Origin of the sequence: Thalassotalea eurytherma, from assembly GCF_030161415.1 — a bacterium.
Classification (GTDB): Bacteria; Pseudomonadota; Gammaproteobacteria; order Enterobacterales; family Alteromonadaceae; genus Thalassotalea_G; species Thalassotalea_G eurytherma.
The window spans coordinates 114,456-172,126 of record NZ_BSSU01000011.1; the positions used below are offsets into that span (position 1 = coordinate 114,456).

The 57,671-nt window shown below is 40.2% G+C and carries 54 protein-coding genes (2 of these 54 cut by a window edge); 34 read left to right on the plus strand and 20 right to left on the minus strand.

Annotation, left to right across the window (positions count from 1 at the left end; translation table 11 throughout):
• On the plus strand, positions 1-340 hold the 3' portion of the coding sequence (gene ung, locus QQK02_RS11915) for a uracil-DNA glycosylase (RefSeq protein ID WP_284208272.1). 323 nt of this gene lie to the left of the window's left edge; 340 of the gene's 663 nt are visible here — the last part of the coding sequence; its start codon lies off the left edge, out of view; its stop codon occupies positions 338-340.
• 50 nt (positions 341-390) lie between these two features.
• Here the strand turns inward: ung and QQK02_RS11920 are convergent, their stop codons facing one another.
• Both QQK02_RS11920 and cutA read right to left on the minus strand, forming a co-directional pair.
• Positions 391-2,205, minus strand: a complete 1,815-nt coding sequence (locus QQK02_RS11920; RefSeq protein WP_284208273.1) for a protein-disulfide reductase DsbD — start codon at positions 2,203-2,205, stop codon at positions 391-393.
• Between the two features lie 4 nt (positions 2,206-2,209).
• Positions 2,210-2,521 (minus strand): divalent-cation tolerance protein CutA, encoded by a 312-nt coding sequence (gene cutA, locus QQK02_RS11925; protein ID WP_284208274.1) that lies wholly within the window; start codon positions 2,519-2,521, stop codon positions 2,210-2,212.
• A 207-nt stretch (positions 2,522-2,728) separates the two neighbouring features.
• Here cutA and QQK02_RS11930 point away from each other — a divergent pair, with 207 nt between their 5' ends.
• The 4 genes from QQK02_RS11930 (at position 2,729) to QQK02_RS11945 (ending at position 6,647) form a co-directional block, all read left to right on the plus strand.
• On the plus strand, positions 2,729-3,241 hold the full coding sequence (locus QQK02_RS11930) for an FxsA family protein (protein ID WP_284208275.1): 513 nt from the start codon (positions 2,729-2,731) through the stop codon (positions 3,239-3,241).
• Between the two features lie 94 nt (positions 3,242-3,335).
• Positions 3,336-3,626: a co-chaperone GroES gene (locus QQK02_RS11935; protein ID WP_284208276.1), complete on the plus strand. Its 291-nt coding sequence runs from the start codon at positions 3,336-3,338 to the stop codon at positions 3,624-3,626.
• Positions 3,627-3,719: 93 nt separating this feature from the next.
• Complete coding sequence (groL, locus tag QQK02_RS11940) at positions 3,720-5,372, plus strand: chaperonin GroEL (RefSeq protein ID WP_284208277.1); 1,653 nt, start codon at positions 3,720-3,722, stop codon at positions 5,370-5,372.
• Between the two features lie 204 nt (positions 5,373-5,576).
• Positions 5,577-6,647 carry a hypothetical protein gene (locus QQK02_RS11945; protein ID WP_284208278.1) on the plus strand — a complete coding sequence of 357 codons (1,071 nt, stop codon included), beginning with the start codon at positions 5,577-5,579 and terminating at the stop codon, positions 6,645-6,647.
• Positions 6,648-6,700: 53 nt separating this feature from the next.
• On the opposite strand, the gene QQK02_RS11950 is transcribed toward QQK02_RS11945, so the two are convergent.
• Positions 6,701-7,807 carry a DUF547 domain-containing protein gene (locus QQK02_RS11950; protein WP_284208279.1) on the minus strand — a complete coding sequence of 369 codons (1,107 nt, stop codon included), beginning with the start codon at positions 7,805-7,807 and terminating at the stop codon, positions 6,701-6,703.
• Positions 7,808-8,071: 264 nt separating this feature from the next.
• A complete protein-coding gene (locus tag QQK02_RS11955; protein ID WP_284208280.1) occupies positions 8,072-8,971 on the minus strand; it encodes a hydrogen peroxide-inducible genes activator in 900 nt (299 codons plus the stop codon).
• A 338-nt stretch (positions 8,972-9,309) separates the two neighbouring features.
• Between QQK02_RS11955 and katG (QQK02_RS11960) the strand changes: the two genes are divergently transcribed.
• The 4 genes from katG (QQK02_RS11960) to QQK02_RS11975 all read left to right on the plus strand — a co-directional run bounded on the left by katG (QQK02_RS11960) (position 9,310) and on the right by QQK02_RS11975 (position 15,537).
• A complete protein-coding gene (gene katG / locus QQK02_RS11960) occupies positions 9,310-11,526 on the plus strand; it encodes a catalase/peroxidase HPI (RefSeq protein ID WP_284208347.1) in 2,217 nt (738 codons plus the stop codon).
• Positions 11,527-11,700: 174 nt separating this feature from the next.
• Positions 11,701-12,591, plus strand: a complete 891-nt coding sequence (locus tag QQK02_RS11965) for a patatin-like phospholipase family protein (RefSeq protein ID WP_284208281.1) — start codon at positions 11,701-11,703, stop codon at positions 12,589-12,591.
• 131 nt (positions 12,592-12,722) lie between these two features.
• Positions 12,723-14,831 carry a catalase/peroxidase HPI gene (gene katG, locus QQK02_RS11970; RefSeq protein ID WP_407705039.1) on the plus strand — a complete coding sequence of 703 codons (2,109 nt, stop codon included), beginning with the start codon at positions 12,723-12,725 and terminating at the stop codon, positions 14,829-14,831.
• Positions 14,832-15,075: 244 nt separating this feature from the next.
• Positions 15,076-15,537: a hypothetical protein gene (locus QQK02_RS11975; protein WP_284208282.1), complete on the plus strand. Its 462-nt coding sequence runs from the start codon at positions 15,076-15,078 to the stop codon at positions 15,535-15,537.
• A 65-nt stretch (positions 15,538-15,602) separates the two neighbouring features.
• Here QQK02_RS11975 and QQK02_RS11980 read toward each other — a convergent pair whose 3' ends face one another.
• On the minus strand, positions 15,603-17,630 hold the full coding sequence (locus QQK02_RS11980) for a S9 family peptidase (RefSeq protein ID WP_284208283.1): 2,028 nt from the start codon (positions 17,628-17,630) through the stop codon (positions 15,603-15,605).
• A gap of 236 nt (positions 17,631-17,866) precedes the next feature.
• Here QQK02_RS11980 and QQK02_RS11985 point away from each other — a divergent pair, with 236 nt between their 5' ends.
• Entirely contained in the window at positions 17,867-18,427 is a 561-nt protein-coding gene (locus QQK02_RS11985; RefSeq protein WP_284208284.1) for a DUF4136 domain-containing protein, read from the plus strand.
• Positions 18,428-18,492: 65 nt separating this feature from the next.
• Positions 18,493-18,993, plus strand: coding sequence for a DUF3016 domain-containing protein (locus QQK02_RS11990; protein WP_284208285.1), 501 nt, complete (start codon positions 18,493-18,495; stop codon positions 18,991-18,993).
• Between the two features lie 68 nt (positions 18,994-19,061).
• Here the strand turns inward: QQK02_RS11990 and QQK02_RS11995 are convergent, their stop codons facing one another.
• Positions 19,062-19,370, minus strand: a complete 309-nt coding sequence (locus QQK02_RS11995) for a hypothetical protein (protein WP_284208286.1) — start codon at positions 19,368-19,370, stop codon at positions 19,062-19,064.
• Between the two features lie 197 nt (positions 19,371-19,567).
• Here QQK02_RS11995 and QQK02_RS12000 point away from each other — a divergent pair, with 197 nt between their 5' ends.
• A complete protein-coding gene (locus QQK02_RS12000; protein ID WP_284208287.1) occupies positions 19,568-21,187 on the plus strand; it encodes a mechanosensitive ion channel family protein in 1,620 nt (539 codons plus the stop codon).
• An 11-nt stretch (positions 21,188-21,198) separates the two neighbouring features.
• Here QQK02_RS12000 and epmB read toward each other — a convergent pair whose 3' ends face one another.
• Complete coding sequence (epmB, locus tag QQK02_RS12005; protein WP_284208288.1) at positions 21,199-22,215, minus strand: EF-P beta-lysylation protein EpmB; 1,017 nt, start codon at positions 22,213-22,215, stop codon at positions 21,199-21,201.
• 36 nt (positions 22,216-22,251) lie between these two features.
• On the opposite strand from epmB, the gene efp reads away from it, so the two are divergent.
• The 5 genes from efp to panP all read left to right on the plus strand — a co-directional run bounded on the left by efp (position 22,252) and on the right by panP (position 27,472).
• Positions 22,252-22,821, plus strand: coding sequence for an elongation factor P (gene efp, locus QQK02_RS12010; protein WP_284208290.1), 570 nt, complete (start codon positions 22,252-22,254; stop codon positions 22,819-22,821).
• A 200-nt stretch (positions 22,822-23,021) separates the two neighbouring features.
• Entirely contained in the window at positions 23,022-23,942 is a 921-nt protein-coding gene (locus QQK02_RS12015) for an ABC transporter ATP-binding protein (protein WP_284208291.1), read from the plus strand.
• Between the two features lies 1 nt (position 23,943).
• Positions 23,944-24,717 carry an ABC transporter permease gene (locus QQK02_RS12020; protein WP_284208292.1) on the plus strand — a complete coding sequence of 258 codons (774 nt, stop codon included), beginning with the start codon at positions 23,944-23,946 and terminating at the stop codon, positions 24,715-24,717.
• Entirely contained in the window at positions 24,717-25,400 is a 684-nt protein-coding gene (trmB, locus tag QQK02_RS12025; RefSeq protein WP_284208293.1) for a tRNA (guanine(46)-N(7))-methyltransferase TrmB, read from the plus strand. Before QQK02_RS12020 ends, trmB begins: the two co-directional genes overlap by 1 nt.
• Before the next feature lie 428 nt (positions 25,401-25,828).
• On the plus strand, positions 25,829-27,472 hold the full coding sequence (gene panP / locus QQK02_RS12030; RefSeq protein ID WP_284208348.1) for a pyridoxal-dependent aspartate 1-decarboxylase PanP: 1,644 nt from the start codon (positions 25,829-25,831) through the stop codon (positions 27,470-27,472).
• 70 nt (positions 27,473-27,542) lie between these two features.
• Here panP and panC read toward each other — a convergent pair whose 3' ends face one another.
• From panC to QQK02_RS12070, 8 genes are all read right to left on the minus strand, one after another.
• Positions 27,543-28,403, minus strand: a complete 861-nt coding sequence (panC, locus tag QQK02_RS12035) for a pantoate--beta-alanine ligase (RefSeq protein WP_284208294.1) — start codon at positions 28,401-28,403, stop codon at positions 27,543-27,545.
• 20 nt (positions 28,404-28,423) lie between these two features.
• Entirely contained in the window at positions 28,424-29,221 is a 798-nt protein-coding gene (gene panB, locus QQK02_RS12040) for a 3-methyl-2-oxobutanoate hydroxymethyltransferase (RefSeq protein WP_284208295.1), read from the minus strand.
• A gap of 52 nt (positions 29,222-29,273) precedes the next feature.
• Positions 29,274-29,765, minus strand: coding sequence for a 2-amino-4-hydroxy-6-hydroxymethyldihydropteridine diphosphokinase (gene folK, locus QQK02_RS12045; RefSeq protein WP_284208296.1), 492 nt, complete (start codon positions 29,763-29,765; stop codon positions 29,274-29,276).
• A 3-nt stretch (positions 29,766-29,768) separates the two neighbouring features.
• The gene (gene pcnB, locus QQK02_RS12050) at positions 29,769-31,088 is read right to left on the minus strand and encodes a polynucleotide adenylyltransferase PcnB (protein WP_284208298.1); all 1,320 of its coding nucleotides are present in this window, start codon (positions 31,086-31,088) and stop codon (positions 29,769-29,771) included.
• A gap of 168 nt (positions 31,089-31,256) precedes the next feature.
• Complete coding sequence (gene gluQRS, locus QQK02_RS12055) at positions 31,257-32,162, minus strand: tRNA glutamyl-Q(34) synthetase GluQRS (protein ID WP_284208299.1); 906 nt, start codon at positions 32,160-32,162, stop codon at positions 31,257-31,259.
• 9 nt (positions 32,163-32,171) lie between these two features.
• Positions 32,172-32,612 carry an RNA polymerase-binding protein DksA gene (gene dksA / locus QQK02_RS12060; RefSeq protein ID WP_284208300.1) on the minus strand — a complete coding sequence of 147 codons (441 nt, stop codon included), beginning with the start codon at positions 32,610-32,612 and terminating at the stop codon, positions 32,172-32,174.
• 240 nt (positions 32,613-32,852) lie between these two features.
• The gene (gene sfsA / locus QQK02_RS12065; RefSeq protein WP_284208301.1) at positions 32,853-33,560 is read right to left on the minus strand and encodes a DNA/RNA nuclease SfsA; all 708 of its coding nucleotides are present in this window, start codon (positions 33,558-33,560) and stop codon (positions 32,853-32,855) included.
• A gap of 1 nt (position 33,561) precedes the next feature.
• The gene (locus QQK02_RS12070; RefSeq protein WP_284208302.1) at positions 33,562-34,590 is read right to left on the minus strand and encodes a phospholipase A; all 1,029 of its coding nucleotides are present in this window, start codon (positions 34,588-34,590) and stop codon (positions 33,562-33,564) included.
• Between the two features lie 166 nt (positions 34,591-34,756).
• On the opposite strand from QQK02_RS12070, the gene pepB reads away from it, so the two are divergent.
• Positions 34,757-36,049 carry an aminopeptidase PepB gene (gene pepB / locus QQK02_RS12075; protein WP_284208303.1) on the plus strand — a complete coding sequence of 431 codons (1,293 nt, stop codon included), beginning with the start codon at positions 34,757-34,759 and terminating at the stop codon, positions 36,047-36,049.
• On the opposite strand, the gene QQK02_RS12080 is transcribed toward pepB, so the two are convergent.
• Positions 36,046-36,444, minus strand: a complete 399-nt coding sequence (locus QQK02_RS12080) for a hypothetical protein (RefSeq protein ID WP_284208304.1) — start codon at positions 36,442-36,444, stop codon at positions 36,046-36,048. The genes pepB and QQK02_RS12080 overlap by 4 nt on opposite strands.
• A 129-nt stretch (positions 36,445-36,573) precedes the next feature.
• A complete protein-coding gene (thpR, locus tag QQK02_RS12085; protein WP_284208305.1) occupies positions 36,574-37,104 on the minus strand; it encodes an RNA 2',3'-cyclic phosphodiesterase in 531 nt (176 codons plus the stop codon).
• Positions 37,105-37,147: 43 nt separating this feature from the next.
• Here thpR and hrpB point away from each other — a divergent pair, with 43 nt between their 5' ends.
• The 7 genes from hrpB to mrcB all read left to right on the plus strand — a co-directional run bounded on the left by hrpB (position 37,148) and on the right by mrcB (position 43,639).
• Positions 37,148-39,673 carry an ATP-dependent helicase HrpB gene (gene hrpB, locus QQK02_RS12090; protein ID WP_284208306.1) on the plus strand — a complete coding sequence of 842 codons (2,526 nt, stop codon included), beginning with the start codon at positions 37,148-37,150 and terminating at the stop codon, positions 39,671-39,673.
• 242 nt (positions 39,674-39,915) lie between these two features.
• Positions 39,916-40,224 (plus strand): hypothetical protein, encoded by a 309-nt coding sequence (locus QQK02_RS12095; protein ID WP_284208307.1) that lies wholly within the window; start codon positions 39,916-39,918, stop codon positions 40,222-40,224.
• A complete protein-coding gene (locus QQK02_RS16435) occupies positions 40,221-40,289 on the plus strand; it encodes a hypothetical protein (RefSeq protein ID WP_407705043.1) in 69 nt (22 codons plus the stop codon). Before QQK02_RS12095 ends, QQK02_RS16435 begins: the two co-directional genes overlap by 4 nt.
• 36 nt (positions 40,290-40,325) lie before the next feature.
• Positions 40,326-40,604 carry a hypothetical protein gene (locus QQK02_RS12100; RefSeq protein ID WP_407705040.1) on the plus strand — a complete coding sequence of 93 codons (279 nt, stop codon included), beginning with the start codon at positions 40,326-40,328 and terminating at the stop codon, positions 40,602-40,604.
• 108 nt (positions 40,605-40,712) lie between these two features.
• On the plus strand, positions 40,713-40,883 hold the full coding sequence (locus tag QQK02_RS12105; protein WP_284208308.1) for a hypothetical protein: 171 nt from the start codon (positions 40,713-40,715) through the stop codon (positions 40,881-40,883).
• A 6-nt stretch (positions 40,884-40,889) separates the two neighbouring features.
• On the plus strand, positions 40,890-41,183 hold the full coding sequence (locus QQK02_RS12110) for a hypothetical protein (RefSeq protein ID WP_284208310.1): 294 nt from the start codon (positions 40,890-40,892) through the stop codon (positions 41,181-41,183).
• Between the two features lie 77 nt (positions 41,184-41,260).
• On the plus strand, positions 41,261-43,639 hold the full coding sequence (mrcB, locus tag QQK02_RS12115) for a penicillin-binding protein 1B (RefSeq protein WP_284208312.1): 2,379 nt from the start codon (positions 41,261-41,263) through the stop codon (positions 43,637-43,639).
• A gap of 65 nt (positions 43,640-43,704) precedes the next feature.
• Here the strand turns inward: mrcB and hemL are convergent, their stop codons facing one another.
• Positions 43,705-44,985, minus strand: a complete 1,281-nt coding sequence (gene hemL / locus QQK02_RS12120; RefSeq protein WP_284208313.1) for a glutamate-1-semialdehyde 2,1-aminomutase — start codon at positions 44,983-44,985, stop codon at positions 43,705-43,707.
• A 332-nt stretch (positions 44,986-45,317) separates the two neighbouring features.
• On the opposite strand from hemL, the gene QQK02_RS12125 reads away from it, so the two are divergent.
• The 4 genes from QQK02_RS12125 (at position 45,318) to QQK02_RS12140 (ending at position 48,176) form a co-directional block, all read left to right on the plus strand.
• Complete coding sequence (locus QQK02_RS12125; protein ID WP_284208315.1) at positions 45,318-45,689, plus strand: hypothetical protein; 372 nt, start codon at positions 45,318-45,320, stop codon at positions 45,687-45,689.
• The gene (locus QQK02_RS12130) at positions 45,638-46,054 is read left to right on the plus strand and encodes a type 2 periplasmic-binding domain-containing protein (protein ID WP_284208316.1); all 417 of its coding nucleotides are present in this window, start codon (positions 45,638-45,640) and stop codon (positions 46,052-46,054) included. The genes QQK02_RS12125 and QQK02_RS12130 overlap by 52 nt, the downstream gene beginning before the upstream one ends.
• A 94-nt stretch (positions 46,055-46,148) precedes the next feature.
• Positions 46,149-47,378 (plus strand): M48 family metalloprotease, encoded by a 1,230-nt coding sequence (locus QQK02_RS12135; RefSeq protein ID WP_284208317.1) that lies wholly within the window; start codon positions 46,149-46,151, stop codon positions 47,376-47,378.
• Positions 47,379-47,381: 3 nt separating this feature from the next.
• Positions 47,382-48,176, plus strand: coding sequence for a hypothetical protein (locus QQK02_RS12140; protein ID WP_284208318.1), 795 nt, complete (start codon positions 47,382-47,384; stop codon positions 48,174-48,176).
• Positions 48,177-48,225: 49 nt separating this feature from the next.
• Here QQK02_RS12140 and hemJ read toward each other — a convergent pair whose 3' ends face one another.
• On the minus strand, positions 48,226-48,663 hold the full coding sequence (gene hemJ / locus QQK02_RS12145; protein WP_284208319.1) for a protoporphyrinogen oxidase HemJ: 438 nt from the start codon (positions 48,661-48,663) through the stop codon (positions 48,226-48,228).
• Entirely contained in the window at positions 48,663-50,348 is a 1,686-nt protein-coding gene (locus QQK02_RS12150; RefSeq protein WP_284208321.1) for a chloride channel protein, read from the minus strand. Before QQK02_RS12150 ends, hemJ begins: the two co-directional genes overlap by 1 nt.
• Before the next feature lie 59 nt (positions 50,349-50,407).
• Between QQK02_RS12150 and QQK02_RS12155 the strand changes: the two genes are divergently transcribed.
• From QQK02_RS12155 to QQK02_RS12175, 5 genes are all read left to right on the plus strand, one after another.
• Positions 50,408-51,133 carry a DUF6776 family protein gene (locus QQK02_RS12155; RefSeq protein ID WP_284208322.1) on the plus strand — a complete coding sequence of 242 codons (726 nt, stop codon included), beginning with the start codon at positions 50,408-50,410 and terminating at the stop codon, positions 51,131-51,133.
• Between the two features lie 115 nt (positions 51,134-51,248).
• Positions 51,249-51,590, plus strand: a complete 342-nt coding sequence (gene erpA / locus QQK02_RS12160; RefSeq protein ID WP_284208323.1) for an iron-sulfur cluster insertion protein ErpA — start codon at positions 51,249-51,251, stop codon at positions 51,588-51,590.
• 448 nt (positions 51,591-52,038) lie between these two features.
• Positions 52,039-53,127, plus strand: coding sequence for an efflux RND transporter periplasmic adaptor subunit (locus tag QQK02_RS12165; protein ID WP_284208324.1), 1,089 nt, complete (start codon positions 52,039-52,041; stop codon positions 53,125-53,127).
• A gap of 4 nt (positions 53,128-53,131) precedes the next feature.
• The gene (locus tag QQK02_RS12170) at positions 53,132-56,272 is read left to right on the plus strand and encodes an efflux RND transporter permease subunit (RefSeq protein WP_284208325.1); all 3,141 of its coding nucleotides are present in this window, start codon (positions 53,132-53,134) and stop codon (positions 56,270-56,272) included.
• 22 nt (positions 56,273-56,294) lie between these two features.
• Positions 56,295-57,671 carry the 5' portion of a M20/M25/M40 family metallo-hydrolase gene (locus QQK02_RS12175; RefSeq protein ID WP_284208326.1) on the plus strand. It continues 45 nt past the right edge of the window, so only the first 1,377 of its 1,422 coding nucleotides appear in the window; the start codon lies at positions 56,295-56,297; the stop codon falls past the right edge of the window.

Here is a 57,671-nt window from a genome sequence, read left to right on the forward strand (position 1 = left end):
AACGTCATGGGCAAAGCAAGGCGTATTAATGTTAAACACGGTGTTAACGGTTGAGGCTGGTGAAGCTCATTCTCATAAAAAACTAGGTTGGGAAAAGTTTACTGATGTGGTTATCGACACCTTGAATCAGCAAACCTCACCGATAATCTTTATTTTATGGGGGGCACACGCACAGAAGAAAGGGAAACATATTGACCAAAACAAACACAAGGTATTAGCTGGGCCACATCCATCTCCGCTGTCAGCGCATCGTGGTTTTTTTGGCTGTCGTCACTTTTCACAAGCGAACCAATATTTAGTTGAATTAGGTAAGTCACCTATTGACTGGAAAATTAGCTAATAAAAAGCAGCGTTTACATACGCTGCTTCTTAATGCGAGTAACGTTTTGCTTATAAAAATGTTTTGAGGTGAGCTGTAAATTCTTCAGCGCCCATAAACCCCGTAACTCTTTGTTGGCTTAACTCGTTCCCTTGCAAATCAAAGAACAAAATAGAGGGTAAGCCGAACACATCAAAGTGCTCCATTAATTCAACACTTTCATCACTACCTGTGTCTGTTAAATCTATTTGAATCAGTAGTGTGTTTGCCAAGGCTTGTTGCACGTTTGCTTGAGGAAAGGTGTACTCTTCAAACTCTTTACAGGCAATACACCAATCGGCGTATAAATCGAGCATCACTGTTTGCCCTTGGCTATTAGCTTGTTTGATTTGCTCATTGAGTTCAGCCAAATTATCGACAAATATGAATTGTTTATGTTGGGCAACTTGTTGTGTGTGGGTAGCCTGATTCGTTGGTGAAACCAATTGAAACAACTGGAAGGCACCGAAGAACATCATCAAGAATATCACCAAGCTTCTTACGCCAAAACCAAAGTTTTTCTCGGTTTGAGAGTTGGCAACGTAAAAATAGGTAGCGCTTGCCAGTAGTAATAAGGCCCACAATGCACTGCTTATCGTTGCAGGTAAAAAACGTTCTAATAAGAAGATCGGAACAGCTAATAGCAACAAACCGAATATATTTTTTATAATATTCATCCAGTTACCTGCTTTCGGTAAAATCTTACCACCTGAGCTACCTAAGATTAATAGTGGTAGCCCCATACCTAAACTTAGTGCGTATAAAGCACTTGCGCCTGTTACGATATCACCACTTTCCGCGATAAAAATTAATGCGCCGGTTAATGGCGCCGTTGTACAAGGTGAAGCGACAAGGCCTGAAATAGCTCCCATGATCAGCACACCTGAATATGACCCACCTTTTTGCTTGTTGCTCATCTCATTGAGCTTGTTTTGCCAGCTTGTTGGTAGTGACAAATTGAATAAACCAAACATTGATAGCGCAAGAAATATAAACAATACGCTTAACACAATTAACACTATGGGATGTTGGAACATCGCTTGAAACTGTGCACCAGCTAACGCAACAACAATACCTAGGGCGGTATAGGTTAGCGCCATACCTTGGACATAGAAGAAAGATAATGTAAACGCGCGTTTCGTTGATAGTCCTTCTCCTTGGCCAACAATAATACCTGTTAAAATTGGGTACATTGGGAACACACAAGGCGTAAATGATAGTAATAGTCCACCCGTAAAAAATGCAATAAGCGTGATCAGTAAGCTTTCGTTGGCCAACATGTCAGCAAGTTCAAATTGCTCTGAAGCGTTAGCCGTTTTACTCGTTGTGGTTGGAGAATCATTTTGTTCAGGTGTTTGAGATAGTGCAGCGAGTACATCGCTTGTTGAATGTTTTACTTCATCTAGCTCTATCATTTTAATAACTGGTGGGTAACAAAGCCCTTTTTTCGCACAGCCTTGGTATTTTACCGCGATAGTAGCGCCAGGTTTAGCATCTTCAATATTGATGTCTAATGACAATGAATCAGGGTAGATTTGCTGAACACCAAAAAATTCATCTTCATGCTCAATACCTTCAGGTAAGGTTATTGGTGAAATAGAGGCGTCTGTTGGTGTAAATTTAAATTGATGGCGATAAAGGTAATAACCGTCTTTAACATTAAAGCTAATGTCGAGTTTGTTATCTTTTTGGTAGTAGTCAAAAACGAAGGCTTCGTCTACTTTTAAAAATTCATTGTCATTGCTAAAAAGCGAAACATTTGACGTATCAAATATTGAGTTTTGTGCCAACGCACTTGTACATAGGACTGTTAACGCTAACAGCCAAATCTTGATAAAATTTTTCATACAGCTACTTCAAAGACTCACTTATCCAGTTTAAATATGCTTGATTGCCACCATCAATATTGATGGCAATGATCTCAGGTACATCATAGGGATGCAACTTCTCAATCGCTTGTGTAAGTTCTTCAACTTGGCTCGCTAAGGTTTTAATCAATAATTGATGTTCGCATGCTTCATGTACTTCACCTTGCCACGCATAAACAGAGGTTATCTGTGGAATAATGTTAACGCACGCAGTAAGTTTTTTTGCCACTAAATGATGAGCAATTGCCTTTGCGTCTTCATGTGTTGGGCAGCTACATAACACAATTTGATACATTTTCTTTTAAACCTTTTGTTGCCATTAACACCAGAGTTAATAGGTATTTTACACAGCTAATGTCTATTTACTATGCTTGTTAATTAGCACAGTGGTTGAAATAGACCTGTTTACCCTCATATTTGTTTCATTCAAGAGTTGGCTTTGAGTTAAATATGACAATCTAGGTTGCCAGATTTTAAGCTAACTCTAACTTTAGGAGTGTTTATGTTTCCCATTTTATTTTTGATGTTTGTTCTAATTCCTATTATTGAAATTACCGTGTTAATTCAAGTAGGTACCGTTATCGGTACGTGGCCAACAGTTGCCATTGTTGTGTTAACCGCTTGGCTAGGTGCAAAGTTTGTGCGCCAGCAAGGACTAACAACATTACGTAACCTGCAAGAAAAATCAGCACGTGGTGAAATACCATCAAATGAAATTATTACGGGTTTCCTGCTGTTACTTTCTGGCGTTTTCTTGGTCACGCCTGGATTTGTCACTGATGCTTTTGGTCTTTCTTTATTGATTCCAAGTGTACGAAATGGCTTCATTAAAAAAGTACAAAGCCATATCCATTTGCAAGCGGCAGCGCAGTCAGGTTTTCATTCGGCTCATTTTCAACAGGGTAATACGTATGAACATGAACCATTCGATCAACAACCTTTTGATCAAGCGCCTCAACAACCTCGCCAACACTTAGGTGATACGATTGAGGGAGAATACGAGCGAAAAGAATAATTTTTTTCGCTCTTTAACTTGTAAAGTTATTTTTTGCCCTTATTTATTCAAGCAAACAATCTTTTTAAAACAACCTATTCTCGGAGAGAAATAAATGAGCATTCGTCCATTACACGATCGCGTAATCATCAAGCGTAAAGAAGTAGAGTCAAAGTCTGCTGGCGGTATTGTATTAACTGGTAGTGCTGCTGAGAAGTCAACTCGCGGTGAAGTCGTTGCCGTTGGTAACGGTCGCATTTTAGAAAACGGTGAAGTTCGCGCTTTAGACGTAAAAGTTGGCGACCAAGTAATTTTCAGCGAAGGTTACGGCGTTAAAACTGAAAAAATTGACGGTGAAGAAGTACTTATCCTTAGCGAAAGTGACATCTTAGCAGTCGTTGAATAAGCACTATTCATCTCGAGTTAACTATTAAGAATTAAATGAAGTTTGGTTAGCTAATAAACCAGATTATCAAAAAAGAATTAAAGGAATTTCAAAATGGCAAAAGACGTATTATTCGGTAACGACGCTCGCGCTAAAATGCTTGCTGGTGTCAACATTCTTGCAGATGCAGTTAAAGTAACATTAGGTCCTAAAGGTCGTAACGTTGTGTTAGACAAGTCATTTGGTGGCCCATCTATCACTAAAGATGGTGTATCAGTTGCTAAAGAAATCGAACTAGAAGACAAGTTCGAAAACATGGGCGCTCAAATGGTTAAAGAAGTCGCGTCTAAAGCAAATGATGAAGCGGGTGACGGTACAACAACGGCAACTGTTTTGGCACAATCTATCGTTAACGAAGGTTTAAAATCAATTGCTGCTGGCATGAACCCGATGGACTTAAAACGTGGTATCGACAAAGCTGTTGTTGCTGCTGTTGCTGAGTTAAAAAATATCTCTACAGCATGTGCTGACAACAAAGCTATTGAGCAAGTAGGTACTATTTCTGCAAACTCAGATACGACTGTTGGTGAAATCATTGCAACGGCAATGGACCGTGTAGGTACTGAAGGTGTCATTACCGTTGAAGAAGGTCAGTCGTTAGAAAACGAATTAGACGTTGTTGAAGGTATGCAGTTTGACCGTGGTTACTTATCACCATACTTCATGACTAACCAAGAAAACGGCACCGTTGAAATGGAAAACCCATTCATCTTATTAGTTGATAAGAAAGTGTCTAACATCCGTGAATTGCTAACAACACTAGAAGGTGTTGCAAAAGCAGGTAAGCCTTTACTTATTATTGCTGAAGATGTTGAAGGTGAAGCACTAGCAACATTAGTTGTTAACAACATGCGTGGTATCGTGAAAGTTGCAGCAGTTAAAGCGCCTGGTTTTGGTGACCGTCGTAAAGCAATGTTACAAGACATCGCAACATTAACTGCAGGTACAGTGATTTCTGAAGAAATCGGTATGGAATTAGAAAAAGCAACCTTAGAAGACTTAGGTCAAGCTAAACGCGTTGTAATCTCTAAAGACAACACAACAATCATTGATGGTATCGGTGAAGAAGCAGACATCCAAGCACGTGTTACACAAATTCGTGGTCAAATTGAAGAGTCTTCATCAGATTATGACACTGAAAAACTTCAAGAACGTTTAGCTAAATTAGCTGGCGGTGTTGCAGTAATCAAAGTAGGTGCCGCAACTGAAGTTGAAATGAAAGAGAAGAAAGATCGTGTTGACGATGCGCTTCATGCAACTCGCGCGGCGGTTGAAGAAGGTGTGGTTGCTGGTGGTGGTGTTGCATTAGTTCGTGTAGCTGACAAGATTAAAGATCTTAAAGGTGACAACGAAGACCAAAACCACGGCATCAACGTTGCACTTCGTGCAATGGAATCTCCACTTCGCCAAATCGTTTCTAACTGTGGTGACGAAGCATCAGTAGTTCTTAACGAAGTGCGTAATGGCGAAGGTAACTTTGGTTACAACGCTGGTAACGGTAGCTACGGCGATATGCTTGAAATGGGTATTTTAGACCCAGCGAAAGTAACGCGTAGCGCTTTACAGTTTGCTGCATCGGTCGCAAGTTTAATGTTAACGACTGAAGCAATGGTTACAGACGCGCCACAAAAAGATGGTGGTGCTCCAGCAATGCCTGATATGGGCGGTATGGGCGGCATGGGTGGCGGTATGCCAGGCATGATGTAAAAACGTCTATAAAAGCGTAACAAGAAGGCCAGCGTAAGTTTTACGCTGGCCTTTTTTATTGTATGTTAGATAAAGGAACTAATTGCACAGGGATTAAATTTTGCAAACAAGGATTGTTTTAGGTCTTATTATTTGTGGTGTTTCATTAGGCTGTTGGAATTTGCTCATAGACCCTAGTCAGCGCAACCGCAAACATCAAAAAAAATGACTGAGCCATCTGCACTAAAAGTGCAACATGTAGGTGCTCATCAACAAAATCTCCAACAAAAAAATCAATTTAATCAAGTTGAAACGATTGAAAAACGTCCAGAACAAGCGGAAGCCACTGAGGTAGGTTTGCAAGATATCGATTTGTCTTCTTGTTTTACGGATCAGGAGTTCAATAAACAATTAGATAGTCCAGAGTATATTCAATTAGTGCAGGCGTATATTGATTCCCTCGAACAATCCAACGATCAGCAAGCACAACTTTACTACACATTGTTCTCAGATGAGATGACACATGATATGAGGTTGAATCGAATGCTTGATTATTTTGAATATTTTCCAGAGCACCCCTTAATTGCTCAGCAAATGATTAACTCTTGCAGTCGCGGCGTTTATAAACGCTGTACTAATGAATTAATTTATCAAGCGATTGCTGTAGACAAAAGTAATGGCGCAATTTGGTTATCAGCGGCAAGCTATTTCGCTAGTAAAGGCTTAGACGATGAAGTCTTTAACGCGATAAGTGCCTTAGAAAAAACCTCTGTATTTAATGAACGGTATGGAGAAAAGGTGTTGCTTTATACAAGAGCCCTTGAAGGCGCTACTGCAAACAACTTCAACCTTAATGCAATAACAGGCATGGGTAAGGCTGCGGCACTTTTGCACCCGCTATATTCAATCAATGGTTGGTGTGACGTAGGTTTATCAAATTTAGTGAAACTAGAAGCGTGTAAGGTGCTTGCCCAACAGTTAGTGACTCGAAGTAAAACAGCATTAAATAGTGCATTTGGTGAAGAGCTACAAACCAGGTTAGATAGAGTAAATCAACCTGATCTCGAAACAACAGATGGCGACACATTTCTTAAAGAGATCAATCAGCAAAAGAACGCGATGACAAGTTTTCTTATTTTTACTAATGAAGTGTTATTAAGAAGCTACTTAAACAACCTTGATCAATACGGAGAGGTTGGTGCAACAAAAATAGCTGAAAAAGACATTGAGCAAACACTCTCAAATGATCCAAGCCTGTTATGTGAAAATACTAAAGAATCATTTAGTGGACTTTGACCTACTTATTCGTTGGTTTTTAAAAGAGTAAGTAGGTCAATATGATAAGATAATTAGTTATCGTTAACTTCTGGCAGCTCGTCTTCGTCGTCTGTTTCGATATCCGTTACTGTAACGCTACCTCCACCCAAATTAACCGCACGAATTCGCATTAACTCAAGCAATCGCATATTCTTCGTGTAAAGCTCGTTATCGACCGCTTCATTAATACTTTGTGTACCAGCTGAAGGTCTGATTTTACGTTTTGAACCATATAAATCTGCGATTTTCCAATTTTTGATATTTGCATTAAATGAACGAGCTGCTTGAATGTCTTCACTTATCGTCTTTTTCGCGTACGTGAGTAAATGCTGTTTTAGGTCGTTTTCGAAATCTGGAAAAAACGATTCATTTCGTTGATAAAACTGAGAAATTCGAACTTCGCCATCCCCACCATTAAACTGGGTGCCGCGATTTGAATTAATAAATTCAAACGCGTTGTCAGCAAGTGATTTATAAACGTTATAACCCGTATAGGCTTTACGTCTAATATTTGGTCCGCCAATGTTACCTTGGTATAAACCGTAAATAATCAACGGATCGTTATCATAGTTTTTTTGCAAAATATCATACTGAATATCGTTTAAGCTCAGCTTGATATTGTTAACCGTAATAATTTTATTTTCTAAAATTGATTGCTCACCATAGAGGTATTCCCGCAAGTCATATTTAGGATAAATCTTTGCAACTTCATTAATTAAACTGACGTTATAAAGGTTTAACCAGTATGCAAGTTGCTCTTCTTTAGAATATAAATTCAGTGGTGTTTCTTCTGGAATAAGTTCTAGCGACTGTTTCAGTAAATCAATTTCTTGTTGTTGTTTTACAAGTGATTCGTAGAAAAAACGATTTGCCTCGTTTTCTGTAGCTCGGTCTTTATAGTGTCTAAAACGCGTGCCAAAAATTTCTTTCGGCCTTTCGGAAAGCTTCCTAGTAGAATAGCCCATGTAGATGACACCTGCATGTAGCATTTCATTAACCACGCTAAAGTCCATCTCTAGTGGAGACTCTTCAGAGTAACTAGAAAAATGTTGAGCTAAGTGTATTTCAGTTGCATTGGCGTTAGTACTCATTGAAAGGTGTAAAAAAGCAATGAGGGTCATTGAAATTAACGTACGCATAACATTCCCTGTTTATCTATTATTTGGTTCATCATTAAAAGTAGGCCAAGCCTAATACTGTTGTAAATATTATGTTAACAAAGGTTTTTAAGATTGACCAATTCCGATCGACATTTAAATGTAAACGAGTGTTGCAAATGGGGCTTAGGGCGGGCTGAAACACTTCAGTGAACTGTTAAAAAGAGGTCTAATATCAGCTCATTTTGATATATTGTCTTGCACAGAGAATATATCAAAACGTGCAGGTAAATTTGTTATCAAGGGTTATTTGTCAGGTGATAGCGCCTGACAAAACATACTCTTTAAAATTTCTAATTCTTTTACTCGTACATAATTAGGTCTAAAGATCATGGCAATGTTTCTATGTGGTCCTGGCTCATTTAAATGGACAGCCCTAATTTCGCTATTATTTGCAACCAGTTGTTCAAGCGCCATTTCTGGCACTAGTGTGCTACCTATTTTACCTGCTACCATTTGAATCAAAGTATTAAGGCTTGTTGCAGCGAACTCTTGCTCGTCTTGCTCATTCTTTAATTGGCATGCTTCTAATACGTGGTCTTTTAAACAATGGCCGTCCCTTAATAGCATTAATTTTTCAAGCTCAAGCTCATTGCTTGTGATCTCCTGCACGCCAAGTGGACACTCATCTTTGTGGCTTATCCAGTAAAAATCTTCATGCCAAAATTCAAAAGACATTAAGCCATCAATAGGAAATGGTAACGCAAGAATTGCTGTGTCTAGTTCACCGCGTCTTACCATATCAACAAGCATGTGAGATTGCTCTTCTACAATATGGAGTTTGAAGTTTGGGTAAGTAGAACGTACCGATGGCAAGACTTTCGGTAATAAATAAGGACCTACGGTTGGGATTACGCCAATTTTCATTGGTGAAGCTAAAGGGTCACTTTCTGCCTGTCCGAGCTGATGAAGTTCATCTAACTCTAATTTAATCACCTGAGCCTTGTTGATGAAGGTCTCACCTTGGCAAGTTATTAGCACTTGCTTGTTATTTCGCTCAAATACTTGAAAACCTAGTTGCTTTTCCATTTCATTTATCGCTGTGCTCATTGCTGACTGTGACACATGGCAGGCTTCAGCCGCCTTTTTGAAATGGAGAGTTTTAGCTACCGCTAATGCATAATTAATTTGCTTGATTGAAATCATCTTATCTATGTTTTGTTTTATTGTTCATCTTTCTTTATTCAATCAGTTTTATTGAATTATATCTAGACGAAGAACATCACCGGGGCGTTAACTGATTGACCTAGGTTATTGTTTTTTTATTTTAAAACTATTAAAAATCATGGTTTTATGTTTTTTGTTGTTCGTTTTAGGTGCTCGATTAATTAAATAGAAGATTAAGTTCAATTTAATCAAATTTATTCTTTGAGCATCCAGACTACACTTAAATGCGTCAAAAACTACGTATAACAAATTTCTAGGTGAATACCATGAAGATAGTACAAACGCTAAAATTTTCCGCTGTTGCTAGCGTGCTTGCCATGTCATTAGGTGGCACTGCAAGTGCGTCAGAACAACAAATGAGTAAGCCCAAAGGTGCAATAGGCATGGGCAAGGTTGCTCCTAATCAAGCTAAATCAAATAACTTTTGGTGGCCAGAACAAATCGATTTAAGCCGTCTTCGAGACCATGATCTTCGCTCAAACCCATTGGGCAACGACTTCAATTATAAAGAAGCGTTTGGCGAGTTAGATATGGACGCGCTTAAAAAAGATATCGATTCTGTATTAACCGAGTCTCAAGATTGGTGGCCTGCTGACTGGGGTAACTATGGTCCACTTTTTATTAGAATGACTTGGCATGCTGCTGGAACATATCGCACATTAGATGGGCGTGGTGGTGCCGGTGGTGGTCAGCAACGTTTTGATCCCCTTAATAGTTGGCCAGACAATGGCAATTTAGATAAAGCCCGTCGTTTACTTTGGCCTGTTAAACAAAAGTACGGTGAATTAATTTCTTGGGGCGACTTGATTGTTCTTGCTGGTAACGTTGCGTTAGAAAATATGGGCTTTAAAACCTACGGTTTTGCAGCGGGCAGAGACGACGACTGGGAGCCAGACATGGTTTACTGGGGGCCGGAAGTCGAAATGCTTGCCAGTGATCGTCGAGAAGCTGATGGTAAATTGAAAAAACCATTGGCTGCAGTTCATATGGGGCTTATTTATGTAAACCCTGAAGGGCCAGGCGGTGTACCAGACCCATTAGCTTCAGCGAAAAACGTCCGTGAAGCTTTCGCTCGCATGGCGATGAATGATGAAGAAACATTGGCACTTATCGCTGGTGGCCATACCTTTGGTAAAATGCACGGTGCCCATAAAGCAAGTAAATGTGTCGGTGTAGAGCCTGGCGCAGCACCTACTGAAGATCAAGGCCTAGGTTGGAAAAACAAGTGTGGCAAAGGTCATTCAGAAGATACTGTAACCAGTGGCCTAGAAGGGGCTTGGACACAAGCACCAACCCGATGGACATCATTGTATTTGTCTAATTTATTAAATTTTGAATGGGAAACTACCCGTAGCCCAGCCGGTGCAATTATTTGGGTACCTACAGACGAGTCATTGCATAAAGCCGTGCCTGATGCGCATGTTAAAGGCAAGTATAACCCGCCAGTAATGAATACTGCTGATATGGCACTGAAGTACGATCCTGCCTATCGCAAAATCGCAGAGCGCTTTTTAGCTGATCCTGAAGAGTACCGTTTAGCGTTCGCGAAAGCGTGGTTTAAGTTAACGCATCGCGATATGGGGCCACGTGACAATTATTTAGGTAATGACTACCCGAAAGAAGCATTGATTTGGCAAGATCCTATATCAAAACCAGACTACAAGCTGGTTGATGATAGAGACATTCGTAAGTTGAAAGCCAATATCTTAAGCTCAGGTTTATCAGTGTCAGAACTTGTTAAAGCTGCATGGGCATCAGCATCTTCTTACCGTGATTCAGATATGCGTGGTGGCGCCAATGGTGCGCGTATCGCTTTAGCACCTCAAAAGGATTGGGCTGTTAATAACCCAGGTGAGTTAAGCAGCACAATTGAAACACTAAAAGGCATTCAAGAAGATTTTAACGACAGCTTCTTTAGCGCTAAGAAAATATCATTAGCAGATACGATTGTTTTAGCAGGTGCTGCAGCGATTGAACAAGCATCAAAAGATGCTGGTGTTGAAGTGACAGTGCCATTTGTTCCGGGTCGTGGTGATGCAACGCAAGCGCAAACTGATATCAATTCGTTCTCGTTGTTAAAGCCTAAGGCTGATGCGTTCCGTAACTATCATGAAGCCGATTATTACAAGTCGCCGACTGACGCCTTAATCGATAAAGCTGATCAATTAGCGCTAACGGTTCCTGAAATGACCGTACTGATTGGTGGTATGCGTGTATTGAGCACAAATACGGATGGCAGTGCACATGGCGTATTGACGGATAAGCCGGGTGCGTTAAGCAATGACTTCTTTGTAAATTTACTTGATATGTCAACAAAATGGCAGAAATCAGGCGCTATTTATGAAGGTCTTGATCGCAAATCAGGTGAGGTGAAATATACAGCGACACCAGTCGATTTAATTTTCGGTTCATCTTCGGAGCTGCGCGCAGTAACAGAAGCCTATGCTTTCGATAATGCGCAAGAGCGCTTTGTTAAAGACTTTGTTAATGCTTGGGTAAAAGTCATGCAAGCAGATCGCTTTGACATCAAATAGAAAACTTAAAACTAAGACGTTAAGTTAATAATCAAACGGTAGCCAATGGCTACCGTTTTTTTATTTCTTATGATTCAGTTTTATTAATTATAAACATCGAAAATGCTAAATATACTGAATCAAGACCGTACTCTATTATCAACACATAGCATAAACAAATAGATAGGACTTACAATGCACACAGTTGATAACAACACACTTACTTATAGTCAGCCTCATGCTGGCGTTGCTTTAGTTGCAGAGGGTGGTGGTCAACGAGGTGCATTTACCGCGGGCGTTTTAGATAGTTGGCAAATAGCTAACTTTAATCCCTTCCAAGTACTGATCGGCACATCTGCTGGCGCTCAAAATATTGCGAGCTATATGAGTAAGCAAACCGGCTATGCATATACCCTAATTGCAAATTTGACCCGACATCAGAGCTTTTTCAATCCATGGCGTGCTTTTACAAAAAAGAATGTCATGGATCTAGACTGGTATTTCGCAAAAGCGGCAAGCAAGTTCTATCAGTTTGATGAACACCAAGCTTACTTAAATAGCCAAGGCAGAAAGGTTCGATTTTCAGCATCAAATTCATCAAAGTTTGCCACTGAATTAATTGATCCTAATGTTCAAGGCTGGTTAGAGGCGCTCAAATATTCAAGTGCAATTCCTTATTTATATAAATCTGATTCCCTTGTTGATGGCGGTGTGACAGCACCTGTACCTGTTCATCAAGCTTATGAACTTGGTGCTAAAACGATTTTAACGATAAGAACAACAGTAGAAGACAGAAGCCCAATGCCAAAACCGATTAAGCAATTAAAACCGTTTATTTGTGGCAAAGGTAAGTGTCCTGAATTCATCAATTTATGGACCAAGCATGAGCATGCTTATGATGAAGCTGAAAGTTTTATACAACAACCACCTGCAGGCGTTAAGGTTATCGAAATTAAACCTCTACAGCCACTAAAGACAAAAGTTTTAGGCAGTTCTCAACAAGATATTGTCGCCGATTATAAATATGGCTTTGCGCTTGGACGTCGCTTTATTGAAAACACAGATGAGAGCTTAGTCATTCATTAAATGTAATTTCAGCTATATTTCAATTAACCGCTATAAACGTTAGGAGAGAGTAATGGATAATAATTCAACCGGAAAGTGCCCATTTGTTCACGGTAGTAATACACAAATGGGCGGGCACGGCACAAAAAAATATGGACTGGTGGCCTGAGCAGCTTAATCTCAAAATTCTTCGTCAAAATGATACAAAAGCTGATCCTATGTCGAGTGACTTTGATTATGGTGAAGCATTCAAAAGTATTGATTACAAAGCGCTTAAACAAGATTTGTTTGATTTAATGACTGACTCTCAAGATTGGTGGCCGGCAGATTACGGTCATTATGGGCCTCTATTTATTCGTATGGCATGGCACAGTGCAGGAACATATCGTGTCACTGATGGTAGAGGTGGCGCTTCAACCGGTACACAGCGCTTTGCACCATTAAACAGCTGGCCAGATAACGGTAATCTTGATAAAGCACGACGATTACTTTGGCCAATCAAACAAAAGTACGGCAATAAAATTTCTTGGGCAGACTTAATGATTTTAGCCGGCAATTGTGCGATTGAATCAATGGGACTTAAAACCTTCGGCTTTGGCGGCGGACGTGAAGACGTTTGGCATCCTGAAGAGGACATTTATTGGGGAGCGGAAACCGAGTGGCTAACCGATGGTCGATATACGGGTGAACGAGATTTAGAAAACCCACTCGCAGCCGTTGAAATGGGTCTAATTTATGTTAATCCTGAAGGCCCTAATGGCCAACCTAGTGTACTAGCGTCAGGGAAAGATATCCGAGAGACTTTTTCTCGAATGGCAATGAACGATGAAGAAACCGTTGCGTTAATTGCTGGTGGTCACACGTTTGGTAAATGTCACGGTAATGGCGATGCATCACTATTAGGGCCTGAACCTGAAGCTGCACCGCTTGAAGAAATGGGCCTAGGTTGGATTAGTGAACATGGTTCAGGTCATGGTGGAGATACAATTACCAGTGGTATTGAAGGGTCATGGACTGCGACACCAACCCAATGGGATATGGGGTATTTCGATTTACTGTTCGGTTACGATTGGGATTTGGTGAAGAGCCCTGCAGGCGCTTGGCAATGGGTACCAATTGGTGCGTCTGATGATCATTTAGCACCGAGTGCTCATGACGCTACTAAAAAAGTAACGACTATTATGACCACAGCTGATATGGCATTGCGCATAGATCCTATTTATGGACCAATTTCAAAGCGTTTTCATGAAAACCCAGATGAATTTGCCGATGCCTTTGCACGTGCTTGGTTCAAATTAACCCATCGAGATATGGGACCTAAAGCGTGTTATTTAGGTGATGAAGTACCTGCTGAAAACTTAATTTGGCAAGATCCAGTGCCTGCAGCTCGCTATGTATTGACCGACACAGATATTACTAGCCTTAAATCGATGCTTAAGGATTCAGGCTTAACGGCATCTGAAATGGTTTATACGGCATGGTCATCAGCGTCTACTTATCGTCATTCAGATAAACGCGGTGGTGCTAATGGTGCAAGAATACGTTTATCACCACAAAATGATTGGCAGGTTAACCAGCCAGCGCAGCTGAAAAAAGTGTTATCAGCGCTTGAAAGCATCCAAGGACAATTTAATTCTGGCGATAAAGAGGTATCTTTAGCTGATTTGATCGTACTTGCTGGTAATGTTGGTGTTGAAATGTCTTTAGCCCTTGCGGGCAACAATGCTTCTGTACCGTTTAACGGTGGTAGAACTGACGCAACCGCAGAGCAAACAGACGCTGAATCATTTGCGGTATTAGAGCCTCAAGTGGACGGATTTAGAAACTTTATTCCTGCTGGGTTACCTTTATCCCCAGAAGAGATGGTGCTAGATAAAACGCACTTATTAAACTTAACTGCACCTGAAATGACAGTGCTTATAGGTGGTTTAAGAGTGATTAACGCAAACTATCAAAGCAGTGAGCTCGGCGTTTTAACTAATACACCCGGAACACTGGATAATAGTTATTTTGTCACCTTGCTTGATATGGGCACTAAGTGGCAAAAAGCGAGTAAGCCTTATCACTTTGTTGGCGTAGATCGATCTTCTGGTGAACCTAAATGGACAGCAACCAGTGTAGATTTGGCAATCGGTTCTAACTCCGAACTAAGGGCTATTGCTGAGGTTTATGCCAGTGATGATGCTAAAGAAAAATTTGTAAACGACTTCATTGCTGCATGGGTAAAAGTCATGGAACTAGATAGATTCGATATTAAATAACCTGACTCTCTACTTGTCTTGATACTCAAAAACGTGAACCACAGTGTTCACGTTTTTTTATGAGCTACAAGCGACCAAAATTTTCTGTTTTAAATTATGATTAGACCTGTTAATTTTATAGGTAATTTATGGGTTATATAGTTTGTATGCACTCACTTAGAGGTTTTTGATAGAGAATTACTATGTAATGTGTGTTTGGATTGATTCTAAAACTAGTATCTAAATAAAAAATAAAGGAGTAAGAATGAAAAGGTTTTCAATGGTTTTAATGCTACTTGTATCATCATTTAGCGCAAATGCGATAACAGCCAAAGAAGCATGCGAAGAGTTAAAACCCGTTGTCAAAGATATGCAAAGTCAAACACCTATGGATATTGATTACATGACAACATTAACAGGCGCTCAAGCGATTTATGCCGCAAGTGCTTGTTTACTAAATTATAATTATGTCATTAAGTCAGATGTTTTATTAAAAGAAATGACGGATACAAATGACTTGTCTATAGAGGAAAACTTAGACTTTCTAATGACAGAAGAAGGAAAAGAAACGCTTCAAAGTATTTTTGATAACATTGCAAGTAATGCAGCTCAAACAGCATTTCAGCCATTCGCCGAAATTAAAGGTATGAAAATTACTTATTTTTATGCATTTGATGACCAAAAAATACCTTCTGTGATGGCCACAGTTATGGAAAATGGATTTTAAAATTCAACCACTTTGAATAAAAAGGGCGCTGTTAAAACGAGCGCTCTTTTTTGTATCTCTGGTTGTTAGTTTTTATACTTTTCAAACCATGCGAGTGTATTTTCAATTTTTGCAATCATGCGCGAAGGTTTGCCCGCAATGCCGTGAGGTGCACCTGGTACCTTCACTAATACAGTATCTACTTTGCGCAATTTCAACGCTTGATAAAACTGTTCTGTTTGCGCCATCGGTGTACGTAAGTCTTTCTCGCCTGTCATCAGTAAGGTTGGTGTTGTCACATTGCCTACTAATGACATCGGTGAACGTTCCCAATAGTGCTCAACGTGTTCCCATGGCATACCAGGGAATTGGGTTGGTATTTGGCCTAAGCCACTATCAGCAGTTAACACTTTGCTTAACCAGTTAATTACTGGCTTAACAACGGCAGCTGCGGCAAAGCGGTCTGTTAAACCAATAGCATAGGCAGTTGCGATACCACCAGCACTGCCACCTGCGATGAACAGGTTATTTTCATCAATAAAGCCTAAATCGACCATCGCATCAACACCAGAGTCGTGATCTGCAAAGTCTTCTTTAGAGCTGTACTTATATTTTAGTAACATCGCAAAACGCTCACCATAAGAGCTACTGCCACGATGGTTATCATAAAAGACAACATAACCTTGAGCTGCGAATCGTTGTAATTCAGCACTAAAATGCGGGCCGTAGGCTAAGTGAGGTCCACCATGAATCTCAAGAATCAGTGGGTATTTTTTTGTCGGGTCAAAATTTGGTGGTGTAATGTACCAACCTTGAATAGGTTCACCGTCAAAAGATGACTTATAGTTGATTTCATGCACTTTACCCAGCGTTTTATGAGCAAGTAAATCTTCATTTAGTGCGGTTAATTGACGTGTTTTACCTTTCGTATCTACGATTGCTACATCGGCTGGACGTTCACTTGAGCCATGTGTAAAAGCAATTTTTCCTGAGCTGTTTGCGTTAAAATTACCGCTAATATATGGACGTCCTAAAGTTGTACCAGATAAAGAATCTGCTAAATCTTTAATCTTTCCTTTTGTTGTAATAGTCGCAACTTTTCTTTTACCAAAATCATCGTAACTAAACGCTAGGCTCGATTTTGAAATCCACTGTGGCTCTCTAATTGAACGGTCAAAATCTTCAGCAATCAATGTACTTTGTTTAGACGACCATTGCATGATATTCAGCTTGCTATTTCGGTATGGATTTAAGGCATTTGAGGTTGCTAAAAATGCCAGTTTTTTACCGTCTTTAGAAAATGCAGGGCTAAATTCTCTGCCAGGGCTGTCTGTAATTTTAGTGATTTCATTGGTGTTCACATTTACCGAAAACAAGTCGCTTTCTAGTACTTGGTATTCCCAATCGTCGACTCGGTTAGCGGAAAAAATTATTTCATTATTGCTCGGGTGCCACGCTAATTTCCCTCTATGGTGAAAGTTACCACTTGTTAATTGACGAGGTGTACCACCTTCACTAGGAATAACAAAAATATGGTCATAACCAGGTTTGACAAGTCCTTGTCCGTCCCTTTGGTAATATGCTTTGTCGATAACAATTACCGGCTTAGCCCATTTAGCACCTTTGGGTTTGGCTGGCATGCTAGCAAGCTTTGTTTGTTTATCTTTTACACGCTGGCTAAAGGCTAGCCATTTGCCATCTGGCGACCACGTTAGGCCTGAAATGCCTGCTTGAAGTTGGCTGACTAATGCTGTTCTATTTTGTTCTAGGTAATGGACATGTATTTGCCAGCTACCTGATAAATTGCTAACAAAAGCAACTTTTTTTCCATCTGGAGACCAGCGCGGTTGTGAATATTGTTTATCATCTGAAAATAACGGTAGTTGGGTTTGAGTTTTTGTATCAATCAACCACAAATTACGGTTTTTATTGTCGGTCATGATGTCGTTTGAGTTACGAATATAAACGACTTTTGCTCCATCTGGTGACAGTTGAGGACTACTTGCATACTCAAGATCGAAAATATCCGTCGCTTCAAAAGTGTTGTTTGCTAGCGCATTGGTTGTTAATAAACTTGCACTTAATAGGCTAAGTGCCGCGAGGGTTTTTCTCATAAGGTATTCTCACATTTTGTTGTTATCTAGCTATTTTAGTGATAATTGCTAACAAGACTAGCGTGTTAAACGCAAAAATCCATCCATTTAGCGTGCATTGTATTAAGTCACAATTCTCAGCGCTTATTAAAAATTCGTGCTACATTATTTTACAATTTAATAACAAAGTTATACGGCACTGAGTGAATTATTTTTGTCACAATCTCATGTGAAATATACAAATATAGGAAAGCAGGATGCAACATCGAATAGTTGGCTTACTTTTAAGTGCATTATTAGCAGTAGGTTGTAGTACTGCGCAGCAGGAAATTAAGCCAACAACAAGCCAATTGGCAATTTCTAGCGTTCAAGATGCACCATTTTTTTATCCTAAAGGTGCAAACTTTGCGATAGCCCCAAAGTTTGTCTCGAGTGAGATTGTCAGTCAGGCACAAGAGCAAGCGCTTTATCAATCGATGACTTACTATTTAGAACAAGCATTTAAGGCGCGTGGCTATAACTTTGTAACGATGGAACAAGCACCTGATTTCGTTGTCAAATTTGCAGTCGCTTTATCAAAAGATTTAACTGACGAGATGATTAGCGAACATTTTGGCGTAACTCCCGGTCTATCTAATGAGCCGTCGTTAAATAAAGCAAGTGTGCTGATTGCCGTTGATGACCATAAGACAGAGCAGCGATTTTGGAGAGGCGCGGCACAAGGCTTTGCTAAAGAAGATGTTGCTCCTAGTTCTCGTGAACAGCGCTTAAAAAGTGTAATTAATAAAGTGTTAATGCAATTTGATACGCAGGGTTAACACTTTAATACAATTTCTCCTGCACACTATGATTAAATGTACAAAAAGTTAACGAGGTAAATGAAATGAAAAAATTAGTAACCGCTTTATTTGCAACAATAGCAATTGCTTCGTCTGGCTCTGTATTTGCTGGAACGTCAGAAATTACCTGGACGAATCCTGAAAAATATACTGACATGCGCCCTGCAAACGAAACAAAGAAAGGTTTTCAACAACGAACGTTTAGAAATCTTGAGAAACACGTAACTAAGTTAGCTTCTGATTTACCAGAAGGTTATACATTAAAAATGGACGTAACTGATGTTAACTTAGCGGGTGAAGTGCAAATGCGCAGCACACAAATGATACGTGTTGTAGACCGTGTATTTATTCCAAGTATGAAGTTTAGCTATCAATTAGTTGATGCATCAGGTGCAGTGGTCAAAGAAGAAGCTGAAGTGAAGTTGAAAGATATGAACTTTATGGATTCTTCAGCAGCAAATCGTTACCGCAGCCAAAGCTTTAGTTATGAAAAAGTGATGCTTGATAAATGGTTCAACGCTGCTTTCTCAGACTATAAGTCATAAAACCTATTTATAATAAAAAGGCTAGCATAATTTAATGCTAGCCTTTTTTTATGAGCAAGATTTGTAAGCTACTTTTCTTGGTAGCTGCTTTCAAAGTTTGCTAACACTTGAAACAACTGCTCTATCTTTTTCACTAAAACAATCAACAATTTTTGGTCTTGCGTTTGTTGCCACTTTAATAGGTCGTCTGCAACTTCCTCAACGTAAGGTTGAAAAGTATCTGCCTTAGCCTCAAACCCTGCATCTTCCGTGAAAATGGCTTTAAAGCCAGCTTTTTTATTTTCTCTAAAATCCGAAAGTGTTGCGTCAGCCGTTAGTGATTTTTTCAATATTATCGAAATATTATCGATAAGTTGTTGGTTAATTGCACTTGTCATAGTCATTTAATACAAAGGATAAAAATTGGCGCTATTATGCCAAAATTGGCTGTAAATTGTTAGAGGCGCTTAGCGTTGTTTTTATGCTATTTTTGATGGCTGAAATTTATTCCTTTGTGAACAATTTAAATATTGTGCTAGGCTTTAAAATAACCAATTAAATCAGAATATTATTTATGTTGCCTAAGTACTTTTTTGTGATTTTTGCTGTGTTACTGAGCCTGTTATCGGCCAACAACCTTGCGCAAGAGCAAGGTGAAGTTTCTGTTAAGCAACTGTTGGAAACGGAAGAAACTGTAGAAAAGCGGGCAACTGAAGAGTTACCTGAAGAGCCACCGGTCAGAAATACAGACATTGTCATCGATCCCTATGAACGCGGTCAGCCTCAAAGTGCCATGGCGGGTTTCTTGTCGGCAGTTAAAGATTATGATTATGAGCTTGCCACTCAATATATGGACTTTCGTAATCTATCAGACAGTACCGCAGCCTTTGAACCAGAAGAGTTAGCGCGCATGTTGCATATTGTACTTCGACGTACGATATGGATAGATCTTGAAGCAATTAGTGACCTACCAACGGGTAACTTGCAAGATGGTTTACCATCCTATCGTGAGCTTATTGGTGAAATCGACAGTGCGTCTGGCACTATCCGTCTTTATTTGCAGCGGGTACCAAGAAGTACCGATCGCGTGAAGATTTGGAAAATTTCAAACGCAAGCGTAGAAAAAATCCCCTATTTGAGCCAGCAATATTCTTATACGGAATTTGGTGAATGGCTATCGAAACACCTCCCAGTAAAGGACTTCTTAGGTGTTGAATTGTGGCAATGGGTCTACTTTTCAGTTGCGTTAGTGTTTTACCTTTGTATCGCTATTTTGGTGACCTATATTGCCAGTAAATTAATTGCGCGATTCAATCCCGAAACACATGTGGAATATCATCGTTTTCTAAAGGGCCCTGTTACCTTATTACTAACAATTTTAATGTCTCGACTATTTGTCGCCGAATCTAACGTGACGTTAGCTGTTCAAGCTATTATGGATGGCGCTACCATTCTCGTTTTTGCTTGGATTTGGCTGTTTGTTCGCGCAATCGACTTAGTTAAAATAAAATTGTCAGATCGATTTATCGCCCAAGATAAACCGTTAGCCGTTTATTTGTTAAGACCTGCTAGTACCGTCGCTAAAGTTATCATTGTTGCCGTGGGGACCTTGTTGTGGTTCGAAAACCTTGGTTTTAGTGCGACCACTTTATTGGCAGGTTTAGGTATTGGGGGCCTTGCAATCGCATTAGCTGCTCAAAAAACAGTTGAGAACATTATTGGCGCAATAACCCTATATACCTCTGCGCCTGTCAAAGTAGGGCAGGTTTGTCAGTTTGGCACAACCTTTGGCGTTGTTGAGGAAATTGGCTTAAGAGCAACACGTGTCCGAACAATAAATCGTACTGTTGTTCACGTCGCCAATGCGCAGTTTGTCGATATGCAGTTAGAAAACATCTCAGAAAGAGAAGTTATAGCCTATCGCCCACTATTGTTTTTAAAGCCAGACTGCCAAAGTAAGTCGGTTGAAGGAATTATTGAAGACATTGCCAATATGCTCAAAGCCCACGACAAGATTGCAGCTACACCTCATAGAGTTTGTTTAAAGGGGTTTACGCTACATGGGCTTAGTTTAGATGTATTGGCTCATGTAAAAACGACAGACTATGACGAGTATTTAGTTGTGATCAATGAGTTGAACTTAAAAATTCTTGACGTCATTGCACAACATGGTTGTCAATTGAACAGTACTCAAGCCGTTGAAGGTATTGCTTAATTAACGTTCTGTTAGGTAAGTGTTATCGGTGTTTTACTGGCTTCACCAGCGATTTCACTGACCACTTTCGGCATTAAAAAACCGGGTAAAATTGCCATAGTTTGCTTAACGATTTCCTGCACTGTATTTAATGGCAGGTCGAAATGAGCAGCGCCTTGTACTTTATCAAAAATATGCAAATAGTATGGTTGAATGCCAATATCAAACAATTGTTCACTTAGTTCACTCAAAACCTCAGCACTATCATTCACGCCTTTTAATAAGGTACTTTGGTTAAACAAAGGAATGTTTGCTAAACGAAATTTATCCACTGCCCGCGTTAGACTATTATCTATTTCGTGGTAATGATTAATATGCAAGACAACCGCAACCTTTAATCGAGAGCGGGCGAGGCGGCTAACTAATGTTTCAGTGACCCTTGAAGGAATAACAACAGGTAAGCGGCTGTGAATGCGTAAGCGTTTTACATGTGCTATTTGCTCTATTTCACCAATTAACCAGCTAAGATGTTGATCATTTGCCATTAATGGATCGCCACCACTAAATATGACTTCGTTAATCTCTGGATGTTGCTTCATGTAGTTAAGCGCAGACTGCCAGCGTTGTTTATTGGGGCTATTGTCCTGATATGGAAAGTGGCGACGAAAACAATATCTGCAGTTAACCGCGCAGCCGGCTTTTACAATCATTAAAACCCGATGCTTATATTTGTGTAATAAGCCCTCGGCAACCGTATCGTGTTCTTCTAAAGGGTCAGTAAAATAACCCGCTTGATGACTAAACTCTTCACTTCTTGGCATTACTTGCATCAGCAGCGGATCAGATATGTCACCTTTTTTCATGCGGCGAATAAATGGTACTGGCACGCGAACAGGGAATAGCTTGCGAGCACTAAAGTGTTCTTGGTAACTTTCAAGGTCTAAATCGAGCATTTTTAACAGCTTTTGTGGATCTGTAACCACATTTGCTAATTCTTTTTGCCAAGAAGTGTGCAAATCACTGTTAATTTGAGTTATTATCTCGGGCATTTGAAAGACATCTCCGTTTAAATTACGAGAACAATTATGGCTACTTTTAGTACAAACCAATTTAAAGCCGGGCTTAAGATAATGCTTGACGGCGAACCATGCAACATTCTTGAGAATGAATTAGTAAAACCAGGCAAAGGCCAAGCGTTTAACCGTATTAAAATTCGTAAACTTATCTCAGGTAAAGTGTTAGAAAAAACCTTTAAGTCTGGTGAAAGTGTAGAAGGTGCAGACGTAATGGACACAGAATTAGCATATTTATATGCTGATGGTGAGTTCTGGCACTTCATGAATAACGATACCTTTGAACAAATTGGCGCAGACGAAAAAGCTGTTGGCGACATGGAAAAATGGTTAGTAGAAGGTAACATTTGCACGATTACCTTATGGAATGGCTCTCCAATTGCAGTGACACCACCTAACTTTGTTGAACTAGAAGTGACAGAAACTGATCCTGGCCTTAAAGGTGATACGGCGGGTACTGGTGGTAAACCAGCAACGTTAAGTACAGGTGCCGTGGTACGTGTTCCTTTATTCGTTCAAATCGGTGAAGTAGTGAAAGTAGATACTCGCTCAGCTGAGTATGTTTCACGTGCTGGTAAGTAAAGAATAAGTATTTAATAAAAAAAGCCTGCTTTAAGCAGGCTTTTTTGCATTTTGCTACGTAGATTTACACTTGTTCTACGCTTTCAAAGTAAAAACAACGTTATTATTGAAAACAAGAATAATGCCCATATTTACGTCTAAGTTAACCATGTTGATTTAAATTTAAATTTCAACGCCTTAAACGCGCAGAGGTTCATGATATGCAGCCAGCACTAGAAATTACTGGATTAGAAAAAATTTATAAAGGTGGCTTTAAAGCGCTTAAAGGTATTGACCTGCAAGTAAACCAAGGAGACTTCTTTGCGTTGCTAGGCCCTAATGGAGCGGGTAAATCGACAACGATAGGTGTGATTACCTCATTAGTAAATAAAACAGCTGGCAATGTAAAAGTATTCGGTCACAGTATTGATAATGAACTAGAAGCAGCAAAAAGTCATATTGGTTTAGTGCCACAAGAATTTAATTTTAATCAGTTCGAATCATTAACCCGAATTCTGGTTAACCAAGCTGGATATTATGGCGTACCGCGTGATCTTGCGCATGAACGTGCTGAAAAGTATCTAAAACAGCTCGATTTATGGGAAAAACGTGATGACGCAGCAAGAATGTTATCGGGTGGTATGAAACGCCGCTTGATGATTGCACGTGCGTTAATGCACCAGCCTAAAATGTTGATTTTAGATGAGCCAACAGCTGGTGTCGATATTGAGTTAAGACGTTCAATGTGGGAATTCTTAACCCAAATAAATGAACAAGGCATCACAATTATTTTGACTACGCATTATTTAGAAGAAGCAGAAATGCTGTGTAGACACATTGCGATCATCGACAGTGGTGAGATCGTTCAAAATACGAGTATGAAAGCTTTGTTAGCAACCTTAGATATAGAAACGTTCGTTTTAGACATTGGTCAAAAGCCTGACAGCCTATCATTAGCGGTAACGCATCGATTACTTGACGAGCATACCCTTGAAGTTGAAGTGTCTAAGTCAGAATCTTTAAATGGTGTGTTTGCCCAGCTCAGTGAGCAGGGTGTTGAAGTAAAAAGTATGCGAAACAAAAGTAATCGATTAGAAGAACTATTCGTGAGACTTGTGAATAATAATGACGGAGCAAAATAAGATGCAAAATCGAATCAACCTCATTGCATTAAAAAGCATTCTTCATAAAGAAGTGCACCGTTTTATGCGAATTTGGGTGCAAACGCTTGTACCACCGGCAATTACCATTAGTTTGTATTTCATCATTTTTGGCTCACTGATCGGCTCTCGTATTGGGCAAATGGGGGGCTTTGATTATATGACCTTTATTGTGCCTGGTTTAATTATGATGAGTGTCATAACCAATTCATACTCGAATGTAGCGTCATCATTTTTTAGTGCTAAATGGCAACGAAATGTTGAAGAAATGCTTGTCGCACCAGTACCTAACTGGGTCATTGTTGCGGGGTATGTTGGTGGCGGTATGGCACGCGGTATGTTAGTAGGACTAATCGTGACTATTATTGCGATGTTTTTTACTGACATTCAAATTCACAATATCTGGGTTATCCTTATTACTGTCAGTTTAACCGCCGCTGTTTTCTCGTTAGGTGGTTTGATCAATGCTGTTTTTGCAGGCAGCTTTGATGATATCTCAATTATTCCTACCTTTGTCTTAACGCCATTAACGTACTTAGGCGGCGTTTTTTATTCGTTAAGTCTATTGCCCGAGTTTTGGCAAGGTGTCTCAAAATTAAATCCTATTGTGTATATGGTTAGTGCATTTCGCTACGGCTTCCTAGGTTATCAAGACGTAAGCTTGACGACATCTTTCATTGTCATCGGTATTTTTATTGTCAGTTTGTATGCTATTGCCATGACATTAATATCTAAAGGGATAGGGTTACGTAGTTAATGAGTTTTGGTGATTCAAAAGTAATAATTTCAAATCAAGACGGTGTGCATGACAAGCTTGAAGATATTGTCCAAAAGCACCTGAAGCACCGTTTTGAAAAACCGTATTCTCAACATACGCTTGATGTTTTTAACGCACTTGATGCGGAAATAAAGACGTTTCAGGGGAGTGTGATTCTTGATGCTTGCTGTGGTGTTGGCCAAAGCACACGCATACTTGCCAAGCGAAACCCTGATGCCTTGGTTATTGGCGTCGATAAATCGGCCAATCGCATTGATCGTAATGTGGATGAGCATATTGATGAGAGCTTAGCGAACCTACCTAATGTAAGGCTTGTAAGAGCAGATCTTAATGACTTTTATCGTTTAGTCGCGCAGTCAGGCTGGCCTATTGAGCAACATTTCATTTTGTATCCAAACCCGTGGCCAAAATCAAAACATATTCAACGTCGCTGGCATGGTAGTGCTGTTTTTCCGACTATACTGCAAATAGGTCAACGTATTGAGTTGCGTAGCAATTGGCCACTGTATTTGGAAGAATTTGCTGCAGCAACTAAGATAGTGGGTGGCTTTACGACTGAATTGGCAGTGGTTGATGATGAGATGCCAATAACGCCATTTGAAGCAAAATATAAGGCGAGTGGCCAAATTTGTTATCAATTGGTTTTAACCAGAACGGCTTAGTGATATTTACCAATTATTTGTGTTTTAGACAAAGTTTGTGTTTAACCTGTTAGCTGTCGAATTTTATTTTACATAAAATTCAACAAGTTAAGTTTGGCTTGTATTTTGAATCCTTTATATCGAAAACAAGGAGGAAATTATGCAAACGAATGTTAAAAAACAGGTATTGAGAAAAGCCTTTATCGGCTTATTATTTTTAGAAGCTGGATTTTTGCTTAGTGCAAATTTAGTCTCTTAAATACAAAAAGTAGAAGACTTTTAATGCATTTTTTATTACAGTGCCGCTCTTGTAAATTAAATTTGTAAGAACTATTTAGCGATTATACTCAAGTAAGGATACTTTTTACGGAAACTTATGTGAAAGTTTTCTTGTCGCTTATCAAGTTAATCAAGGTTTTAAATTAGTTTTGCGTACTGTTTTAAATAAAATGAGCTCAACGACGCGTCGCGCCAGTGCAACGCAAGAGTCTTTACATCGAATTTTTACCATTCCTGAAGCGCCAGATTCAACGCTTGGCGTGATCGAAAAGGAAATGTCTGAGAATTTGTTGGGCTTTTTAGGCCAGCATATTGTTGCTGTTGAAAAACCGTTAAATGAAATTGAAAAAGACTTTGCTTGTTCGGCGCTGCCTGAAGAGCCAGAGTTTGTCTCGGATCATATTCACCACTTATTGAACAAACTTGTTGCTCAATCTGTTCATACGTCAAGTCCGAGCTTTATTGGCCATATGACCTCTGCGTTGCCTTATTTCATCTTACCGCTATCTAAACTCATGGTAGGTTTGAATCAAAACCTGGTGAAAATTGAGACATCGAAAGCTTTTACGCCATTAGAGCGTCAAGTATTAGGTATGATGCATCGACTGGTTTATGGCGATAATGATGATTTCTATCAGCAATGGATGCACAGCGCTAATCACTCGTTAGGTGCATTTTGCTCTGGTGGCACCGTTGCTAATCTGACTGCTCTTTGGGTTGCCCGTAACAATTTACTCAAAGCTGATGGCGAATTCAAAGGTGTCGCTCGCGAAGGCTTATTTAAAGCACTAAAACACTATCAGTATGATGGTATGGCTATATTGGTTTCTGAACGAGGTCATTATTCGCTTAAGAAGTCTGCTGATGTTCTTGGTATTGGCCAAGACAGTGTGATTGCCATCCCGACAGATAAATATAATAAAATTGATATCAATGCACTGGCAGATAAATGTCAGGAATTAACCCGCAATAATATCCGCGTTCTGAGCATTGTTGGTGTTGCCGGTACAACAGAAACAGGCAATATCGATCCATTAATGGAAATGGCCAAAATTGCACAGCAATATCAATGTCATTTTCATGTCGATGCTGCGTGGGGCGGGGCAACGTTATTGTCTAATACTCACCGTAAGTTAATGGCAGGCATTGAGCTCGCTGATTCAGTCACGATTGATGCCCATAAACAAATGTATGTACCAATGGGCGCAGGCTTAGTGGTATTTAAAAACCCTGCGTCAGTAGCGGCAATTGAACACCACGCTGAATATATTCTGCGTAAAGGCTCTAAAGATTTAGGTTCTCATACTCTAGAAGGTTCGCGACCAGGTATGGCGATGCTTGTTTATGCAAGTTTGCATATTATTAGCCGTCAGGGTTACGAAATGTTGATTGATCAAAGTATCGACAAAGCACATTACTTTGCGCAAAAAATTAATGAGCATCCTGAATTTGAACTGGTAACAGCCCCTGAGCTTTGTTTACTAACTTATCGCTACGTGCCTAAAGAAGTTCAGGCAATGCTTGAAATTGCTTCTCAAGATCAGATAGAAGTCATCAATAGTTTATTAGATAAACTAACGAAGTTTATTCAGAAAAGACAACGGGAAAGCGGTAAGTCTTTTGTATCGCGTACTCGTATTGAAGTAAACCGTTACCAAGGTAAGAAAGTATTAGTGTTCCGCGTAGTTTTAGCGAATCCGTTAACAACTAAAGATATTTTAAATGACATCCTTGCTGAGCAATGTGAGTTAGCAAAAGAGTCGCAAAAATATTTACCGGAGCTTCTTGCACAAGTAGCAAAAGCTAGCGTTTAGCTTTTTACTAATAGATCAAAAAAGGGCCAAAGTAACACGTTACTTTGGCCCTTTTTGTTTTCAAATTAAATTAGTCTCTCGAAAACTGCACGTTGTCGATAAGTCGTGCTTTACCACAGTGTGCTGCAGCCAATATAACTAAATTGGTATCATCATCACTTGCAGGGTTTAGTGTGCGCGCGTGACAAACATGAATGTAGTCTGTTTTCATCCCTGCTTCATCAATTGCCTTTGACGCTTGTTTTGCTAAACCGATAAAGTCGGTATCTTCTTTGGGGGCACTTTTAATCGCTTCTACTAACCATTGCATTTGTTGGTTAAGTGTTGGAGCAATCGCCTTTTCTTCAGGTGTTAAATAGTTATTACGAGAGCTCATAGCAAGGCCGCTTGCTTCACGCTTGGTTGCAACAGGGATAATGTCGATAGGCATCGACAAGTCTTCCACCATGGTTTGTATCACCTGCACTTGCTGGTAGTCTTTTAAACCAAAACATGCGACATCAGGTTGTACCAAATTAAAAAGCTTACAGACAACTGTTGATACACCTCTGAAATGACCCGGACGACTTTCACCACAGTAGCCTTCAGAAACATTAGGTACTTCAACAAAGCTTTGCTTGTCTAAGCCTTTTGGGTAAATCATTTCTGGCGTAGGGGTAAATAATAAGTCGGCGCCTTCAGCTATCAGCTTAGCTTGATCGTCAGCAAGTGTTCTAGGGTAGGCTTCAATATCTTCATTTGCGCCAAATTGCATAGGGTTAACAAAGATACTAACAACGATTTTGTCAGCGTGTTTCTTTGCTTCAGTTACCAAAGAGATATGGCCAGCATGTAAGTTGCCCATGGTTGGCACAAAACCAATCTTTAAACCTGATTGGCGCCACTGATTTATTTGCTCACGCAGAGCGCTGATATTCGATACTGTTTGCACGTCTATTATCCGCGATTAGGCTATTTGAAAATATGCTCTTCACCAGGGAAGTTGCCTGCGCTTACTTCACTGATATATAACTCAACGGCTTTCTTAATGTCACCGGTATCCTGTAAAAAATTACGAGAAAACTTTGGCATATAACTACATGAAATGCCTAAAGCATCATGCATTACTAAAATTTGCCCGTCAGTGTCTTTACCAGCACCAATGCCAATCGTTGGGATGGTAACAGCGTCAGTAATAGCAGCACCAAGATCAGCTGGAATACATTCTAAAACAAGCAGTTGAACGCCAGCTGCTTCTAACGCTTTAGCTTCTTCAATCATCGTTTGCGCTTGGCACGCTTCACGACCTTGAACTTTAAAACCACCAAATACGTTTACTGACTGAGGTGTTAAACCAAGGTGACCACATACAGGAATACCACGCTCAACTAACGCTTTAATTGTCTCAGTAAGCCATGAACCACCTTCCATCTTCACCATGCTCGCGCCAGCTTGCATCAGTTTAGTCGCATTAACATAGGCCATTTCTGTCGTTGCGTATGTCATGAATGGCATATCACCGATAATAAGCGTGTTTTCAACACCCGCACGAACACTTCGGGTGTGGTAAGCCATATCGTCAATCGTCACTGGTAATGTGTCGTCTTGGCCCTGCAGCACCATACCAAGTGAGTCGCCTATTAAGATGGCGTGAATACCTGCCTGATCAAAAAGCTTTGCAAAGCTGGCATCATATGCAGTGATTGTCGAAATTTTTTCACCTTGCTGCTTCATTTTTAACAGCGTAGAAGTGGTGATTTTTTTAGCCATGAGTCTTAAAACCTATAGGTTAAATTTGAGCTTTATTGTAAATAAAACACGATTAATTGCCACTAAGAATTGTTAACCCATTTGGGTCGATTGTGTTACTTAATGTTTTTATCGTGCTGCCATCAGGCAGTATTAGTGTTGGAGCGATTTCAGCTAAAGGAAGAATAACAAATTCACGAGCTTTCATACCGTAGTGAGGAACAATCAAGCGCTCTGTATCAATAACTAGTTGGTCAATTAACAGGATATCTAAATCGAGTACACGAGCACCCCAGCGATTACCCTTTATCCGTTCGCGTCCAAACTCACCTTCAATACGTTGTAATTCATCGAGTAGTTCAAAGGGCTCAAGGGATGTTTCAAGTTCAGCAACCGCATTGACATAATCAGGTTGGTCTTGAGGCCCCATTGGCTTGCTACCGTATAATGATGAAGCTTGGATTAAAGACGTTTGCTCAATGGTGTTAAGCGCATTAATCGCTTCGCAAACTTGTGTTAATGGATCGCTTAAATTACTACCGATACCAATAAATACCTTAGCCATGGTTTACTCGCTCGCAGCCTTTTTGTTTGGACGGCGTTTACGGCGAACTTTTCTGTGGGGGTTAGCGCGCCCGGTTGTTTTGAGCATTTGACTTTGAGTAGATGATGACGCGTCTTGAAATTCGGTCCACCACTTCGCAAGTTCTTTGATTTGGTCATCGCCAAATTCAGCACGCAATAGTAGAAAATCGTAGCCTGCTCTAAATTTCGGATGCTCTAAGGTTTTAAATGCACGCTTAGGGTCGCGTTTTTCAAAGCGTTCTTGCAGAATCCAAATGTCCTTAATTGGCAGTTGGAAACGTTTTGGTATTGCAACAGATTGCTGCTGCTCGCTCATTAGTTCATGATACGCTTGAAAAAAGGCATCCTGAGGTAGAATATCGCTGTTCGCTTTTAAGGTTTCAATGCGTTTTTGCAGTGGGAACCACAAAATAGAAGCGAAGAGGAAAGCAGGTGTAACGCGTTGGTCATTGGCAATACGAATATCTGTGTTATCTAACGCTTTAGCAATAAATTGCGTCATTAACTCGCTTTCTTCTAAACTAAAGTTATCGTTAGCGCACAAGGCACGTTCGACGGCTGGAAAGAAATGCTCAAACAAATCATATTCACGAAGTAAATTAAAGTTTGCTTGCGCTTTACCACTGACGAATAGTTTTAAAAACTCTTCGAACATTCGCGCAGCAGGAATATTTGAAAGTAACGAAGCCAGCGGTTTGATAGGCGCTTGTGTTTCAGGGCTTATTGTCATATCCAGTTTTGTTGCAAATCGGATCGCACGTAACATGCGAACGGGGTCTTCGCGATAACGGGTTTCAGGATCGCCAATTAAGCGAATCTTACGTTGTTCGATATCGTGAACACCGCCAGCAAAATCATATACTTTGAAATCTTGTGTCGAGTAATAAAGCGCATTTATCGTAAAATCACGGCGTTCTGCGTCTTCCTCTATACTGCCGTAGATATTATCTCGCAACAGCATACCCTGATCGCTTTGCTTTGATATTTTCGTGTTTTTACCGCTCGTGTCATCATGATGACCACGAAACGTCGCAACTTCAATAATATCTCTACCAAAAACAATATGTGCAAGGCGAAAACGGCGCCCGATCAAACGGCAATTTCTAAAGAGCCCTTTTATTTGTTCAGGCGTTGCGTTAGTAACGATGTCAAAATCTTTAGGCGTAAGCCCTAATAAGATATCTCTCACGCCACCACCTACAAGGTATGCTTCATAGCCACCCTTGTTAAGACGGTACAATACTTTCAAAGCATTATTGCTAATAAATTGACGTGAAACAGGGTGTTGATCTCTAGGGATCACGATTGGACCTTGTGAAAAATCATGGTCAGTCTGTTCGTCAGAAGAATTAAGTAGCTTTTTACAAAAATTGATAACGCTTTTAATGAGATAAAACCTTGCTTTAGGTGCTAGTAAATTAGGCGCAATAATATACTAGCTGACCATAAATTAGAATGATATTTAATAAATTTAATCAATAGATAGCGCAATTTCTTGCTGCTTTGGGATAGCATTAAAGTCAAAGTGCTCTACCGCCCATGTCACGATTGCTTCAGGTGATAAATCAGTTAGGCACTCGTCAACGTTTTGCCCTAAAAACTTTAGTGCATCAATGAGTACTTTTTGTGGCGTTAACTTATTGATAGCAGGTGCTTTATTTTGCTTACTTAGCTTATAACCTTGGTCGGTGATGGCAAGGGGAATATGTCCAAGTGTTGGCGGCTGATGACCAAAGGTTGCATAGAGGCTTAATTGGCGAACACTGGGCTCAAGTAAATCGCAACCACGAATGATATGGCTAACGTTTTGGTAGATGTCATCGACAACAACAGCCAGTTGGTAGGCAAATAAGCCGTCTTTTCTAAATAGAATACAATCTTCACTTGCTAACGCAGAGTCAATACTAATTTTGCCTTGGATAATATCTGAATAGTGATCGATGTTATGTTGGTTGATATAGCGAATAGCATTACCAGCTTCAGGTAAGTCTAATGATTTACAATGGCCATCGTAAATTCCACCTCGCGCTTTAATTTGTGCGCGTGTGCATTGACAAAAATAACTGAGTTTAGCGTCGCGTAATTGTTTTAGTGCATCAAGATATAATGCGGATTGCTGACTTTGGTAAAGTACTTGTTCGTCCCAATACAAGCCGTATTGTTCAAGTGTCTTTAATATATCTTTGCTTGCGCCAATTTGTTCTCTAGGGGGATCGATATCTTCAATACGAACGAGCCAAAGCCCATTGTTTTGTTTGGCATGAATATAACTAGCTAAAGCCGTAATTAACGAACCAAAATGAAGTGGGCCCGACGGCGAAGGAGCAAAACGACCACGGTATTGTGCCTGTGGTCGTTCAGGTAATGCTAGTTTCATTGAAATGAATTAGCCAGCGAGTTGACGCTCTTTAATTTCTGCTAATGTTTTACATTCAATACATAGGTCAGCAGTTGGACGGGCTTCTAATCGGCGAATACCAATCTCAATACCACATGACTTACAGAAACCGAAATCATCCTCTTCAATAAGTTGAAGTGTTTTTTCGATTTTCTTAATGAGTTTACGCTCACGGTCACGAGTGCGAAGTTCTAAGCTGAATTCTTCTTCTTGCGCGGCACGGTCTACCGGGTCAGGGAAGTTTGCAGCTTCATCTTGCATGTGAGTTACAGTGCGGTCTACTTCTTCGCGCAACTGGGTGCGCCAAGCGTCTAAAATTAGTTTAAAGTGCTCTAATTGCTCTGCACTCATATATTCTTCGTTTGCTTTTTCTTGGTACGGCTCAACGCCAGCTAACGCTAAAATACCTAGAGCTTTTTTGTTTGGCATGCGTAATCTCCTAATGCTTCTTAGCCCTTGATGTCTGCTTTAAACTCTCAAGGTTGCAATTGCCAATTAAATGTAGGCTATGATTCTTATTAAAACGCCTATATTGTGCCTACTTTGGGATAATTCAAGTCTTTCAGAAAACTTTTTTTAATTAAGTTTTATCACAAAGAAAAAGATTTTTATCAAGATAACGACCTTGTCGTCAACTGATATTTATCAAAAGTTTAAAAAACACAGTGATTAAATTATCACTTTTATCGGTGTAATGCTTGCTATATCAATGCTATCACTGTTAGAAATAAAGTGAGCCTTGTATGCGATAATGTTAACGCCAACTTGCTGTGCTTGCTTAATTAAGTCACCATAAACAGCGTCAATATGGTGAGCGGGGGTCACACTGTTAATGCCAGTATGCATGACAAAAAACAGTAATGTCGCTTGCTCACCAGAATTAACCATAGCCATTAGCTCCCGCAAATGTTTTTGACCACGGGTCGTTTTAGCATCTGGAAAATAACCTTGGTTATTTTCAAGTAAGGTGACACTTTTTACTTCTATATAGGTTCTTTTCAGGCCGCTGTCGGTGAGTAAAAAATCAATTCTGCTCTTTTCTTCACCGTACTTAACTTCTCGTTCAATGTTTTCAATATTAACGAATTCAGCTATAGCGCCAGATCTCAATGCTTGATCAACATAATCATTTGCTTTGTGGGTGTTAACGCAAATTAGGTTGTTATTGGGTTTTTCGGTAAACTCCCAACTAAGAGGGTACTTTCTTTTAGGGTTATCTGAAGTGCTATACCAAACAGTATCACCTTCATCGGCGCAACCCGTCATTGCGCCTGTATTGGCGACATGGATTGTCGTCACATCACCATTTGCAAGCGTCACATCGGCTAAAAAGCGTTTATAGCGCTTGATTAATTTTGCTTGATTTAACGAAGGCATTTTATAGCAAATCGTTAAGTGCAAAACCTAAACCAAAACGCGTTTGATTATGATCATAGTCTATTAAGCTTTCACCATAGCCTGTAAATACGTTGGCGTACCCTTTGAGCTTACCGTAGATAGGGAATGTGACACCTAACTCTCCAGAGCCTTTATTGCTGCTAAAGTTGTATCTACCTAAAAAACCAAATTCTAATTCTTCCCATTGATAAACCATACCAAGCTCGTAATGCCCCATGTAATCAAGAATATCTGGGTTATCGTCGCCATCTGGATCAAATTCAAACGCTTTTTCATTTTCTTTTAAGCGATACCAAGGGCGCAACGATAAAGCAAAATCATCTTTTTCCCATAAAAAGTTCATATAGGCTCTATTCCAACTGCGAGACAATAATTGCGATTTGCCATTAGATTGGTGCTCTATACCGACTAGAAAATAGGTGTTGCCACCGAATAACTCTAAATTTAATGGCAAGCCATAGAAAAACTCTGGTTGATAATTGGTTTCTCTAAATGGTTTAGAAATATTATCCGAGTAAACTTGCCACCAAGCTTCAATAGTGAATGCAAAGAACAAACCATCGTCTTCGACAAAAATATCACTCGTATTAAGTGGTACCTTTAAACTTAATTGAAACTTGGTTTCAACTTTTTCGAAGTTTTCATCATATCCTGGGATTCTATTATAAGCTTCCGGGTTTACTTGGTTTGTTGTTAACGCTGGCATAATGTAATTCATACGGTGTGGTGACATTACATAGGGTTCAAACTCTGATTGTTTTTCGGCAGCAATACGCTTTGAAATTATGCCTGTTCGCACTTTGGGTGCGGAAACAGAGCTTTCCGCTTGTGCTTGAACAATATCCGAGTCAGCTGCCTCCTGCTGGCATTGCTTTCTGATATCTTCTATGGTTAATGTCTTGTCAGCACTTTTATACAGCGCTAAAACACATGCGTCTTCAATTGTCGCATGAGCGAAAGTTGGCGATAATAACAAGGCAATACTGATTGCCATCATAGATTTTTTCATAAAAGTTCAGACACTTTATTAAATGTAGGTTTATTGTAAGCAATTAGATTAATAATAAACAATAATTGGTTAAAATCTTGTGAATAACCAAGTGTTTTTGATAATTTTTAATTATTTCACGAATTTATTTCTACAACGAAGTGAACGCAAAATTAGGACCGTTTGTATGACGACAGCTCAACCAAAAATATATTTAACATTTGAATCTCAAGCCCAAGATTGGCAAGAAAGTAAACGCGAGCAGTTTATTGGTAGTGATATTTTCATTTGTGTTGATAAAAGCAATCCGTATATCTTAAGAGAAATTCAAAGCGCAGGTAGAAAAATAGAATCACTTGGCGTTAAAGAGGCTATTTTATCTGGCGAAAACTGGCAAGAAGACAGTCAGTGGGCTTTTGCTTTAGGGTTTACTGCTGTAGGTAAATTAACAGCGGTTAAGTTTACTGGAGACCAAGCTCAAGTCTTAAGCGAAAAGCTCGATATTTACGCGTTTAGTCGTGACTTAACAAACCAAACGCCTGCTCAGTTATACCCTGAAAGTTTAGCTAAACAGGCCCTTAATTATTTAACTGAATTAGCGCCAAGTGCCGTAACAGGAAAAATTATTGCAGGCGAAGCTTTGGTTGAAGCTGGTTGGACGGGGATTTATCACGTAGGTATGGCAAGCCAGCACCCACCTTGTTTGTTAGAGGTAGATTACAACCCTACCGGCGATGAAAATGCTGAGGTTGCAACTTGTCTTGTTGGCAAAGGGATTACCTTTGATAGTGGTGGCTACAGCATAAAAAGTAGTGCAGGCATGTTCGATATGAAATGTGACATGGGCGGTGCTGCAGTGGTTGCTGGCGCATTTGCGTTGGCAATAAAACAAGGGTTTACTAAACGCGCTAAACTCTTTTTATGTTGTGCTGAAAATATGATTGCGGGTCATGCATACAAGCTAGGTGATATTCTCACTTATAAAAATGGTATAACGGTAGAAATTGCTAATACCGATGCAGAAGGCCGATTAGTGCTTGCAGATGGTTTAATGGCTGCAGGTGAAACAGGAGCTCCTTTAATTATTGATGCTGCTACCTTAACTGGCGCTGCGGTCTTAGCCACAGGCGCTGAATATACTGCAATGTTTACGCTAGATGAAGACTTGGCTACCAAAACTAAACAAGCGGCTAGTGAAACAAATGAACCAATCTGGCAATTACCTTTAGAGCCATGGCATCAAAATAAATGCCCGTCAGCATTTGCCGATACGGCTAACTCAACAACACAAAAAGGTGGTGGCGCCGGTGGTGCAAGTAATGCCGCTGGCTTCTTGTCACGTTTTGTTCCTAATGAAGGTAAAGGTTGGGTTCATTTAGACATTGCTGCGGCATACAATGCTTCAAGCAATGGTTTATGGGCAGCAGGTGCGACTGGATTAGGCATCGCTACCATTGCAAAAATGATGAAAGAGAGTTAATTGGGTTGCTTTTTTAAATAGTTGGCAAGCCATGTTTTTGCTGCTTTTACGTCGCTAAAAATATGATATTTGGTATTACAGCTTTCATATACGCGACTTAATTGCATTTGTTGAATGTCGGCTTGCCTACTGTCTTGTATAACAGTGGCAAGCGCTGCCATGTTTTTACGCATTCTTTCTCGGGTCAATAAAACAAGCTCTTCTTCCGCTTCAGGTGAAAATACCCCACTACCATGAAAACAAGCGATACAACCCCATGGCTCGTGTTTAAGCTTTTCTATCGCCTCTAAGGTTTCTGACTTATATTGCAGCATAGTATCGAAATCAAAAGGGCCTGATGCGTCAACAAATAAGATATTATCCTGTGCTGTTATCTTGTATGTATGATCGTTCATAGTGTCTCCTTGAGCTTAACGAATAACGCTATTTTAAGCGGATATTAGGAATACCAAGTTTTATTAGACTTGCCAAGTAAGCAGGTTTTTCAAATTTAGCAAATATTAAAAACTTTATAAATCAGTTGATTAACTTAGGGGCCAAGTGTGGCTAGCTGTATATTTTTCGCCATTATTTGTTGATGTTGATTGGTAAAGGCTAAAGCTAGTCGCAGAGAGTAAGTATTCAAACCTATCATTTATACTGCTTCGAGGTATCTCCTTTGCTTTGCGAAAAATACTCACGTGTGGGGTGAAACCGTCGTGCTGACTTTTAAAGCCAAGATTTGATGTTATAGCCCCTAATTGTTGCTCCAGTGAGAATAAATGAGGGACGTCATGGTCAATACCAAAATATGCAACTTGGGGTTTACGAAATAATGCAATGTTCGTTAAACAATAGCTAAAACGTTCAGGTTTTATCTCAGCAACAAATTGATTAATTTTCTGAGTCAGTATTAATTGCGTTTCAGGTTTGATATTGCCAAGGAAGTGCAAGGTCAAATGAAAATTTTGCCAAGGAATAACACGTGCATTCGGCATTAAAACTTGTTGCTGAATATTCGCAATTGCCTTCTTATCATCGTTAGAGATGTCTAGCGCAATAAACATACGAGCCATACTTCATTCCAATCAACAATTTGCAAACGGATTTTGGTAGACTATGCCTTCATTAATCATGAGGCAAGCCGTGTTTCCGATAGAATCAATAAAACAACCTTTACTATCAAGCTTAAAAGAGCACTTGTTGACAATACTTGTGGCGCCTCCAGGTGCTGGTAAATCAACAGTCTTACCCTTGTGGCTATTAGCTGAGCATGCGTCAGGGCGCATACTATTGCTTCAACCTCGACGCGTCGCGGCAAAAAATATAGCGCAATACTTAGCGAATCAACTTGGTGAGTCTGCAGGGCAGCAAGTGGGCTATCGCCTGCGAAATGATACAAAAATTGGCAAAAATACTCGTTTAGAGGTGATCACTGAAGGGGTCTTGATCAAGATGATTCAGCAGGATCCTGAATTGTCAGGGGTTTCGTGTATTGTTTTTGATGAATTTCACGAACGTTCAGCACAAGCTGATTTAGCATTTGCCTTAGCTAGGGATATTCAGCTTGGCTTGCGAGATGATTTAACACTCTTGTTAATGTCAGCAACGTTATCAAGTGAGGAGTTACAAGGTCAGTTACCTGATGCCAATGTTTTGGTTAGCGAAGGTAAAATGTTTGATGTCAGTATCAGTTACCAATCGGTTCCATCTCAAGGTTATTGGCGAGAGCATGCATCGCAAAGTATTATTCGTGCATGCCAACATCATGTTGGGTGTGTTTTAGTTTTTTTGCCTGGCAGAGCAGATATAGAGTTTGTCGCTGAACACTTATCTAACGCGTTACCCACCGTCTTGGTGAAAACATTATTTGGTGACATGACGCTAGATGCTCAACAACAGGCTATAACTGCGCCGCTTGAAGGGCAGAGTAAAGTTGTTCTTGCGACTAATATTGCAGAAACGAGTTTGACAATTGATGGAGTCAATCTGGTGATTGATTCTGGCTATGAAAAGCAAGCCGTCTTTGACCAAAATACACAAACCAATCGTCTATCACAAACGCGTATCAGTCAGGCGTCGGCAATTCAACGCGCTGGTCGCGCAGGGCGCACAATGGCCGGTCAATGTATTCGGCTATACAGCCACCATGATTTTGAGCGTATGGCGAAACAGGCCAATTTACCAATATTACAAACGGACCTTATACCGGTAGCGCTTGAAGCGAGTCGCTGGGGCGTTTGCTCTTTAAAGCAATTACCCATGCTTACGCTACCCAAACCTCATACTGAACAAGGTGCGTGGCAGTCTCTTGAACAACTCGCAATCGTTGACAGTCATCGTAGGCTAACATCACATGGCCAAGCGTGTGCAAAATTGTCGTGTCACCCTCGTTTTGCCCATATGATTGAGCAGGCAAATAGCGCAGAGCGCAATGGTGAAGAGGGTGCAACTTATTTGGCGTGTTTGGTAGCAAGTATGCTTGAGCATAAAGATGTCTTTGCTTGGCAAAAAGGGCACTCAAATGTCAGCCTTTTAGCTCGGATTAGTTACCTTTTTGAGCATGGCAATAAACGATTTCCTTTTGTATTAAAACAGACTAATCAATTGTTTACTGGTTATAGTAAGCAAAGCGCCTCGAAGCCTGAACAGTTACCGTTGCATCTACTCGGCGTATTGGTTGCCTGTGCTTACCCTGAGCGAATAGCGAAAGCGAGAAATCAGCAAGGAAATTTTGTTTCCATTTACAATAAAGGCTACCTTTTAGCTGAAGATGATCCATTGTGTGATAACCAATACATTGCGGTTGCACAGCTCTCACAAGTTGAACAAAGGCTAACGGTTCGTATTGCGGAGTCATTGAGTTTTCAAGATATTGAAGCATGGCAACTAGCGCCTATTAGCACTAAAGCGGTTTGCAGCTATGACAGTTCACTGGATAAAATTAGTGCGCATAATTGTCAGTTAGTTGGCGAGCTTGTTGTTGCCAGGCAATCGCAAAGCCAAACGTTAACGACAGAAATTGTTGCGGATTTATGGCATAGAGAATTATTGAAGCATGGTTTTGATTGGTTGCTTTGGTCTGCAGAGTCAAGGCAACTCAAGCTTCGCTGGCAATGGTTAAACCGATATCAATCTCACCTGCAACTGCCAGAACTTAGTGAGGACTATTTGCTCGAAAATCTGGACATTTGGCTATTACCGTATGCAGGTAAGTGCGTTAGTAAAAAAGCCTTAAACAAGCTTAATTTGGCCGAGCTTTTAATGCAGCTATTGAATTATCAGCAACAACAAATACTGAACAATACTGCACCAACCTACTATGTTGGCCCTACTGGTAGGAAATGCCCTATAACCTACGATTTAGAAAACCCACCTAAAGTGTCTTTGCCAATGCAGGAAATTTACGGCTTGAGCCAATCGCCACAAATAGGTGATCACAGTCATGGCAAAGGTGTTGGTCTCGTTTTAGAACTGATGTCGCCGGCCAACAGGCCTATTCAAGTGACCGGTGATTTAACTAATTTTTGGCAAGGTAGTTACCGTGCGGTACAAAAAGAGATGAAGGCAAAATACCCTAAACATTTTTGGCCTGATGATCCTGCCAATGCCGAGCCAACTAATCGAACCAAAAAATATATGTGAGTTATAAATCTATTTGTTTAAAGCCGTATTGGTTTTAATGGTGATAGCCTTTCCAGTATTAAATATACAAATATAACGATTAATCAATGAACTAGGTGTTTTGTGCGGTAGGTGTGGCATTCATCTAGCCTATTTGAACTGGTACTTTTGGTGTCATTTGCACAGTTTTTCCTTATTTCTTACTAAATGTTTTCATTATTGTCTTTTAGGCTTGTTGCAAGACGTTTATTGGAGAAATGAAAATGGTTACTCAGTTATCGAAGTATTTCTCATCGGGTAGTGCTAATGCGTTAATGGTATGTACAGGGTTTATTCTTTCAGGTTGTGGTGGTTCAACATCTGAAGACACTGTACAAATGGATATTCCTATTGTTCAAGGCAGCGATGATTACACGGTGGTCGTTCCTGAATTAACAGAACATGATGAGCGCTTATTAGCGCTTATCCAAGAGCTCGATTTAGACAATTCCCTTAATGCCGGCCTAAACCTTCCTTCAATCGACGATCCAGGCGCCCAATTAGGAAAAAGTTGTTTTTTAGCAAAAGCTTGAGTGGCAATAAAGACACCGCTTGTGCTAGTTGTCATGATCCAAGCCTAGCTGGTGCAGATGACTAATCTTTTCTTATTGGTATTAGAGCAACCGAGATAAACGTGTTTGGCATAGGACGTATTGCTAGTGATGGCTTGCCAAGTGTACCTAGAAACAGCCTTACTGTGGTTAATGTCGGGCTATTTGACCGAGGTTTGTTTTGGGACTCTCGAGTTGAGAGTTTATCAGCACAACCACGACAAAACGGAGCAATAGGGCCCATCAGTACACCAGATAGTGGTTTTGCTATCGCCGATGACAATGCAGGAACTAACCTCGTGGCGGAGCAGGCTAAATTTCCTGTGACATCGGTTGATGAAATGAAATCTGACAATTTCTAATCTGGAAGTACGAATGAGGAAATTAGGTATCATTTAGTTGCTTTTCCTCAAATTGGTTCAGGCAAAGGAAACGGCGCTACCGGTGATGACGATTTTGGTCGGGAAAACGTGACTGGTAATAGTGATGAACGCTATCGTTTTAGAACGTCTAGTTTACTTAATATTAGTTTAACTGCCCCGTATGGGTATGCTGGTAGCTACCAAACGTTAACCGATGCCGTTAATCATTATGACAACCCAAGAGGTAAGGCATTAGATTACGTTCGAGATGAGCAATAGTGCCAATTGCCACAGTTTGAAGACCTGAATAATTGTCAAAATTTATACCCTAATGCTCGTCTTAATACGTTGAATGCCTTAAATAAACTGCAGCAAGAACGTGATGATGATGTTTCAGAATTACCCCGAGTGCAATTAGGTAATAATGAAGTGGCTGACTTAGTCGCCTTTTTGACATCGCTCACTGATGCTTGTTTGACTGAACGTGAATGCATAGCCCCATGGATTGCTGTCCAAACAAATGATAACCCAGATGGTGAAGTACTTATTGCCACCGACGCACAAGGGAACGCGCTATAGCTTGCACTTTTCGTTAGCGATATTATTTAGCATCAAGTAACATGAAGGCATAATTAAAAAAGTCTAACTGTTATTTGATGCCAGAAAAACCGAAAAAGAAAGCCTCTCCTAAAACGCCATCTTCGACTTCAGAAAAAAGTAAACTGCCACGCTTTTCGTGGAAAAAGCTGTTTTGGCTGCTTTTTAAATTACTGTTTATTGGCATAGTGCTTATTGGCTTTTACTGTATTTATTTAGATGCCAAGGTACGCGATAAATTTGAAGGGCAACGCTGGCAAGTCCCTATTCAAGTATTCAGTAAAACACCCGTTTTTTATCGTAATGATATTGTGTCAATAAAAGCGCTAAGCAAGGCGCTCAAGCTTAATAATTACCAAAAAGTATCAAACGTTGAACGACCAGGTGAATATGCTACCTCGAGTCGTCGTATCATCATTTATCGTCGTCAAATTGAACCAAGTTTAGCCAAGATTGACGATGCACCAGTAAAAATCACCATCGATGTCATTGGCGGTAAAGTCCGTGAAATTTACCATGATAGTCAGCCTGCAGATGTTGCAGTATTAGAGCCTGTTCTCATCGACCGAATCGTCCCTAAAAGCAATGAAGATCGCGTGATAACGCCATTGCAGGAAATACCTGAGCAACTGATAGATACCTTGCTGTTAGTGGAAGATCGAGATTTTTATTTTCATAAAGGGATTTCGCCGCTTGGTATTTTACGTGCACTTTATGCCAACGTTATAGCCGGGCGCACCGTGCAAGGGGGCTCTACTTTAACCCAGCAATTGGTTAAAAATATGTATTTGACCCGTGACAAAACATTGTGGCGAAAAGTCAATGAAGCGCTAATGTCACTGATTTTAGAATACCGTTACAGCAAAGATCAGTTGCTAGAAGCTTACATGAACGAAGTTTACCTTGGCCAACATTACGCTAATGGTATTTATGGTTTTGGTTTAGCGTCAGATTTCTATTTTGGCAAGTCGATAAACCAACTATCAGCGAACCAAATGGCAATGCTGGTTGCTCAAGTTAAAGGGCCGAGCTACTACGATCCGTGGCGTTACCCTGAGCGAGCGCTAAAGCGTCGTAATTTAGTGCTTAAGATCATGTTTCAAGCACATATTATTGAGCAACAAGAATACCAATTTGCTATTAATTCTGCATTATCGGTGCGAGAAAATAGACGTATTAGCAAGCAAAAATACCCTGACTATCTGCAACTTGTTAAACAAGAGTTGAGAAATGTCTTACCTGAAGATGCGTTGCAATCGGGTATTAAAGTATTTACCGGGTTTGATGTGGTAAGTCAGCAATATTTGTCACAAACACTCGATACAAGCCTAGCGAAACTTGAAACTGAGCGAAATCAGAAAAATTTGCAGGCGGCGATGATCGTAACGGATTTTCGTACGGGTGAAATTGTCGCTTTATCAGGCGGTAAATCTCTGGGATATGCCGGCTTTAACCGTGCGCTGTCGGCTAAAAGACAAATCGGTTCTCTAATTAAACCTGTTATTTTTGCCGCTGCTCTAGAGCGTTATCAACAATACCATTACGGGACGATGCTCGCTGATAAACCATTGGTTTTAGTTAGCGATAGTGGTCAAGAGTGGCGTCCAAAAAACTATGACGGGAAGTTTAGAGAAAAAGTTAGTTTATTTGATGCGCTTATTTATTCCTTAAACGTACCAACGGTGAATCTAGGCATGACACTTGGCTTAGAGAATGTCGCCAGTGCATTGTATTCTTTTGGTTATCCTGAAGGTGAGCTTGAATTGCGTCCTTCAATGTTACTTGGTGCAATAAACATGACACCTTATGACATTAATCAAGTATACGTTACATTTGCGACCAAAGGTGTTTATCGCCAAACCTATGCCGTTTCACAAGTGCTATCGCAATTCGGTGAAACGCTTTATCAGCATAGAGCTAAAGAAGCCGTCATTTTATCATCTCAAGCAGGCCAATTAATTGATTATGGCCTGCAAAGCATCGCGAAAAAAGGCAGTGCACGCTCACTCACTTGGCGTTTAAAAAACGTCAATATTGGCGGTAAAACGGGCACGACCAATGATCAACGTGATACTTGGTTTGTCGGTTATGATGATCGCTATTTAGTCACGAGTTGGGTTGGTAAAGATAACAACCAACCAACTTCCTTAACGGGCAGTAGCGGCGCATTAGTCTTGTTCAGTGAATTTATGAAAAAAGTTGGTACGCAGAGTTTATCAGAGCAATACCACGAAGATGTCACCTTAGGGTGGTTTGATGACGAAGATGGCACCCTCTATGGGCAACCATGTAAAAACAGTACGCAACACCTAGTATTTAGTGAAAGTGTCGCCGAAGGATTAACCTGTGGAAAAAGGCAACAACGTGCTGAAGAGCCAAAGGAAAAAAAGAAAAAATCGTGGTTTGAACGACTCTTTGGCAAGAAAAACGGGGAATAAAAAAGGCAACGTAAAAACGCTGCCTTTGACTTCGTTACTGCTAGGTTTAACTAAGCTTTAACGACTTATAATTTAGCAAAACAACGATCAGCTGCAGCAAGTGTCGCTTCGATTTTGTCATCTGTATGTGCCGTTGACAGGAAGCTTGCTTCAAACGCAGAAGGTGCGAGGTATACGCCTTCATCTAACATGAAATGGAAGAAGCGTTTAAACTTATCAGCATCGCACTCAGTCGCTTGTTGGTAAGTGGTTACTGTTTTTTCATCAGTAAAGAAAAAGCCAAACATTGCACCAGCATAATTAATACTTAAACTTACGCCATTGCGCTCAGCTGCCGCTTTAAAGCCCATCGCTAGCTTTTCAGTGGCTTTAGCAAGTTGAGTATGTTTATCGCCAGTTGATAATTCATTTAATGAGGCCAAACCTGCTGCCATAGCAATTGGATTACCTGATAATGTACCTGCTTGATAAACGGGACCAACCGGCGCAATAAAATCCATGATTTCGGCTTTACCACCGAACGCACCAACTGGCATACCGCCACCGATAACCTTACCTAAGGTAGTTAGGTCTGGTTTAATATTGTAGAAAGCTTGTGCGCCGCCTAATGCAACACGAAAACCTGTCATTACTTCGTCAAAAATCAATACACTTTTATATTGATCACAAATATCACGAAGGCCTTCCAAAAAGCCCTCAACCGGCGGAATACAGTTCATGTTACCGGCTACTGGCTCTACGATAATACAAGCAATTTGGTCACCTAATTTTTCAAAAATCGCTTTAACTTCGTCTAGTTTGTTAAAGCTTACGGTAAGCGTATGCTCTGCGAATGATTCAGGAATGCCTGGCGAGCTTGGTACACCTAAGGTTAATGCACCTGAACCTGCTTTTACTAATAATGAATCAGCATGGCCATGATAACAGCCTTCGAATTTAAGGATTTTGTCTCGACCAGTGTAACCACGCGCTAAGCGAATAGCAGACATCGTTGCTTCGGTACCTGAGCTTACCATGCGCAACTTTTCCATTGATGGTACAAGTTCACGTACTTTTTCTGCCATGGTAATTTCTAGTGCTGTTGGTGCACCAAAACTTAAACCATTTTCAGCTGTTTCAATAACGGCTTTCTTAATAACAGGGTGATTGTGGCCTAAAATCATTGGTCCCCATGAACCGACATAATCAATATATTTGTTACCATCGGCATCAAAAATATAGGCGCCATCTGCCTTTTCAATAAAGCATGGTTCGCCACCAACACCATTAAATGCACGCACAGGTGAGTTAACACCACCTGGGATGATATTTTTTGCTGATTCAAAGAGTTCTGATGATTTTTGCATATTTGTTCGCTTATAAATTATTGATGTGCCTAACATTTGGCAATTAATTTACCCAGTGGGTTAACCTATTTATTGTCTAATACTTGCGGCTATTAATTAGCTGCACAACTGATCATGTATAGGAAACTCAACTGCATATTCATAAATCTAATTTATTCAGATTTTAGCTTTCAAGAGCGGCGTAAAATCGCGGCGAAATATAGCATATAAAACCATAGATGAGAATGGTCCGGTGCTGAAGCCTGCGCTTGTGGCAATATCAACTATACTCTGATTTATATAGATTAGTTTTGAAGGTTTACGTTTTGAAGGCGTTCACTAGGTCAATTTTTTTGCTATTAATTACTGCCTTGTTTGGTGCTCAGGCAAAAGACGTCGTTAATTACAATATTTCGAAGAAGTTTCCTGATCCTAAGCAGGCTTATTATATCGACTTGCTTGACCTCGCTATGGAAAAATCTATCGATAAATATGGTGACTATGAACTTGTACCTGTGGTGTTTGAAATGCCTCAAGGTCGAACGTCGATCATGGTGCAATTGAACCAAGGGATTGACGTAACGTGGCGAGTGACTAGTCAAGAGCTAGAGAAGCGGCTTCAAGCGATATATGTTCCTTTACTAAAAGGCATGATGGGCCAGATAGCATTATCTTGCAACATAATGGCATTAACGTTGTTGAAGGTGGTGCGCATAAATTATTAGATATGTTACAAAAAAGAAGGTTTGATTACTTTCCGAGAGCCATACATGAACCATGGATTGAAATAGCGGATATGCCTGATTTGACTGTTGAAGAAAACATTCTTATTCGTTATCCCGCCCCTTTCTATTTCTTTGTTAATAGAGAGAATACGCGCTTATCTGAACGAATAGCCTACGGCTTGGAATCCGCCATAGCTGACGGTAGTTTGGATTCACTTGTTCTTCATCATCCCGTGACTAAAGATGTTATTCAGTTAGCTAAAATTCAGCAACGAAAAATATTTATATTCACAAACCCTAATCTCTCTGAAAAGTCTCAACAACTGCTTCGAGAGCCACGTTACTGGATCAGTTTAAGTCGTTAACTCTAGTTTGTTTATTCGGTTGTTTATATGTATAAAAATTGTTAATATTGGCTGTATTAAATACAAATAAAAATAATAAAAACTAGGGAATAAGATGCGTGTATTAGCGTTTTTGCTACCGCTTTATTTGCTCGGATGTGGCAGTACAATCAATAAAAAAGATGTTCAATCTTTAACGAATAGGCCCGAACAGTTCGTTATATCAGAAGAAGAGCAAACCTTAATTGCTCGTTCTAATAAACTTCACAACGATTTAGTTAAACAAGGTTTAATTGTTCGAAATAAAGCAGCAAATGACTATATTGCTCATATGGCGAAAAAAATCGAGCCTGACTTTGATGCGCATATCGATATTTCTTACTTTATTTTACGAGACTCATCACTCAATGCTTTTGCGTTACCCAACGGCAATATATACCTCAATGCTGGCCTAATTAATCAACTAGCATCTGAAGATGAATTGGCTTTAGTGATGGCACATGAAATGGCCCACGTAGTAGAGCGCCATGGCTTAATTAAGTTACTTGATAGAAAACAAACGGTCGTAAGTTCTCATGTGGTTGATTTGATTTTTATGGGCACTGGCTTAATCTACTTTGCAGCGATTAGCGATTTAGCGTCTTTTAGTCGTCAAATGGAAGAAGAGGCTGATTCACTAGCCATTGAGTATCTTGCAGAGTCTGATTACGACTTGAATAAAGGGATTACTGCAATTGAGAAGCTTGTTTTAGAAAAACACGGTAAAGAGCTTGGCTCAATTTGGAGTTCACATCCAGATATAAGCACTCGCGCTAAAGCCGGGCGAGAAAAAATATCTGCGATGAATTGGCAAGTAACAGAGCACGTCAGCAGCCATCCAGATTATGAAGATTTCCGCTCGTCGTTAACTGAATTAGTGATCAAAACCCGTTTGCGTAACAAGCAGTTTGAATTGGCTGCAGACATAGCAAAGCGTGAATTAGAGATCAGCCCTGATAATGCGCTTCTATACTACTATCTTGGTGAGGCAAACCGGTTAAAATCTTCTGAAACCAGAGCCTACGCAAAAGAGTATGCTTGGCTTTATGATGAAGATTTTGATGACGATTTAATTGAAAAACTCTCGGAAGGCAATTCAGGTTATATCGCGTCGTCTAAACAATACTTTGAAAAGGCCACCGAGTTAAATAGTACGTTGAGCCTGCCATATAAAGGGCTAGGCCTACTCGCGCTAGATCAGCAAGACGTTAATCAAGCAAAGTCATACTTACAACAATATTTATCATACGATGGTATTAAAGATCGTCGTTATATCAACTCATTAATAGATAATTTAAAGGGATAAAAAATGCTTTCTAAGCTAAATAAACTAGTTGTCGTTTTTACGGTACTCGTGGTTACTGGTTGTGCGCAAACTACCGTTCGTCACCACCAAGATTTTGAAACGGTAGCGAAGAATGTTCAGTCGGTAGTTATATTGCCAGCTCAGGTTGAAATTGAGCAAATTAATTTTGACGGTGATAATACACCACTAGAAGAAAAGTCAGCGTTAATCAAAAGTCAGATTGAATCTATCGCTGAATTAAAATTAGAAAATGAATCACTTCAAGTTATCGAGTTCGATTTTGCTAAAGCGTTTGAAGAAGATGAAGAATTTGCTTACGCAATTACGCAAGCTAAAGAAGCGTGGGAAGCAGCAAAGGGCGAGCTTTATGAGCAAGGATTAGTTTCAGAAAAAGAAAAGTCAAACTTTCAGGCTAGTTTAGGCAGCGCATTAAATATCATTGCAGATAAAACCGGCGCAGATGCCGCACTTCTTGTTCAATATACAGGTTTTGAGAAATCAAGCGGGATGATAGCGAAAGATGTTGCGTCCAGTGTCTTAGTTGGTGTTTTGACCTTGGGTGCTGTTGTACCAATTCAAGCAACTGAAGGTGCTTTTATTGATGTTGCATTGGTAGATTCTAACAGCGGTAAAGTGATTTGGGCTAACCGAAAAGGTGGTACAAGTGCCGATGCATCGCCAGCTGAAATTGTCTTTGGTGAATTGCCTGACTTAACATGGAAAAGCGAATTAGCTGCGCCAACAAACCAGCCGGTAGCTGAAGAGTCAGTTTCACCTAAAGCGCCTGATTCTGAGTAAATTAGAAAATAACTGGCGAAAACAAGCCCGTTTTATAGCGGGCTTTTTGTTATGAAAAAGTTGGTTTTAAATAAACCAAGATAATGATAGCAAACAAAATAAGAACAGGGACTTCATTAAAAATTCGATAGAAGCGACCTGAGCGTGTGTTTTTATCTTCAGCAAAGGTTTTAAGTAGCTTAAAACAATAAATATGGTAGCCAATTAATAGTACTACCAAGGTTACTTTAATGTGTAACCAGTGGCTGGCTGCAAACCAAGCCATGCCATAAAAGTGGATCAGTGCGATGCCTAAAAGCACTGTTAGAATACCAAAAGGTGTCACAAAATAAAGCAATCGTTTTTCCATGCCTTTTAAATGCTCAGCAACTGCTTGGTTGTCGGTTTCTGCATGATTTACAAACAACCTAGGTAGGTAAAAAATGCCTGCAAACCAAGCAACCATAAAAATAACGTGGAAGGCTTTAAGCCAGAGCAATGTTGTCATTAGGTGAGTTTCCCTTCGTGTAAATAACTACGAATTTGTTCAAAACTAATCATGCCAATAATGTTAGCTTTTTCTTGTTGATAAATATATACGCCACCACAGCGTTCTGTTTTTAACGCTAGGTAAGCTTCTGCTAGTGTAGCTTGAGAAGAGATTGGCTTGAGTTGATAGGTATCAATTTGACTGACGTTATTAATAACTAAATGCTGGTGCCAATAATAATGAATATGGCCTTCCTGATCTTGTTCCTGGCTAACGACATACTCTTCTAACGATGTTGTCAGTGCTTCTTGTTGTGCTGAACCACGATCCAACATCAGAACTTTCAACCGTTCCTGCATTATACCGATAACACCAATACGTTGAAGAGAAGTCTCTAACGGTGGTTTGCGATAAGGTAAGTTTTGCAAGTTTAATTGCATGATAAATATAGAACGGTTATTAAAAAATTGCCCTGAAATTAAACATGCAGTTGAAATGACGATCATCGCAGGTACAACAACTTCTAATTGGTTCGACAATTCAACAACGGCTAATAAAGCCGCTAACGGAGCATTTAAGGTTGCCGCCATAAACCCCGCCATACCCATCAGTGCCATGTCATTTGCTACGTTTGGTATATCAATAAATGGCCCAATAGCTATCGACATGGTAATGCCTGTTAGCGCACCAATAGCTAAAATTGGACCTATCATCCCACCGGGTATACCAAGGCCGATGGCAAATAATGTCATTAATATTTTAGCGATCAGCAAATAGCAGATAATTTTCCACTGTTCATTAATGTCCAACCCTAAAGCAAGGGAAACTTCAGAATGTAAAGGGTCGATGGTCACAGGGGCAAATAACGCAAAAAGCCCAGTAATGATGGCGGCAAGGCCTAATCGAATGACTATTGGCCAACGTTTAAATTTATCAAGAATATAAATAAGAGAGTGATTAAAGGCTGAAGCTAATGCCCCAAGAAGAATACCGAGCAAGACCAAATACGGAAATATTGAATGGTCGAGGGACAAGATTGAGAAAAAATCAAACTCAAGTACTGGGCCATAAACGCTACTTGTCACCATAGAGCCAATGATTGACGCAAGCATGATCGGGATGAAAATATGAATTTTGTATTCCCGTAAAATGACCTCCATAACAAACATTACCGCCGCAATCGGGGTGTTGAAGGTTGCAGCGATAGCAGCGGCTATGCCGCTAGCACAAAGTGTTCGTATACTATTGTAAGGTAAGTTGAGCTTATTACCTACATAACTTGCACCTGCAGCACCAATATGAACGGCAGGCCCCTCTCTACCAACAGAAAATCCAGCCGCTAAAGCAACCGCTCCGCCCCAAAACTGATTGAGTGTATTTCTAAAGGGAATAACACCGTAAGCTATCTTTAAACGGTGCAGAACAAAGGGAATACCAGAACGAATATATTGATACCCTGTTAGCCAAGACATAGCTAAAATCAGTGAAACACCTGCAATAGGGATTAAAAAACGACTTAGTGCATCAAAGCTGATATACTGGCCAACTTGATACTTAAAAAGCTCCTCTAGGCCATCAATAGTCAGAGTAAAAAGTATAATTAGTAGCGCAGCAAAAAAGCCGCCAAATATGGCAAGTAAACATAGTTGCCATGAAGTTTGCGGTAAAGCTAAACGTTTTTTAAAAGCGCTAACAGGTTTCATAGGTGTTTATTAATGCCTTGCTGTTGGCATATCGAAGTTAGTTACATAATACGTTAATAATGAATTGGTTAGCAAAAATAAATCTTAGTGTTGTTGTAGAAAGGTTAGGACCATTTCGTTCGGCATTGCTTCTACTGTCGTTAATTGCAGTCAGCATCTTCAGTGGTTATCGCTTAGGTAACTACTATAATAACTATCAAGTTAAAACCATCGAGAATCAAGCCAGTCGGTTGAATAACCTCTATCAAATTCAACAAGATCAAGCGTCTAGAATTAATACCTTGTTGGTTGAATTGGAAGTAGAAAAGCTTGCAAGCGAACAAGCGGCCACTTCACTAAGAGCGTTACAAGCAGAGCACTTTGCTATTAAAAAAGAACTCGCTTTTTATGAAAAAGTCATGGCGCCAGAAAAGCAAGCAGACGGGTTAGTGATTGATAATGTGATTATTACGCCAACACAAAGCCATAATCATTATCGTTATCAAGTTATTCTTGTTCAGCAGCAAGCCAATAAACGTTATGCAAAAGGCTACATTGAGTTGTCATTAAAAGGTAGTCAAAGCCAAAAGCCAGCACGTATTGATTTATCTAAACTTGCCAATATCGACAAAAAGCAACGGTCATTTAGCTTACAGTACTTCCAAATACTCGAAGGTGAATTTACTCTGCCAGAAGAGTTTAGTGCTGAGCAATTAGATGTTTCAGTTATCCTTCCTAAGGGAAAATGGCAGAAATATCATAGCATTGACCAAAATTATCAATGGCAACAAATCCTTTCATTATAAGAATAGCGTCTAAGCGGTAGCAAAATTTTACAAGCTTAATGCGACAAATACTTGATTAAATTAGTCAGGTTTAAGATAATTCGCCCCTAATGAATTCCTGAAGTTAAGAAAGCAGATGTCAGCCACACAATTACCGATTAAATTTACTGATGCAGCCGCAAGCAAAGTCTTATCGCTGATCACTGAAGAAGAAAACCCAGAATTAAAACTGCGTGTTTACGTAACAGGTGGTGGTTGTTCAGGTTTCTCATACGGCTTTACTTTCGATGAGAAAGTTAACGACGGCGATATGACCGTTGAAAAATCAGGCGTGACACTTGTTGTCGACCCAATGAGTTTGCAATACCTTGTCGGTGGTGAGGTAGACTACACCGAAGGTTTAGAAGGTAGTCGCTTTTTAGTCACTAACCCAAATGCAACAACAACCTGTGGTTGTGGCTCTTCATTCTCTATTTAAAAATATAGTTTTCAACGAGTTAAAAACCAGCTTGCAAGCTGGTTTTTTTGTTTTTGAAGGTGGTAAAGCGCTCTAAATATTCTGTCACATTTTTATCAACTAAAATAATAAGACTTACGTATAATCCCCCCATTGTATAACATATAGAAAGATTAGGGGCTGTTGATCTTTCCGTTTGTCACTCTGTTGCCTTGAAAAGATGAGATTCGCGGCGCTTAAAGTAATGTTTGGTTGTTCCAAATACACTTTAAGCAACAAAGGATATCGCTTTTTCAAGACAACCCAAAGGGCTTTGCTAATTTTAAACCTAACATCGTTGAAAATCGTTAAGGTAGAACAACTACATTACTCTCTTTTCGCCTTGTTATCTGCAAAATTAGCCTAAAGCAGAGGCTAAAATGAAAGATCAACAGCCCCTAACTAAATCAAGAAGATTTGAGGAGAGAATATGAGTGGTTTATCTCGAAGTCGCCAATGGATAGAAAAAAGACCTTACATGCTTGCGGCATTGATAGTACTCATTTTAATTGTTTGGATGCTATCAGGCACATCAAGTAAGCCGGTAGAGACTGAACAAGCAGCGTCTGTTACAGAAGTCACGCCGAAAGTAAAAGTTAAACGCTTTGATGCCGAATTTGTTGATAATACGGTTGAATTATACGGGCGAACTGAACCAGATCGTGTGACCACCGTTAAAGCAGAAGTGGCTGGAAGAATTGTCAAAGTGCACGCCAAGCGCGGTGCTAATGTAACTAAAGGTCAAATTCTGGCAACGATTGATATTAAAGACTTAGAAAGCCAATTAGTGCGCTCAAAGGCTTTATTAGCGCAACGTGAATTAAATTATCAAGGTGTTGAGTCGCTTCATCAAGACGGCTATCAAGGTAAGGTTCAGTTAAGTACGGCAACCGCTGAATTAGAAGATGTTAAATCGCAAATTAAATCATTAGAGATAGCGATCGCAAATACTCAAGTGGTTGCTCCTTTTGATGGCGTGTTAAATACCCGTTATGTTGAGGAAGGTGATTATGTAAAAGTCGGCGATAAAATTGCGATGATTGCTGATCTTCAACCCATTGTGATTACTGGTTATGCAACAGAACACCAAATCAGCCAACTTAATGTTGGTCAAAAGGCCTTTATTGAGCTGTTGAACCAGCAATCTACACAAGGGCAAATTCGTTATATTGCTAGTGTAGCCGATGAAAAAACTAACACATTTAAAGTTGAAGTTTCCGTCAATAATGAAAATCAGCAATGGCGAGCAGGGCAATCAGGTACCTTAAATATTGCGCTGAATAAAACACCAGCGATTAAAGTTTCACCAGCTCTTTTGGCGTTAGATGAACAAGGCAATATTGGTATTAAAACTGTTGATAATAATCATGTGGTTTTTACTGAAATTGACATCGTTAAAAGTGAAAACGACGGTATTTGGTTGGGTGGTCTTGGTGAAAATGCCGATATTATTATTCTAGGACAAGGCTTTGTACGTGATGGTGACAAAGTAGATCCTGTCATGGATGAAAGCGAGTAACAATATGCTATCGATTATAGAAGGCGCATTGTCACGCACACGTTCAGTGTTGATGATTTTTGTTTTGTTAATCATCTCTGGTGCAATAACTTATGCCAACATAGCAAAAGAATCTAACCCTGATATTACTATTCCAACCATTTATGTTTCTATGATTCATGATGGTATCTCCCCTGAAGATGCTGAACGCATGCTCGTTCGCCCAATGGAGAATGAACTTAAATCTATTGCCGGCATTAAGGAGATGAAATCTAATGCAGGCGAAGGTCATGCATCTGTCACGTTGGAATTTGTTGCAGGTTTTAATCCAAAAGAAGCACTTGCTGATGTGCGAGACAAAGTTACCTTAGCAAAAGCTAAACTTCCGTCTGAAACCGAAGAGCCTGAAGTTCATGAAGTAACTATGGCTAACCAACAACCAGCAATAACAGTGATCTTATCAGGGCCAGTTACTGAGCGTGGCTTAGTAACATTAGCTCGAAACCTGCGCGACACCCTTGAGTCTCTTGAAGAAATACTTGAAGTTGATATCGGCGGTGATCGTGAAGATATGGTGGAGATTATTGTTGATCCACTTTTGATGGAAAGTTATGGCCTAGATTCATCTGATATTTATAACTTAGTAGAACGCAATAACCGATTGGTACCTGCAGGTACAATGGACACAGGCAAAGGGCGATTTGCTATCAAAGTACCATCTATTTTCGAAACAGTGCAAGATCTACTTGATTTACCCATTAAAGTTGATGGCGATCGAATCATTACGTTTGCCGACGTCTCAAAAGTGCGTCGTGCTTACAAAGACCCAACATCATTTGCCCGTTTAGATGGTCACCGTTCAGTCGCTATAGAAGTGAAAAAACGCCCTGGTGAAAACATTATTCATACCGTTGATAAAGTGAAGGCGATTACTGAACAGGCAAAGCAAAAATGGCCGTCGCAAGTAGCGGTAACTTATGTGGGTGATCAATCTGAAGAAGTAAAAGAAACATTAAACGACCTGCAAAACAATGTATTTTCTGCGGTACTGTTGGTGGTTATTGTTGTAATCGCTGCACTTGGTGTTCGAAGTGCGATGTTGGTTGGCTTTGCGATTCCAGGCGCATTTCTTACCGGCATTTTAGTGATCGCAATTTCAGGTTTAACAATTAACATTGTCGTGCTGTTTGGTTTGATTATGGCGGTAGGCATGCTGGTTGACGGTGCTATCGTTGTAACTGAATTTGCTGATAGGCAAATGAGTGAAGGTATCCCGCGCAAACAAGCCTACAAGATGGCATCAAAGCGCATGGCTTGGCCTATTATTGCATCAACAGCGACTACGTTAGCAGCCTTTGCTCCGTTAATGTTTTGGCCGGGTATGATGGGTGAGTTTATGAAATACTTACCATTTACGCTGATTGCAGTGTTAACTGCATCACTTGCTATGGCACTTATTTTTGTCCCTGCTATTGGTACTGTTTTTGGTAAACCTCGCGTGGTCTCGAAAGAAGAAAAAGCGCAAATGATTCAGGCTGAAGAAGGTGATATTCGAACGCTAAAAGGCTTTACCGGTAAATACGTGAATCTCTTAATGAAAGCGGTTGAACGACCTAAAACGGTAGTACTTTCAACTGTCGCAATCGCTATTTTGGTGATGTTTGCTTACGGGAAAAGCGGGCTAGGTGTTGTCTTTTTCCCTGACGTTGAGCCAAATAGTGCGACTATGGTAGTACGTTCTCATGGTGATTTATCGATGCGTGAAAAAGATGACATCATGAAAATTATTGAACAGCGTATCTTGCCGATTAGCGATATTGAAACCCTCTATACGCGAACCGGCGGTAACGATCAAATTGGTAGTTTTCAGGTTAATTTTGAGAATTGGCAAGAACGCCGTCCTGCCGATGAAGTTATTGCTGATATTCACGAGCGTACTAAAGATCTTGCGGGTATCGAGATTGAAGCACGTAAAAATAGCCCCGGACCACAAAGTGGTAAAGACTTGATCATTGAGCTAAGTTCTCGTTTTCCTGATCGTTTAGATGAAACTGTTAAAACGATTAGAAATGCGCTAATTGTTAACGGTAATTTTACCGATATTGAAGATTCAGCCTCTAAGCCAGGTATTGAATGGCAGCTTAAAATTGACCGTGCAAAAGCAGCGACCTTTGGTGCTGATGCTACCTTAGTTGGCTCAACGGTGCAGCTCGTGACTAATGGGCTGAAACTTGGTGAATACCGACCAGACGACGTTGATGACGAACTCGACATTCGTGTTCGTTTCCCTGAAGAGAAGCGTCATTTAGGGCGCTTAGACGAAATACGCGTTAAAACCGCTGCTGGTTTAGTTCCTGTTACTGGGTTTGTAGAACGTTCTGCTGCTACGAAAGTTGATACCATTCGCCGCGTTGATTCAAAACGTGTTGTTTCTGTAAAGGCAAACTTAGTTACTGGAGCGCAATTAGTAAAAGAATTGCCAAAATTAAAGGCTCAGTTTCCCGATCTGAAAATTGATCCAAGTGTCGATATTGTCATTAAAGGTCAGAACGAAGATCAACAAGAATCTCAAGACTTCTTAATCAATGCCTTTGGTGTTGCGCTATTTGTTATGGCGATTATTTTAGTGACTCAATTTAATAGCTTTTACCAAGCCTTCTTAATATTAAGTGCCGTGGTATTTTCGACGGTAGGTGTATTTCTAGCCCTTATGATCGTGCAACGTCCGTTTGGCGTGGTGATGGGGGGAATTGGGGTAATTTCATTGGCGGGTATCGTCGTAAACAACAATATCGTGTTAATCGATACTTACAACGTGTTGCGTGCTCAAGGCTATAAAGTTGTCGATGCGATATTGCGTACTGGTGCGCAACGCCTGCGTCCTGTCTTATTAACCACGGTAACCACCATATTAGGCTTGTTACCTATGGTTTTACAGGTTAATTTAGACTTCTTTAATCGTACGGCGGTTATTGGTGCACCATCCACACAATGGTGGGCTCAATTAGCGACAGCCGTCGCAGGTGGACTTGCTTTTGCAACAATTCTGACCTTGGTGATAACACCCTGTATGTTAGCGTTGAAAGATGTAAGAAAAGAGACGTTAAACAAAGCGCCTGTGTTAAAAAGAGTCGATCAATCCGAAACAATAAATGAAGTCGCTTAAGCGACACGTAATGGAGTATATTTTGTTGAAATCAAACCCTCTTGCTAGGCTGACAAAGATTTTAAGCCTAAGTGGCGCTGTGTTAACGAGTGTCATGTTTTCGTCAGCAGCAATGGCAATAACAGAGCAAGATAAAGCTGTTTTAGAGCAGTTAAAGCAATCAAGCTTGAAGTCAGATTTGTCCTATCAGTTAATTGAATCGCTAACCACTGAAGTAGGTAATCGCCTAATGGGCACAGAAGGTGACAAGCGCTCAATTGATTGGGCAGTAAAAAAAATGAAAGCCTTAGGGTTTGACAAAGTATGGACAGAAGAAGTTAAAGGTACCTACTGGCAACGTGGTCATGCTCATGCAGAAATTGTATCTCCTTACCCTCATCATGTTGTTGTGTTGGCGCTAGGTGGCAGTGTTAGTACACCTAAAGGTGGCTTAGAAGCTGAAGTTGTTCATTTTGAAACATTAGCTGATTTAAAAGCCGCGCCAGACAACAGCTTAGACGGTAAAATTGCGTTTGTTTCATATCGTATGACTAAACATATTGATGGTAAGGGTTATGGCCCAGCTGTTGGCACTCGTGTTACCGGCGCTAGCGTTGCAGCGCAAAAAGGTGCATCAGCGTTAGTGATGCGCTCTGTTGGTACAGATAACAATCGTACGGCACATACAGGTGTAATGCGCTACCAAGAAGGTATCAAAAAAATACCGGCTGTTGCGCTATCAAATCCTGATGCAGACTTACTTGTGAATCAATTGAAACGTCAGCATCCTGTCACCTTTAAACTGTCAGTAGATACCATTACTCACCATGATCAATCGGCAGTTTCTGCCAATGTAATTGGTGAAATTACTGGCAGTGAATTGCCTGATGAAATCGTGGCTATCGGTGCTCATCTAGATAGCTGGGATGTTGGCACAGGCGCTTTAGATGATGGTTTAGGGATTGGCATGACAATGGCTGCTGCTGCGCAAATCGCACAGTTAGAACAGCGTCCTAAACGTACTATCCGCGTTATTTTATTTGCAGCAGAAGAAGTGGGCTTGTTAGGTGCAAAAGAGTACTTAGTTAAACGCAATGATGATGTGAGTAACCATGTATTAGGTGCAGAATGGGATTTCGGCATGGGCCCTATTTATAAAATGACACCAGGTGTTGGTGCTGATGCATTAAACTCAATTCGCGAGTTTGCCCAAGTTATTGCGCCATTAGGTGTTGCATTATCGCCGAGAAACGACGGCGTTGCTCAGTCAGATATGAGTTTGTTAACTAAAGCAGGTATGCCAAGTGTAAACTTTGCACCAGATGGTACTGATTACTTTGATTATCACCATACTGAAAATGATACTTTAGATAAGGTAAACCCTGACGACCTAAAAATAAATACAACAATTTATACGTTG

What these genes read in the sequence shown, in the direction of transcription:
- dksA (WP_284208300.1), bottom strand. Translation starts at nt 32,612, where the DNA reads ATGCCAAACAAAAAAGCTCTAGGTATTTTAGCGTTAGCTGGCGTTGAG.
- erpA (WP_284208323.1), top strand. Translation starts at nt 51,249, where the DNA reads ATGTCAGCCACACAATTACCGATTAAATTTACTGATGCAGCCGCAAGC.
- QQK02_RS12015 (WP_284208291.1), top strand. Translation starts at nt 23,022, where the DNA reads ATGCAGCCAGCACTAGAAATTACTGGATTAGAAAAAATTTATAAAGGT.
- katG (WP_407705039.1), top strand. Translation starts at nt 12,723, where the DNA reads ATGGACTGGTGGCCTGAGCAGCTTAATCTCAAAATTCTTCGTCAAAAT.
- pepB (WP_284208303.1), top strand. Translation starts at nt 34,757, where the DNA reads ATGACGACAGCTCAACCAAAAATATATTTAACATTTGAATCTCAAGCC.
- QQK02_RS11985 (WP_284208284.1), top strand. Translation starts at nt 17,867, where the DNA reads ATGCAACATCGAATAGTTGGCTTACTTTTAAGTGCATTATTAGCAGTA.
- QQK02_RS12165 (WP_284208324.1), top strand. Translation starts at nt 52,039, where the DNA reads ATGAGTGGTTTATCTCGAAGTCGCCAATGGATAGAAAAAAGACCTTAC.
- mrcB (WP_284208312.1), top strand. Translation starts at nt 41,261, where the DNA reads ATGCCAGAAAAACCGAAAAAGAAAGCCTCTCCTAAAACGCCATCTTCG.
- katG (WP_284208347.1), top strand. Translation starts at nt 9,310, where the DNA reads ATGTCATTAGGTGGCACTGCAAGTGCGTCAGAACAACAAATGAGTAAG.
- groL (WP_284208277.1), top strand. Translation starts at nt 3,720, where the DNA reads ATGGCAAAAGACGTATTATTCGGTAACGACGCTCGCGCTAAAATGCTT.
- QQK02_RS11950 (WP_284208279.1), bottom strand. Translation starts at nt 7,807, where the DNA reads ATGCGTACGTTAATTTCAATGACCCTCATTGCTTTTTTACACCTTTCA.
- hemJ (WP_284208319.1), bottom strand. Translation starts at nt 48,663, where the DNA reads ATGACAACATTGCTCTGGCTTAAAGCCTTCCACGTTATTTTTATGGTT.
- cutA (WP_284208274.1), bottom strand. Translation starts at nt 2,521, where the DNA reads ATGTATCAAATTGTGTTATGTAGCTGCCCAACACATGAAGACGCAAAG.
- sfsA (WP_284208301.1), bottom strand. Translation starts at nt 33,560, where the DNA reads ATGCCTTCGTTAAATCAAGCAAAATTAATCAAGCGCTATAAACGCTTT.
- QQK02_RS11920 (WP_284208273.1), bottom strand. Translation starts at nt 2,205, where the DNA reads ATGAAAAATTTTATCAAGATTTGGCTGTTAGCGTTAACAGTCCTATGT.
- QQK02_RS12070 (WP_284208302.1), bottom strand. Translation starts at nt 34,590, where the DNA reads ATGAAAAAATCTATGATGGCAATCAGTATTGCCTTGTTATTATCGCCA.
- QQK02_RS12170 (WP_284208325.1), top strand. Translation starts at nt 53,132, where the DNA reads ATGCTATCGATTATAGAAGGCGCATTGTCACGCACACGTTCAGTGTTG.
- QQK02_RS11980 (WP_284208283.1), bottom strand. Translation starts at nt 17,630, where the DNA reads ATGAGAAAAACCCTCGCGGCACTTAGCCTATTAAGTGCAAGTTTATTA.
- QQK02_RS11995 (WP_284208286.1), bottom strand. Translation starts at nt 19,370, where the DNA reads ATGACAAGTGCAATTAACCAACAACTTATCGATAATATTTCGATAATA.
- QQK02_RS11955 (WP_284208280.1), bottom strand. Translation starts at nt 8,971, where the DNA reads ATGATTTCAATCAAGCAAATTAATTATGCATTAGCGGTAGCTAAAACT.
- epmB (WP_284208288.1), bottom strand. Translation starts at nt 22,215, where the DNA reads ATGCCCGAGATAATAACTCAAATTAACAGTGATTTGCACACTTCTTGG.
- QQK02_RS12135 (WP_284208317.1), top strand. Translation starts at nt 46,149, where the DNA reads ATGCGTGTATTAGCGTTTTTGCTACCGCTTTATTTGCTCGGATGTGGC.
- QQK02_RS12080 (WP_284208304.1), bottom strand. Translation starts at nt 36,444, where the DNA reads ATGAACGATCATACATACAAGATAACAGCACAGGATAATATCTTATTT.
- QQK02_RS11935 (WP_284208276.1), top strand. Translation starts at nt 3,336, where the DNA reads ATGAGCATTCGTCCATTACACGATCGCGTAATCATCAAGCGTAAAGAA.
- QQK02_RS12155 (WP_284208322.1), top strand. Translation starts at nt 50,408, where the DNA reads ATGAATTGGTTAGCAAAAATAAATCTTAGTGTTGTTGTAGAAAGGTTA.
- QQK02_RS12150 (WP_284208321.1), bottom strand. Translation starts at nt 50,348, where the DNA reads ATGAAACCTGTTAGCGCTTTTAAAAAACGTTTAGCTTTACCGCAAACT.
- efp (WP_284208290.1), top strand. Translation starts at nt 22,252, where the DNA reads ATGGCTACTTTTAGTACAAACCAATTTAAAGCCGGGCTTAAGATAATG.
- thpR (WP_284208305.1), bottom strand. Translation starts at nt 37,104, where the DNA reads ATGGCTCGTATGTTTATTGCGCTAGACATCTCTAACGATGATAAGAAG.
- hrpB (WP_284208306.1), top strand. Translation starts at nt 37,148, where the DNA reads ATGCCTTCATTAATCATGAGGCAAGCCGTGTTTCCGATAGAATCAATA.
- QQK02_RS12140 (WP_284208318.1), top strand. Translation starts at nt 47,382, where the DNA reads ATGCTTTCTAAGCTAAATAAACTAGTTGTCGTTTTTACGGTACTCGTG.
- hemL (WP_284208313.1), bottom strand. Translation starts at nt 44,985, where the DNA reads ATGCAAAAATCATCAGAACTCTTTGAATCAGCAAAAAATATCATCCCA.
- QQK02_RS12020 (WP_284208292.1), top strand. Translation starts at nt 23,944, where the DNA reads ATGCAAAATCGAATCAACCTCATTGCATTAAAAAGCATTCTTCATAAA.
- QQK02_RS12095 (WP_284208307.1), top strand. Translation starts at nt 39,916, where the DNA reads ATGGTTACTCAGTTATCGAAGTATTTCTCATCGGGTAGTGCTAATGCG.
- QQK02_RS11975 (WP_284208282.1), top strand. Translation starts at nt 15,076, where the DNA reads ATGAAAAGGTTTTCAATGGTTTTAATGCTACTTGTATCATCATTTAGC.
- gluQRS (WP_284208299.1), bottom strand. Translation starts at nt 32,162, where the DNA reads ATGAAACTAGCATTACCTGAACGACCACAGGCACAATACCGTGGTCGT.
- QQK02_RS11930 (WP_284208275.1), top strand. Translation starts at nt 2,729, where the DNA reads ATGTTTCCCATTTTATTTTTGATGTTTGTTCTAATTCCTATTATTGAA.
- trmB (WP_284208293.1), top strand. Translation starts at nt 24,717, where the DNA reads ATGAGTTTTGGTGATTCAAAAGTAATAATTTCAAATCAAGACGGTGTG.
- QQK02_RS11990 (WP_284208285.1), top strand. Translation starts at nt 18,493, where the DNA reads ATGAAAAAATTAGTAACCGCTTTATTTGCAACAATAGCAATTGCTTCG.
- QQK02_RS11965 (WP_284208281.1), top strand. Translation starts at nt 11,701, where the DNA reads ATGCACACAGTTGATAACAACACACTTACTTATAGTCAGCCTCATGCT.
- QQK02_RS11945 (WP_284208278.1), top strand. Translation starts at nt 5,577, where the DNA reads ATGACTGAGCCATCTGCACTAAAAGTGCAACATGTAGGTGCTCATCAA.
- panB (WP_284208295.1), bottom strand. Translation starts at nt 29,221, where the DNA reads ATGGCTAAAAAAATCACCACTTCTACGCTGTTAAAAATGAAGCAGCAA.
- folK (WP_284208296.1), bottom strand. Translation starts at nt 29,765, where the DNA reads ATGGCTAAGGTATTTATTGGTATCGGTAGTAATTTAAGCGATCCATTA.
- panP (WP_284208348.1), top strand. Translation starts at nt 25,829, where the DNA reads ATGAGCTCAACGACGCGTCGCGCCAGTGCAACGCAAGAGTCTTTACAT.